Source organism: Nocardioides sp. SR21, assembly GCF_022761125.1.
In the GTDB taxonomy this organism is placed as follows: domain Bacteria; phylum Actinomycetota; class Actinomycetes; order Propionibacteriales; family Nocardioidaceae; genus Nocardioides.
This window is the reverse complement of the sequence record NZ_JAKWJR010000014.1, coordinates 1-57463: the sequence shown is the minus strand read 5'-3', so window position 1 is coordinate 57463 and position 57463 is coordinate 1. Positions and strand designations below refer to the sequence as shown.

The following is a 57463-nucleotide window of genomic DNA, read 5'->3' as shown; positions in this document are numbered from 1 at the left end:
GATCGCATCGGCCATCGGTCGACGCGCGGTGGTGCGCGGCGCCGCCATCGGAGCCGGAGCTCTGGTCGTGTCCGTCGGGGGCGCCGGCTCGCTGGCGGCCGCCGCGGTCGAGGCCGCCGCCCCTGCTGCCGCCAAGGGTGGACCCCTCGCCTCGTCGAAGTTCAGTCCGGTCGCCCCGAACCGGCGCGACGCGGTCGTCCTGGCGGACGGCTTCGACCACAACGTCATCATCAGTGCGGGCGACGCAGTCCTCGCCGGGGCGCCGGCGTTCGACATCAACAACCTCACCGTCGACGGCCTCAAGCGCGTGTTCGGCTGGAACAACGACTACGTCGGCGTCTTCCCGCACCCCAAGAACAAGGCCCGCGCGTTGATGACGGTCAACCACGAGTACGACGACACGGCGGTCATGTACCCCGCCGGCAGGTACACACAGGCTCAGCTCGCCGAGTTCGGCATCTACTGGCACGGCATGTCGGTGGTCGAGATCGAGCGTGGCCGGGTCCCCGGCTCGTGGTACCAGGTGCCGGTCGGCAAGACGACGTACAACCGGCGGATCAATGCCGACACCACCTTCAAGCTGACCGGCCCCGCCGCCGGCCACGCCCTCGTGCAGACCACGGCCGACCCGACCGGGGCGAGCGTCAAGGGCACGTTCAACAACTGTGCGGGTGGTATGACGCCCTGGGGCACGATCTTGTCGGGCGAGGAGAACTTCAATCAGTACTTCAACACCGATGGCGACGTGCCGGCCGGGCCGCAGCTCGCGAGCGGCCAGACGCTGACGAACGCGTACACCCGCTACGGCATCGCGAAGAGCGCGGGCGACCCGCGCAAGTGGCACACGGTGGACGACCGGTTCGACCTTGCCGCCGAGCCGAACGAGCCGCACCGCTTCGGCTGGATCGTCGAACTGGACCCGTTCGCCAAGTCCTCGACGCCGGTGAAGCACACGATGCTCGGCCGGTTCAAGCACGAGGGCGCCAACGTCGTCGTCGCGAAGAACGGCAACGTCGTCGCCTACTCCGGAGACGACGAGCGGGGCGACTACATCTACAAGCTCGTCTCGGCCGGGAAGTTCGACCCCAAGGGCGTCGTCGGCGGCAACGAGAAGGCGCGCAAGAAGAACATGACGCTGCTCGACAAGGGCACCCTCTACGTCGCCAAGCTCACCGGGAACGATGCCGACCAGAGCGCACCGACGGCGCCGTACGACGGCTCGGTCGAGTGGATCCCGCTGTGCTCCGACACGACGTCCTTCGTCGAGGGCATGACCGTCGCGGAGGTACTTGTCTTCACCCGTCAGGCCGCCGACCTGGTCGGACCGACGAAGATGGACCGTCCCGAGGACGTCGAGGTCAACCCGGTCAACAAGAAGCTCTACGTCGCTCTGACCAACAACTCCAACCGAGGGACGGCCGCACTGCCGGTCAACGAGGCCAACCCGGTCGGGTCGTCGATGGTCCGCACCAGCCCGGTGTCGGCGCCCACGAGCGCCTCGGGCAACCGGAACGGCTACGTCCTCGAGATCACCCCGGCCGGGGGGGACCACACCAAGCCGACGGCGACCTGGGACCTGATGCTGGTCTGCGGCATCCCGGACGCTCCGGAGACCTACTTCGCGGGGTTCGACAAGACCAAGGTCAGCGCGATCAGCTGCCCGGACAACCTGGCTTTCGACTCGCAGGGCAACCTGTGGATCTCGACCGACGGCATGCCCGGGACGCTCGGCGGCAACGATGCGCTCTACCGAGTCCCGGTCAGCGGCGCGAGCCGTGGTCAGGTCCAGGCGTTCCTGACCGTGCCGAAGGGCGCGGAGTGCTGCGGTCCGCTGGTCTACGACAAGGACCAGTCGGTGTTCTTCGCCCCCCAGCACCCCGGTGAGGTGTCGGGAGCGACCTTCGAGGCGCCGGCGAGCACGTGGCCGCACACGCACGACTTCCCGATCCCGTCGGTCTGCGTGGCCTACCGGCAGCGCTGACGCTCGTCGCAGCTTCACCATGTGATGCAGGCGAACCCGCACTTCTCACGGCGTGCACGCCATGAGAAGTGCGGGTTCACCCACTTAACATGGTGAAACCGTCAACGGACCTCACGTGATGGTCATCCCGCCGTCGACGGGTTCACCCACTTAACATGGTGAAACCGTCAACGGACCTCACGTGATGGTCATCCCGCCGTCGACGGGTTCACCCACTTAACATGGTGAAACCGTCAACGGACCTCACGTGATGGTCATCCCGCCGTCGACGGGTTCACCCACTTAACATGGTGAAACCGTCAACGGACCTCACGTGATGGTCATCCCGCCGTCGACCGCGAGGGTCTGGCCGGTGATGTAGCCGGCCGCGTCGGAGGCGAGGAAGACCACGGTGGCGGCGAGCTCGGCCGGGTCGCCCTTGCGGCCCGTGGGGATCCGCGGCTCCTGGGACTCGAGGTAGCCCGGCGGGTACTGGTCGGTCATCTCCGAGGTGAAGAAGCCGGGGGCGATCGCGTTCACGCGGATGCCCTTCCGTCCGGTCCACTGCTGGGCGAGGTCGCGGGTCAGCCCGATCAGGCCTGCCTTCGACGCGGCGTACGCCGCCTGGGGGAGGCCGGCCGTGGTGAGGCCGAGGACCGAGCTGATGTTGATGATGCTCGAACCGGGCTGCATCACCCGGCCGCACGCCTGCGCCATCCAGTAGCAGCCGTTGAGGTTGACGTCGACGACCTGCCGGAACTGCTCGGGCGTCTCACGGGTCGCGGGGACCGCCGTACCGATGCCGGCGTTGTTCACGAGGATGTCGACCCGGCCGAACTCCTCCATCGCCAGGGCGACCAGGTTCGTGCAGGCCTCCGGGTCGGCCACGTCGGTCTCGACGTTGAGCGCGCGGCGGCCGGCAGCCTCGACGAGCGCGGCGGTGTCGGCGAGCCGGTCCACCCGGCGGGCGCCGAGCGCGAGGTCGGCACCCGCCTCGGCCAGGCCCTGGGCGAAGGCGACCCCGAGACCGCTGGAGGCGCCGGTGACGACGGCGACCTTGCCGTCGAGGCGGAACATGTCGATGAGCGTCATGGGAGGTAGCATGACGGGTATGCGGATGAACTCGCTCCTTACCTAGCCGCGTCGACACGCACACGTCGTCGCGGCTGCCCCTCGTGACCGAGGGGCTTTTTTGTGCCCTGAGCCCCCTGTGATGAGCAGAGTCCGCCCCGAGACATGGAAGAGACCGAGATGAGCGAGCAGGACACCCACGAGCCCGCGGCGTACGACGTGGCGGCGGTGCAGGACAAGTGGCTGCCCGTGTGGGACGAGCTGCAGCCCTTCCGCGCCGACGACGACTCGCCGCGCGAGAAGAAGTACGCGCTGACGATGTTCCCGTACCCGAGCGGCGACCTGCACATGGGCCACGCCGAGGTCACCGCGCTGCACGACGTGATCGCGCGGTACTGGTGGCAGCGCGGCTTCGAGGTCATGAACCCGATGGGCTGGGACTCCTTCGGCCTGCCGGCTGAGAACGCCGCCATCCGCAACAACGAGCACCCGGCGACGTACACCTACGCCAACATCGAGACGCAGTACGAGTCGTTCAAGCGCTACGGGATCTCGTTCGACTGGTCGCGCCGGCTGCACACCTCCGACCCGGAGTACTACCGCTGGACGCAGTGGCTGTTCCTGAAGTTCCGCGAGCGGGGCCTGGCCTACCGCAAGAACAGCCCGGTCAACTGGTGCCCCAACGACCAGACCGTGCTGGCCAACGAGCAGGTCGTCGACGGCAAGTGCGAGCGGTGCGGCGCCGAGGTCACCAAGCGCGAGCTGACCCAGTGGTACTTCAAGATCACGGAGTACGCCCAGGAGCTGCTGGACTGCCTGGACGACCTGGAGGCCACCTGGCCGGCGCGCGTGGTCACCGCGCAGCGCAACTGGATCGGCCGCTCCGAGGGCGCGCACGTGTCGTTCGCGGTCGAGGGCCGCGACGAGCCGATCACCGTCTACACGACGCGACCGGACACGCTGTACGGCGCGACGTTCATGGTCGTAGCCGCCGACGCGAAGCTGGCCGCCGACCTGGTCAGCGACGAGCAGCGCGCGGCGCTGGACGAGTACCTGACCGAGGTCCGCAAGTCGACCGAGGTCGACCGGCTGTCGACCGACCGCCCGAAGACCGGTGTCTTCCTGGGCGTGCACGCCGTGAACCCGGTCAACGGCGAGCGGATCCCGGTGTGGGCGGCCGACTACGTGCTGGCCGACTACGGCACCGGCGCGATCATGGCGGTGCCCGCGCACGACCAGCGCGACCTGGACTTCGCCAAGAAGTTCGACCTGCCGGTCCGTCGCGTGGTGGACACCGGTGAGCCGAACCCGGAGGAGACCTACGAGGCCACCACCGGCAACGGCGTCTACGTGAACTCCGGGTCGCTGGACGGGCTGACCGACAAGGCCGCCGGCATCCACGCGATCATCGAGCGGCTGCAGGCCGACGGTGCCGGCGAGGGCACCGTGAACTTCCGGCTGCGGGACTGGCTGCTGAGCCGCCAGCGCTACTGGGGCGTGCCGATCCCGGTCATCCACTGCGAGAAGGACGGCGAGGTCCCGGTTCCCTACGACCAGCTGCCGCTGGAGCTGCCGGAGCTGCGCGGCGCCGACCTGAAGCCCAAGGGCGTCTCGCCGCTGGCCGCGGCCGAGGACTGGGTCAACGTCGAGTGCCCGACCTGTGGCGGCCCGGCCAAGCGCGACAGCGACACGATGGACACGTTCGTCGACTCGTCGTGGTACTTCCTGCGCTACTGCTCGCCGGGCTACACCGAGGGACCGTTCGACGTCGAGAAGGCCAAGACCTGGATGTCGGCCGACATCTACGTCGGTGGCGTCGAGCACGCCGTCCTGCACCTGCTGTACGCGCGCTTCTTCACCAAGGTGCTGCGCGACATGGGGATGCTGGGTGTCGGCGAGCCGTTCGCCGCCCAGCTGAACCAGGGCTTCGTCATCAACCGCGGCAAGAAGATGAGCAAGTCGCTGGGCAACGGCGTCAACCTGGGCGACCAGCTCGCGGAGTTCGGAGTCGACGCCATCCGGCTGACCCTGGTCTTCGCAGGCCCGCCCGAGGACGACATCGACTGGGCCGAGATGTCCCCGGCCGGCTCGCTGCGGTTCCTGCAGCGCGCCTGGCGGCTGTCCGGCGACGTCTCGTCGCCGGCCGGTACGCCCGCCGAGGGCGGCGACGTCGCGCTGCGCCGGGTCACCGCGCGTACCGTGCACGACGCGGCCGAGCTGGTCGAGGGCTACCGCTTCAACGTCATGATCGCCCGGGTGATGGAGCTGGTGAACGCCACCCGCAAGGCCATCGACTCGGGCTGCGGCCCGGAGGACCCGGCCGTGCGCGAGGCCGCCGAGGCCGTTGCGATCCTGCTGTCGCTGGTCGCGCCGTACACCGCCGAGGAGATGTGGGAGCGGCTGGGCCACGAGCCGACCGTCGCGCGCGCCGGCTGGCCGGCCGTCGACCCGGCACTGCTGGTCGAGGAGTCGGTGACCGCGGTCGTCCAGATCCAGGGCAAGGTCAAGGCCCGCCTGGAGGTCGCCCCGGACATCTCCGAGGCCGACCTGGAGCAGCTGGCGCTGGCCGACGAGGGCGTCATCAGGGCGATCGACGGCCGGCCGGTGCGCAAGGTGATCGTGCGTGCGCCCAAGCTGGTCAACGTCGTCGTCTAATCTCCTCGCATGCCGGTCGTGATCGTCACGGACTCGACCGCCAGTCTCCCTCCGGAGGTGGCGGCCGAGCGAGGCATCGTGGTCGTGCCGCTGCAGGTGGTGATCGGCGCGACCGTGTACGACGAGGGCGCCGACGGCGCGACGCCGGAGCTGGTCGCCGCCGCGCTCAAGGAGTGGAAGCCGGTCAGCACGTCGCGTCCCGGGCCGGCGGCGCTGCTCGAGGTGTACGAGAAGGCCGCCGCCGGTGGCGCGACCGCGATCGTCTCGGTCCACCTGTCCGGCGACATGAGCGGAACGTTCGAGTCCGCGCAGCTCGCGGCGCGCGACGCGTCGGTCCCGGTGCACGCCGTCGACACCCGGCAGGTGGGCGTCGCCACGGGGTACGCCGCGCTCGCCGCGGCCGACGTGCTCGATGCGGGCGGGAGCGCCGAGGAGGCCGCCGAGGCGGCCCGCGCGCGGGCGGAGGCGTCGTCGTCGCTGTTCTACGTCGACACGCTGGAGTACCTGCGCCGCGGTGGCCGGATCGGTGCCGCGGCTGCCCTGCTCGGTGGCGCGCTGGCGGTGAAGCCGTTGCTGCAGATCGAGGACGGCAAGGTCGCCTCGCTCGAGCGGGTGCGTACGTCGGGCCGGGCGCTGGCCCGCCTGGAGGAGCTCGCCGTCCAGGCGGCCGGCGAGCAGCAGGTCGACGTCTGCGTCGCGCACCTGGCGAACCCGGACCGCGCCGGCGTGCTCACGGAGAAGCTGGCCGAGCGGCTCGCGGCGAACCTCGGGGGCCGCGAGGTCTGGTGCGGCGAGCTGGGTGCCGTCCTGGGTGCGCACGTCGGGCCCGGGATGATCGCCGTCTGCGTCGCGCCGCGGACCTGACTCCGTCCACAGCCCCGCCTTCCGCCCCGGTCTCCACAGCCGGTCGCCGCCGGCCCGCTCGGAGTCGGCGACGCTGCCTAGCGTCGTTCGCATGCCCCCTCGTCGATCCAGCCCCGAGCACCAGGAAGCCGTCTCCCGCCGGCTCGCGCTGCTGAGCGCCGAGCTCGGTCGCGCCGACCCGACCGTGCCGTCGGTGCCGTCGGTGTCGGTTCCCGGCCGGCACGCGGCGGGCCGGGTCACCCTCGGCACCGCCCAGCTGGCGGTGGTCGCCGTGCTGGTGGCCGTCGGCCTGGCCGTCACCTGCTGGTTCGTGGTGCGCGGTGACGCCGACCGCGTGGAGGCGCCCGCGCTCAGTCCGGTCACCGCGGCGGCGCCGGACGAGCCGCTCACCGAGGTCAGTCCGGTCGGGGCCGGTCCCGCGGCCGCCAGCGGGGTCACCGTCGACGTGGCGGGGAAGGTGCGCCGCCCGGGCATCGTGGTGCTCGACGCCGGCTCCCGGGTGGTCGACGCGATCGAGGCGGCCGGGGGAGCGCGGCCCGGGGTGGACCTGTCGAGCCTCAACCTCGCCCGGCTCCTGGTGGACGGTGAGCAGGTGCTCGTCGGGGTCGCGGTGCCGACCGGGGTGACGGCGGCGGCCGCCGCTGCCGGCGAGCCGGCCGGGGCGCTGGTCAACCTGAACACCGCGGGCCAGACCGAGCTGGAGGCGCTGCCCGAGGTCGGACCGGTGACCGCCCTGGCGATCCTGTCGTGGCGCGACGAGCACGGCGGGTTCACCGCGGTCGACGAGCTCCTCGAGGTCGACGGCATCGGCGACGCGACGCTCGAGCAGCTGGCCCCGCATGTCACGGTGTGACGTCCGGTGCCGGACCTGCGGATGCCGCTGCTGGCCGCGGCGGCCTGGGCCGGCGCGCTCGGCGCTCGCGGGGCGGGCTGGTGGGTGCCGGCCTTCGCTGCCGGACTCGCGCTCGCCGTCGCGGTGGCGGGCCGGTCGCGCACGGTCGTCGGGGCGGCGCTGGTGCTGGGGGCGGTCGCCGCCGTGACGACGTTGCGGATCGAGCAGGTCGAGCGCAGCCCGGTCGCGTCGTTGGCGGCCGACGGAGCCGCGGTGCGGGTGGTCGGCACGGTGTCGTCGGACCCGCGCCGGTCCGAGGGGCGCTACGGCCCGGTCGTCCTGGTGCGGCTCGACGTCTCCGAGGTGACCGGGCGGGGCGAGACCCACACCCTGTCCGCGCCGGTCCTCGTGCTCGCCGACCCCGCGTGGGAGTCGGTCCGGCTGGGCGCCACGGTGGCGGCCTCCGGCCGGCTCTCCGAGGCCGATGGCGACGACCTGGCGGCGGTGCTGGGTGCCCGCGGTCCGCCCGAGGAGCTCACCGCTCCCGACGTGTGGTGGCGTGGCGCCGCCGCGGTGCGGGCCTCGGTGCGCGACTCGGTCGAGCACCGGCCGGCGGCCCAGCGGGCGCTGGTGCCCGCGCTGGTCGACGGCGACGACACCGGCCTCGACCCGGCGCTGGCCGAGGACTTCCGGACCACCGGCCTGACCCACCTGCTCGCGGTCTCGGGGACGAACCTCACGCTCGTGGTCGGCTTCCTCCTGGTGCTCGCCCGGTGGTGCCGGGTCCGCGGTCGCTGGCTGTACGTGGTCGGCGCCGCCGGGATCGTCGGCTTCGTGCTGCTCGCCCGCACCGAGCCCAGCGTGCTCCGGGCGGCGGTCATGGGCACGGTCGCGCTGTTCGCGATGGGGACCGACGGTCGCCGCCGCGGCGCCCGCGCGCTCGGGGTGGCCGTGGTCGTGCTGCTGCTGGTGCAGCCCGGTCTCGCGGTCTCGGCGGGGTTCGCGCTGTCGGTGCTCGCGACCGCGGGCATCCTGTTCCTCGCGCCGGGATGGCGCGACGCGATGGCGCGCTGGCTGCCCCGCTGGGTCGCCGAGGCGATCGCGATCCCCGCGTCCGCCCAGCTCGCCTGCACGCCGGTCGTGGCCGCGATCTCCGGGCAGGTCAGCCTGGTCGCGGTGGCAGCGAACCTCGCCGCCGCGCCGGCGGTCGCGCCGGCCACGGTCCTGGGTCTCGCCGGTGGGCTGGTCGGCCTGCTCTGGCCGGGTGGCGGCCGGCTGCTCGGCACGCTCGCGGGCTGGTGCGTCGCGTGGATCGTCGCGGTGGCGACCCGCTGCGCCGACCTGCCCACGGCAGCGGTCGGGTGGGGGACCAGCGCGGGTGCGCTCGTCCTGCTCACGGTGCTGGTCGCCGCGATCGCGCTCGCCGGGCCGCACCTGCTACGCCGCCCGGTGACCGGCCTCGGCTGCTGCGTGCTGCTGGTCGCGGGCGTGCTGGTCCGGCCGCCGACGCCCGGATGGCCGCCGGACGGCTGGCTCCTGGTCGCCTGCGACGTCGGGCAGGGCGACGCCCTGGTGCTCAACGCCGGCCCGCACGCGGCGGTCGTGGTCGACGCCGGTCCGGACCCGCACGCGGTCGACTCCTGCCTGGACCGGCTGGAGATCACCCAGGTGCCGCTGCTCGTGCTGACCCACTTCCACGCCGACCACGTCGACGGGATCAGCGGTGTCTACGACGGCCGCTCGGTCGGCGCCGTCGAGACCACGCGGCTGCTCGACCCGCCCGCCGGGGTGGCCGAGGTCGACGCCGTCGCCGACCCGGAGCCCGCGCCGTACGGCGGCGTCCGGAGCGTCGGCCAGGTGTCCCTCCAGGCGCTCTGGCCGCCGCCGGACTCCCCGACGTCGGGACCGGGCGACGGCAGCACCGCCAACGACGCCAGCGTGGTGCTGCTCGTCGAGGTGCGCGGCGTGCGGATGCTGCTGACCGGGGACCTCGAGCCCGAAGGACAGGCCGCGCTGGCGCGGGCGTACCCGAGCCTGGCCGTCGATGTGCTCAAGGTGCCGCACCACGGCAGCCGCTATCAGGACGAGGACTGGCTGCTGTCCCTCGGCGCCCGGATCGCGCTGGTCTCGGTGGGGGAGGACAACGACTACGGGCACCCCGCGGCGACCACGCTGGAGCCCCTCGCTGACGCCGGCACCCAGGTGCTGCGCACCGACCTGGACGGCGACGTCGCGGTCGTCGAGGACGGCGGCGGACTGTCGGTGGGCACCCGTTAGGGTTGCCGCACCATGGCAGGCTCACCTCGCGCGGCAGACGTCCTCGGCCGGATCACCCTGGTGACCGGCAAGGAGGAGTTCCTCAACGAGCGCACCGTCACCGCGGTCCGCGATGCCGTTCGTCACCACGACGCCGAGTCGGAGCTCTCCGAGACCCTCGCCTCCGACCTGACCCTCGCCACGCTCGGCGAGCTCTCGGCGCCGTCGCTGTTCTCGAGCATCCGCTGCGTCGTGGTCCGCAACCTGGAGAACCTCCCCGACGAGTCGATCGAGGGGCTGCTCGGCTACGTCGCCGCACCGTCCGAGGACGTCGCCCTGGTGCTGGTCCACGGCGGCGGCCAGAAGGGCAGCGGCACGCTCACCAAGCTCCGCAAGCTGCCCGCCGTGACCGAGTCGAAGTCCGGCGAGCTGCGGCCCTCGGAGTTCCCCGGCTTCGTCGCCGCCGAGGTGCGCCGCCACGGCTCGACCATCGACTCGGAGGCGGCCGACTTCCTGGTCCAGGCCGTCGGGCAGGACCTCCGCTCGCTGTCGGCCGCCGCGCACCAGCTCGCCAACGACTTCCCGGGCCAGCCGCTGACCGAGGCCCGCGTGAAGCAGTACTTCGGCGGTCGCGCCGAGGCCAAGTCCTTCGCCGTGGCCGACGCGGCGTTCTGGGGTCGGCGCACCGCGGCGCTCGAGGAGCTGCGCTGGGCTCTCGACGGCGGTACGGCGCCGGTCCTGGTCACCTCCGCGTTCGCCGGCGGCGCCCGCGGCGTGGCCCGCTACAAGTCCGCGCCGCGCGGCATGCGCGAGGCGGACCTCGCCCGCGAGGTCGGCGTGCCGCCGTGGAAGCTGCGCACGATCCGCGACCAGTCGCGGGGCTGGTCCGACGGCGGCATCGCCCGCGCCATCCGCGCGATCGCGGCCGCCGACGCCGACATCAAGGGCGCCGCGAGCGACCCGGCGTACACGCTCGAGCGGCTGGTCCTGACGATCACCGAGCTCCGCGACCCGCGGTAGCTCCGCCTGGAGCCGACCGATCTCGATACGCCGGTCGCTCCTCGATCCTTCGCAGGCTCAGGCCCAGGCTGGGGGCAGCTCACATACAGAACGGCCCGCCAGAACCGGAGTTCTGACGGGCCGACCGGAAGGCTGGCTCAGAGAGCGGCGGCCTTCTTGGCGATCGCGGACTTGCGGTTCGCGGCCTGGTTCTTGTGGATGACGCCCTTGGAGGCGGCCTTGTCGAGCTTCTTGGCGGCGTCGCGGCCGAGGGTGACCGCGGCCTCCTTGTCGCCGGCCTCGGCGGCCTCGCGGAACTTGCGGACGGCGGACTTCAGGCCGGTCTTGACGGCCTTGTTGCGCTCGTGACGCTTCTCGTTCTGCTTGTTCCGCTTGATCTGGGACTTGATGTTCGCCACTAGATGCGCCTTCGTCGTCGATGTGGTTACGGGATATGTCTGTGGTGCGTACGGCGTGCGGACAGCCAGACACGCGACGTAAAAGGTTAGCGCAGGCCCGCTCCGCCGCCCAAATCCGGCCCGTCTCGAACCAGTCAGGCCCACCCGCGCCGCTCGGCCAGCCAGGCCCAGCACACCTCGCCCTGCCAACGCTGGGCGTCGCGCACGTGCGGCGAGGTCGGCGGCACCGGCTGCGCCGCCGAGAACAGAAAGTAGCCCGTGACCAGTGCGAGCACGACATCGAGGGACTCGGCCGGGACGCCCCGGGTGACCGGCGAGGCGGCCAGCAGGGCGTCCACGTCGTGGCCGTCACCCCGCGGGCCGATCATCAGCAGCGCGGTGTCGAGCCAGGCCGCACCGGCGACCGGAAAGTTCCAGTCGCACAGCAGCGTCCGGCCGTCACTGACCAGCAGCACGTTGTCGTCACGGATGTCCATGTGGACGACGGTGGCGCCCGCGGTGACCTCCGGGAACCGGGTGGCGAGCTCCGCCGCCTCGTCCAGGTGCTCGGCCAGCCCGGGGAGGTCCGGAGGGGACAGGCGCACCCGGTCCCAGAGGGCGGGCCAGTCGGCGTACTCCTCGGCGAAGGTCGGCAGCTCGAGCCCGGCGGGTGCCGGCGTGAGCAGCTCGGCGGCGGCCGCGGTCATCTCCAGGCAGCGCTCCAGGTCCGCGGCCCGCCACGGTCGCTGGGGCTGGGTGGCGTCGACGTACTCCGTGGCGAGCACCATCCAGTCGTCGGCGTCGTGGGTCCACAGCAGCCGCGGCGCCGGGGTGCCCTCGGGCAGGGCGGCCAGCTTGGCGGCCTCCTCCCGGTAGGCCTCCGCGAACATCCGCTGCGCCTTCAGCGACGCTGCCTTCACGAAGTGCCGCGACCCGTCCTCGCACGTCAGCACGGAGGCGAAGCCGGGCGTGAAGCCCGCGCCCTGCGACTCCGCGGACGTCACCGGCGAGCCGCAGCGCTGCTCGATCACCGCGCGGACGTGCGGCGGCAGGTGCGGCCACTCGAGCCTGCGGGCGGTCCGGCCGTGCGGGATGGTCGTGGGAAGGCGTACGGCGCTCACGCCGCACATCCTCGCGGACGCAGGTCCGCGCACGGTCCTGTGGGAGACTGGAACGTCCCCAGTTCGCATGACCGAGAGACGTCTGTGCCCAACCTGAACGCGCCGAAGCCTGGCCACACCGACCCGGCGATCATCCGCAACTTCTGCATCATCGCCCACATCGACCACGGCAAGTCGACCCTGGCCGACCGGATGCTCCAGCTGACCGGCGTGGTCGACGAGCGCGCCGCGCGGGCGCAGTACCTCGACCGGATGGACATCGAGCGCGAGCGCGGCATCACGATCAAGAGCCAGGCCGTCCGGATGCCCTGGACCGTCCCCGCCGGCAACGACGAGGGCGCCGAGCCGGGCACCTACGTGCTGAACATGATCGACACCCCCGGGCACGTCGACTTCACCTACGAGGTCTCCCGCTCGCTCGAGGCGTGCGAGGCCGCGATCCTGCTCGTCGACGCGGCGCAGGGCATCGAGGCGCAGACGCTGGCGAACCTCTACCTCGCCATGGGCGCGGACCTGCACATCATCCCGGTGCTCAACAAGATCGACCTGCCGAGCGCGAACCCGGAGAAGTACGCCGCGGAGCTCGCCGGCCTGGTCGGCTGCGACCCGAGCGACGTGCTCCAGGTCAGCGCGAAGACCGGCCTCGGCGTCGAGGCCCTGCTCAACCACATCGTCAAGGAGACGCCGCCGCCGGTCGGCGAGGCCGACCAGCCGGCCCGTGCGCTGATCTTCGACTCGGTCTACGACACCTACCGCGGCGTGATCACCTACGTCCGGGTCGTCGACGGCAAGCTCAACCACCGCGACCGGATCAAGATGATGTCGACCGGTGCCACCCACGAGCTCCTCGAGCTCGGCGTGATCAGCCCCGAGCAGGTGAAGGCGGGCGAGCTCGGTGTCGGCGAGGTCGGCTACCTGATCACCGGCGTGAAGGACGTCCGCCAGTCGCGGGTCGGTGACACGGTCACCACCCAGCACGGCGGCGCCACGGAGTCGCTCGGCGGCTACAAGCACCCCAACCCGATGGTCTACGCGGGCCTCTACCCGATCGACGGCGACCAGTTCGGCGACCTGCGCGAGGCGCTCGAGAAGCTGCAGCTCAACGACGCGGCGCTCACCTACGAGCCCGAGACCTCCGGCGCCCTCGGCTTCGGCTTCCGGATCGGCTTCCTCGGGCTCCTCCACATGGAGATCACCCGTGACCGGCTCGAGCGCGAGTTCAACCTCGACCTGATCTCGACCGCGCCCAACGTCGTCTACGGCGTGCTGATGGACGACGGCTCGGAGTTCGAGGTCACGAACCCGAGCGAGTTCCCCGAGGGCAAGATCGCGGAGGTGCGCGAGCCCGTCGTCCGCGCCACGATCCTGAGCCCGAGCGACTACATCGGCACGATCATGGAGCTCTGCCAGACCAAGCGCGGCACCCTCCAGGGCATGGACTACCTGTCCGAGGACCGCGTCGAGATGCGCTACACGCTGCCGATGGGCGAGATCGTCTTCGACTTCTTCGACCAGCTGAAGTCGCGCACCAAGGGCTATGCCTCGCTGGACTACGAGCGCTCCGGCGAGCAGGCGGCCGACCTCGTGAAGGTCGACGTGCTGCTCCAGGGCGAGCCGGTCGACGCGTTCTCGGCGATCGTGCACAAGGACGCCGCCTACGCGTACGGCGTGATGATGGCCGGCAAGCTCAAGGAGCTCATCCCGCGGCAGCAGTTCGAGGTCCCGATCCAGGCCGCCATCGGCGCCCGCGTGATCGCCCGCGAGAACATCCGCGCGATCCGCAAGGACGTCCTCGCGAAGTGCTACGGCGGTGACATCTCCCGCAAGCGCAAGCTGCTCGAGAAGCAGAAGGCCGGCAAGAAGCGGATGAAGAACATCGGCACCGTCGAGGTCCCGCCCGAGGCCTTCGTCGCGGCGCTCTCCACGACCCAGCCGACGGAGAAGACCAAGAAGTAGTGCAGCTTCCTGAGTCGTTCCTGGCGTACGCCGCGCGCGGCCCGGAGTTCGCGGCCTGGCTCGACCGGCTCCCGGCGCTGCTGCGCGGCCTCGTCGAGGAGTGGGAGCTGAGCGTCGACGGCGAGGCGACCCACGGGTTCTGCGCGGTCGTGGTGCCGGTGCGCACGACGAGCGGGCGGCCGGCGGCGCTCAAGGTCGGCTGGCCGCACTGGGAGGCCGAGCACGAGCACCTCGCGCTCCAGCACTGGCACGGCCGCGGCGCCGTCCAGCTCCTCCGGGCCGACCCGCACCGGTTCGCGCTGCTGCTCGAGCGGCTGCATCGGGAGGACCTCGGCGAGCTGTGGGACGTCGAGGCCTGCGAGATCGTCGGCGGGCTGTACGCCGGGCTGCACGTCCCGGCGCCGCCGCAGCTGGTCACGCTCTCCTCGTGCGTACGCCGCTGGAGCGATGAGCTGGCCGGGCTGCCGCGCGACGCCCCGCTGCCGCGGCGGCTGGTGGAGCAGGCGGTGTCGCTCGGCCGGAGGTTCGCCGCGGACGAGGACACCGACGGCCGACTGGTCCACACGGACCTGCACTACGCGAACGTGCTGGCGGGCGACCGGGAACCGTGGCTGGCGATCGACCCGAAGCCGCTCAGCGGTGACCCGCACTACGAGGTCGCGCCGTTGCTCTGGAACCGCTGGGACGAGCTCGCAGCCCCTCCTGGGCAGGGAATCAGGCGAGGGGTCCGGGCGCGCTTCCACGCCGTGGTCGACGCGGCCGGGCTCGACGAGGACCGCGCCCGCGACTGGGTCATCCTCCGGATGCTGGTCAACGCGCTGTGGCGGCTCCAGGACCCGCCGGGCACCCGGCGGCAGACGCCGGACGACGAGTACCTCACCCGCTGCGTGGCGATCGTGAAGTCCGTCCAGGACTGATCTCGACCGGCGAGACCAGGGCTAGGCGCGGCGACCGGGCAGTCGCCAATCTGTGCACGATATATCATCTACGGAAGGTGCACAGCATGGCCTCGGCCCCCCGACGACGTTCTGTTCTCGCTGCCCTGACCCTCGCGCTCGCCGGCCTCGCCGTGCCGGTGGCGGCGCCCCTCGCCGCCCAGGCCGACGTGGTCTCGCCGGTCACCCAGGTGCCGGTCTCGACGTACCAGTCGCAGATCACCAACGACGGCACCAACGTCTACTACCCGACCGACGTCACCGGGACGCTGCCGGTCGCGCTGCTGCTCCAGGGCGGCAAGGTGCACCGGATGCACTACTCGGAGTACGCCGCCGAGGTCGCGTCGTACGGCTTCATCGTGGTGACGCCGAACCACCGGCGCCTCAACTTCTTCAGTCTCGACTACTACACCTCGACCAGCCAGATCGGCGAGACGCTCAGCTGGATGACCAGCGAGAACGCGCTGGCGACCTCGCCGTTGAAGAGCCACATCGACACCAGCACGCTGGTGCTGCTCGGCCACTCCTTCGGTGGCGCGACCGGCCTGTCGATCGCCGAGAGCAAGTGCTCGATCCCGTTCTGCACCGGCCTGTCGTTCACGCTGCCGAGCCAGGTGAAGGCCGGGTCGTTCTACGGCACCCACAACGAGTTCCTGGGCTCGTACGCGAACGTCGACAACAAGATCCCGGTCCAGCTGGTGCAGGGCCAGGAGGACGGCGTCGCGGAGCCCGCGCAGGCGGAGACGACCTACGCGAAGATCCAGCGCGGCCCGAAGCAGATCGTCCGGCTGAGCGGTGCGAACCACTACGGGATCACCAACACCCAGAACCCGTCGGGCGCCGACGCCGAGGTCGGGCCGCAGTCGCTGAGCCAGTCGGCGAGCATCGACGAGGCGGCCCGCTGGGCGGCGCTCTGGTTGCGCGCGCAGCTCGGTGACGCCGCGGCGGCGACGTACGTGACGAGTACCGGCGACGCCGCCGACCCGCTGGTCACCGTCACGACGGCTCCCTGACGCCTGCGACGATGGGGGCGTGGTGACACCCGCCCCCATCGTCGTGTCGGTGAACGTCGGTACGCCGCGCGAGGTGTCGTGGACCCGCGGGCGGCGTACCGCCATCCAGAAGGACCCCGTGACCGGCCGGGTCGCGGTGCGGTCCCTCGGTCTCGACGGCGACCAGGTGTCGAACCGCAAGCACCACGGCGGGGTGGACAAGGCGGTGTACGCCTTCGCGCGCGAGGACCTCGACCTCTGGGGCCGCGAGCTCGGCCGGGACCTCCCGGACGGGTTCTTCGGCGAGAACCTCACCACCTCCGGCATCGACGTCAACGAGGCCGAGATCGGTGAGCGGTGGCTGATCGGGTCGGCGGAGCTCGAGGTCGCCGGCATTCGCACGCCGTGCCAGACGTTCAGCTCCTGGCTGCGGGTCAACGGTCTCGACAACCGTGGGTGGGCCAGGCGCTTCTCCGAGGCCGCCCGGCCGGGTCCGTACCTGCGGGTCGTGGTCGAGGGCGAGGTCGCGGCAGGCGACGAGATCCGGGTCGTGCACCGGCCCGGCCACGGCGTCACGGTGAGCGCGATGTTCCGGAGGCTCGTGTCGAAGTCGGTACTTGCTACCCGCGAGTTGGAATCGTGATCTAGGTTACTCCGCAACCCCGTTCCTCTCGGCCACCTCGCAGGAGTGACCATGACCGCCCAGGCCAGCCAGGCGCCCAACTTCGACTCGTCCTTCGTCGACAACCTGACCCAGAACGTCGCGGTCCAGTTCCTCGACCGTGTAGCCGCCTCCGGCCCCAAGGAGGCGTTCCGCTATCCGCGGGGTGAGGCGTGGGAGTCGGTCTCCTGGACGCAGGTCGGCGACCTGGTCGAGAAGCTCGCGGCCGGCCTCCTCTCGCTCGGCCTGCAGTCCGAGCAGCGCGTCGGCATCGTGTCCGGCACCCGCTACGAGTGGATCCTGGCCGACCTCGCGATCATGTGCGCCGCCGGCGCCACCACCACGGTCTACCCGTCCACGAACTCCGAGGACACGTCGTACATCCTCGGCGACTCGGAGAGCAAGGTCGTCTTCGCCGAGGACGACGAGCAGATCGCCAAGCTCAAGGAGCACAAGGCCGAGCTGCCGCACGTCGGCAAGGTCGTCACGTTCGACGGCGCCGTCGACGGCGACTGGGTGATCGGTCTCGACGACCTCGCGAAGCTCGGCGAGGCCTACCTCGCCGAGCACCCCGGCGTGGTCGAGGAGACCTCGCGCGCGATCGCGCCCGACCAGCTGGCGACGCTGATCTACACCTCCGGCACCACCGGCCGGCCCAAGGGCGTCCGGCTGCTGCACCGCTCGTGGGTCTACGAGGGCACCGCGATCCAGGTGCAGGACATCCTGCACGAGGACGACCTGCAGTTCCTGTGGCTGCCGATGGCGCACTCGTTCGGCAAGGTGTTGCTGTCCGCGCAGCTCGCCTGCGGCTTCGCGACCGCGGTCGACGGCCGGGTCGAGAAGATCGTCGACAACTGCGCGATCGTGAAGCCGACGTTCATGGGCGCGGCGCCGCGCATCTTCGAGAAGGCGCACAGCCGGATCGTCACCATGCAGGCCGCCGAGGGCGGTGCCAAGGAGAAGATCTTCAACAAGGCCTTCGAGGTCGGCATCAAGGTCGACCAGCTCAAGCTGGAGGGCAAGAAGGTCCCGGCGCTGCTCAACCTCCAGCACGGGCTGTTCGACAAGCTGGTGTTCAGCAAGGTGCGCGCCCGCTTCGGTGGTCGGGTCCGGTTCTTCATCTCCGGCTCCGCGGCGCTGAACTCCGAGATCGCGGCGTTCTTCCACGCCGCCGGCATCCTCATCCTCGAGGGCTACGGCATGACCGAGAACGCCGCCGGCGCGACGGTCAACCACCCGAGCAGCTACAAGATCGGCTCGGTCGGCCCCGCGCTCCCGGGCAGCGAGGTCAAGATCGGCGAGGGCGACGAGGTCATGCTCCGCGGTCCGCACATCATGGCCGGCTACCACAACCTGCCGGAGGAGACCGCGAAGACGCTGACCGCCGACGGCTGGCTGCACACCGGCGACAAGGGCAGCCTGGACGCCGACGGCTTCCTCACCATCACCGGCCGGATCAAGGACCTCTTCAAGACCTCGGGCGGCAAGTACGTCGCCCCGACGGCGATCGAGTCGAAGTTCAAGGCGATCTGCCCCTACACCAGCCAGTTCCTGGTGTTCGGCAGCGAGCGCAACTTCGTCGTCGCGCTGATCACCCTCGACCCGGACGCCATCGCCGCGTGGGCCGAGGAGAACGGCCAGGCCGGCAAGTCGTACACCGAGATCGTCGGCTCGGACGCGGTCAAGACGATGGTCAGCGGCTACATCGACGAGCTGAACTCCCGCCTGAACCGCTGGGAGACCATCAAGAAGTGGGAGATCCTCGACCACGACCTGACCATCGAGTCCGGCGAGCTCACCCCGTCGATGAAGGTGAAGCGCAACGTCGTCGAGGGCAACAACAAGGACCGGATCGACGCGTTCTACAACTGATCGGGAACGCGAGGCGGAGCTCGATCACCGATTGACCTGTTCGAACACATGTTCGATACTGGGGTGTGACTCCAGCACCGGCCACCCTCGACACGATCGCGCAGCTGCGCAGCCGGATGGCGGGCATGCAGGACGGCCTGCCGCGGCTGCCGCTGGAGACCCATCCGGCGCTCACCGGGCTTGTCCAGCTGCGCGCGGGCGGCAGCTACGCGGTCGACAGCGCCAGCCTCGCGCTGGCGCTGCTGGCCGGGCCGTCGAAGGCCGGGAGCTGGGCGGCCGCGGTCGGGGTGAGCGACTTCGGCGCGGAGGCGGCGCGCGCGCTGGGGGTCGACCTCGACCGCACGGTGCTGGTGCCGGAGCCGGGCGAGCAGTGGCTCGAGGTGATCGGCGCGCTGGTCGACGTCGTGACCGTGGTGCTGGTGAAGCCGCCCGGCCGGGTGCCCGAGCAGGTCGCGGCGAAGCTCGGCGCCCGCCTGCGCAAGCGATCGGCCGCACTGGTCGTCCTCGGTGACTGGCCGCGCGCCGAGGTGCGGCTGACCACCCGGTCGCCCGCCTGGAGCGGTGTCGGCGAGGGCCACGGCCACCTGCGCGCCCGCCGGATCCTGGTCGAGGCCCAGCGCGGGTCGGCGCCGCCGCGGCGCGGGGCGCTGTGGTTCCCCGCAGAGGACCAGACCTACCGCAGGGCGGAGGACCCGTCGTTCCAGCAGGGCCTCGCCCCGGTCGCGGAGGCTGCGAGTTGAGGGTCATGGTCGCCTGGTGCCCGGACTGGCCGGTCGTCGCCGCGCTGGCCGAGGACGGGTTGCCCACCCACCTCCCGGCGGCGGTGTTCCACGCCAACCGGGTGGTCGCGAGCAACGCCGCGGCCCGCACCTCCGGCGTACGCCGCGGGATGCGCCGCCGCGACGCGCAGGGCCGCTGCCCCGAGCTCAAGGTGTACGCCGCCGCCCCCGACCGTGACGCCCGCGCGTTCGAGCCGGTGCTGGCGGCGGTCGAGGAGGTCCGGCCGGGCGTGACCCCGTTGCGTCCGGGGCTGCTGGCGGTGCGGGCGCCGGGCCGGTTCCACGGGGGAGAGCCGGCCGGGGCCGCGCTGCTCGCCGAGCGGCTGGTCGGGCTCGGCGTGTGGGACTGCCGGTTCGGCGTGGCCGACGAGCTGTTCACCGCCGAGCACGCGGCGCGGCACGCCGAGCGACAGGACTGCCTGGTCGTCGAGCCGGGGGAGTCCGTGCCGTTCCTGCGCGGGCTGCCGGTCGAGGTGGTCGAGGACTCCCCGGAAGGCAGGGACGCCGTCAGCCTGATGAAGCGCCTCGGGCTGCGCACGCTCGGGGACCTGGCCGACCTGTCAGCGGTCGACGTACGCGACCGGTTCGGGCGGCAGGTCGCGTGGGTGCACCGGGTCGTGAGCGGCGACGGCGCCGAGGCGCTCGCGCCGCGCACCCCGCCCCCCGACCTCGCCTGCCACGTCGACTTCGAGCCGCCGCTCGACAACGCCGAGACGATCAGCTTCAGCGTCCGGCAGACCGCCGACCGGGTCGTCGACCAGCTGGCCCGGCTCGGGCTGGTCTGCACCGAGGTGCTGGTCGAGGCGCGCTGCGAGGGCTCCTCCGAGCCGGCGTCGGCGCGGGTGTGGCTGCACCCGCGCTGGTTCACCGCCGCCGATCTGGTCGACCGGCTGCACTGGCAGCTGCAGGGCGGGTTCCGCGCCGGAGAGGTGCGCGCGCCCGTCGACCGGATCATGATCACGCCGCTGACCGTCGTGCCCGACGCCGTGCACGCCGACGGTCTCTGGGGCGGCACCGACGAGCGGGTCGAGCGCGGCATCGCGCGCGTGCAGGGGATGCTCGGGCACGAGGCCGTGGTCCGTCCCGTGCTCCAGGGCGGCCGCGCGCCGGCCGACCGGCAGGTGCTGGTGCCGTGGGGCGAGCGGCCGGCCGGACTGCGGCCGACCGGTCCGCCGTGGCCGGGCAGCATCCCGCCACCCGCGCCCTCGCGGGTGCTGGCCAGTCCCTGGTCGGCCGCCATGGTCGGCCCGGGCGGCAGCACGGTCGGCGTCGACGAGCGCGGTGGGGTGACGTGCGAGCCGGAGCGGTTCCGTCCCGGCCCGTCCGGAGACTGGCAGCCGGTCGCCGCCTGGGCCGGGCCGTGGCCGGTCGAGGAGCTGTGGTGGGAGGCCACCCCGAGGAGGGTCGCCCGCTTCCAGGTGGTCGGTGTGGACGGCCGGGCCTGGCTGATGACGTGGGACGACGGGGTCTGGTTCACGGAAGCTGCGTACGACTGATGGGCTGGTCCAACCCCGCGATCTCCTGGGGCGAGCTCGAGAAGCGGCTCTCCGGCCGGGTCAACACGCCCCAGGACCCCGAGGCGCCGATCTCGCAGCGCAAGCGCAAGCAGCAGCAGGTCGACGTCGAGCGGCCGACCGGACCGGTCACGCCGTACGCCGAGCTGCACTGCCACTCGAACTTCAGCTTCCTCGACGGCGCCAGCGGCCCCGACCACCTGGTGCTCGAGGCGCTCCGGCTCGGGCTGCACGCGCTGGCGATCACCGACCACGACGGGTTCTACGGCGCACCCCTCTTTGCGGAAACGGCGCAATTGCACGGTGGGCTGAAGACGATCTACGGCGCCGAGCTGTCGCTCGGGCTGACCAAGCCGCAGAACGGCGTGCCCGACCCGGAGGGCGGCCACCTGCTGGTGCTCGCGCGCGGGGTCGAGGGCTACCACCGGCTGGCCGGCGCGATCACCGACGCCCAGCTGCGCGGTGACGAGAAGGGCAAGCCGGTCTACGACCTGGGCGAGCTCGCCGAGCGCGGCGGTGGTCGACGGGGAGGGCACTGGCTGGTGCTCACCGGCTGCCGCAAGGGCGCCGTACGCCAGGCGCTGACCCGTGGTCCGTCATACGCCGCCACCGAGCTGGACCGACTGACCGCGCTGTTCGGTCACGAGAACGTCGCGGTCGAGCTGATCGACCACGGGCACCCCACCGACAGCGCCCACAACGACGTGCTCGCCCGGCTCGCGCGTGACCACGGGCTGCCGTACGTCGCCACCAACAACGTCCACTACGCCCGGCCCGAGCAGCACCGGCTGGCCGGCGCGATGGCCGCCGTCCGCGCCCGGCGCAGCCTGGCCGACATGGACGGCTGGCTGCCGGCGTCGGGGCTGGCCAGCCTGCGCTCGGGCGCGGAGATGGCGCGCCGGTTCGCGCGCTACCCGGGCGCGGTCGAGCGCAGCGTCGTGCTCGCCGACGAGGTCGCGTTCGACCTCCAGAAGGCCAGCCCGCGGTTGCCGAAGTTCGTGCCCGACGGCTGGACCCCGTCCGGCTGGCTGCGCGAGCTGACCGAGCGGGGCTTCGCGATCCGGTACGCCAACGAACCCCACGTCGACGAGGCGCGCGAGCGGGTGGAGCACGAGCTGAAGGTGATCGCGGAGAAGGACTTCGACGGCTACTTCGTGATCGTCCACGACATCGTGGAGTTCGCCCGGGAGAGCGGGATCCTCTGCCAGGGCAGGGGATCCGCGGCCAGCTCGGCGGTCTGCTACGCGCTCGGCATCACCGCGATCGACCCGGTCTTCTACCGGCTGCCGTTCGAGCGGTTCATCTCCCAGCACCGCGAGGAGGAGCCCGACATCGACGTCGACTTCGACTCCGACAAGCGGGAGCAGGTCATCCAGTGGGTCTACGAGAAGTACGGCCGGCACAACGCCGCCCAGGTCGCGAACGTCGTCGGCTACCGGCCGAAGATGGCGGTCCGCGACGCCGCGAAGGCGCTGGGTCACTCGCCCGGCCAGCAGGACGCCTGGTCGAAGCAGGTCACCTCGTGGACCGAGGTGGCGGTGCGTGAGGGCGGCGAGCACGACGTACCCGCTCCGGTCGTCGACCTCGCCAACGGCCTCCTCGGGGCGCCGCGGCACCTCGGCATCCACTCCGGCGGGATGGTGCTCACCGAGCGGCCGATCGGCGAGGTGGTGCCGATCGAGCGGGCGCGGATGGAGAAGCGCACGGTGCTGCAGTGGGACAAGGACGCCTGCGAGTTCATGGGGCTGGTGAAGTTCGACCTGCTCGGGCTCGGGATGCTCAGCGCGCTCGACCACATGATGGTGATCGTCCGCGAGCACCTCCGCGAGGACTGGACGCTCGCGTCGATCCCCAAGGAGGAGTCGGCGGTCTACGACATGCTCTGCCGCGCCGACTCGGTGGGCGTGTTCCAGGTCGAGAGCCGCGCCCAGATCGGCACGCTGCCGCGGCTGCAGCCGCGGGAGTTCTACGACCTGGCGATCGAGATCGCGCTGATCCGGCCCGGTCCGATCCAGGGCGGCGCGGTGCATCCCTACGTACGCCGCGCGACCGGACGCGAGCCGGTCGAGTACGCCCACCCGCTGCTCATCCCGGTCCTGGAGCGCACCCGCGGCGTACCCCTCTTCCAGGAGCAGCTGATGGACATGGCGCGGGCGCTCGGCGACTGCAACCGCGACGAGGCCGACCTGCTGCGCCGGGCGATGGGCTCCAAGCGCGGCGTCGAGCGGATCGAGTCGGTGAAGGCGAAGCTGATGTCCGGGATGGCCGAGAAGGGCATCGTCGGGGCACAGGCGGACGCGATCTACCTGCAGATCCTGTCGTTCGCGAACTTCGGCTTCGCCGAGAGCCATGCGCTGTCGTTCGCCAAGCTCGTCTACGCGAGCTCGTGGTGCAAGCTGCACTACCCGGGCGCGTTCCTGGCCGCGCTGCTGCGCGCGCAGCCGATGGGGTTCTACTCGCCGCAGTCGCTGGTGCACGACGCGCGCCGGCACGGCGTGGAGGTACTCCGCCCCGACCTCGCGCTGTCCCGCCCGACCGCCGACCTCGAGCACTCTGTCGATTCTGGGAGGCCTCCCGGCCCGACCGGGCTCGACGCGTGCCTGTCGGACGGCGCGTGGGCGCCGTGGGTGCCGGGCACACCCGACCCGACCCCGGAGCACCGGCGCGACACGTCGTACGCCGTACGTCTCGGGCTGGACTCCGTGCGCGGCATCAGCACGGCCGTGGCCGAGCGGATCGTGGCGGCGCGCGAGGAGCGGCCGTTCGCCGACCAGGCCGACCTGTCCCGGCGGGCCGGGCTGGATGCGCGCCAGCTCGAGGCGCTCGCGACCGCGGGCGTGTTCGAGGGGACCGGTCTCACGCGCCGGCAGGCGCTGTGGAACGCCGGCTGGACCGAGACCGACGAGCACCTCGAGGGGATCCGCGTCTCCGGGGCCGCGCCGATGCTGCCGGAGATGGACGACGTCGAGATCACGATGGCGGACATGTGGGCGACCGGGATCACGCCCGGGGGGCACCCGTTCGAGCACCTGCGCGACCGGCTGCGGGCGGCCGGGATCAAGTCCGTCGCCGACTGCTTCGTCGTCCCCCCGGGGCGGGTGCACGTCGCGGGGCTGGTCACGCACCGGCAGCGGCCGGGCACCGCGCAGGGCGTCACGTTCCTCAACCTCGAGGACGAGACCGGGATGCTCAACGTGGTCTGCACGGTCGGGGTGTGGCGGCGCTACCGCAACGTCGCCAACAGCGCCGCCGGCATGGTGATCCGCGGCATCCTCGAGCGGCGCGACGGCGTCACCAACCTGCTCGCCGACCGGCTCTCCGCGATCGAGACCGTGCACGCCGAGGCCGGGCAGGCGCTCCAGGCCCGGCACCGCTCGCGGGACTTCCACTGACGGCTCACTGCGGTCGCACAGGAGCCACACAGGCTCGCCGGGTCTCCTGGGGACATGGAAGAACTCGAAGACCACGACCTCGGCCTCTCCCACGACCTGCCTCGCATCGTCGAGCGGAACAAGAGGATGGGCCGGCGAGGGATGCTCGCGGTCTTCGGCGCCGCGGGAGTGGCCGCGCTGGCAGTGAGCTGTGGGACCGACGAACCCGAGACCGTCACGTCCAGCAGCACCCGGGGCGGCCCTCCCGCTGGTGGGGAGACGTCGGTGCAGGTCGCGGACGGCGAGATCCCCGAGGAGACCGCCGGCCCGTACCCCGGCGACGGGTCGAACGGCGTGAACGTGCTCGCGGAGTCGGGGGTCGTCCGGAGCGACCTCACCACGTCGTTCGGCTCGGCGTCCGGGGTCGCCGAAGGTGTCCCGGTCACGATCAGGCTCAAGGTCCTCGACCTCAACGGCGACGACGCCACCGCGATGGCCGGTGCCGCGGTCTACCTGTGGCACTGCGACCGCGAGGGGCGGTACTCCATGTACGACCAGGAGATCGCCGACGAGAACTACCTGCGCGGCGTGCAGGAGACCGACGCCGACGGCCGCGTGGAGTTCACCTCGATCTTCCCCGCCTGCTACGACGGCCGCTGGCCGCACATGCACTTCGAGGTCTACCGGTCGCTGGACGACGCCACGTCGTACACGAACAAGCTGCGCACCTCCCAGCTCGCCCTCCCGCAGGACGTCTGCGAGACCGTCTACGCCACCGAGGGGTACGACACCTCCGTCGACAACCTCGCCCGCGTCAGCCTCGACAGCGACAACGTCTTCGCCGACGGCCACTCGCTCCAGATGGCTGCCGTCACCGGCTCCGTCGACAGCGGCTACACCATCTCCCTCAACGTCCCCGTGTGAACCGGGTCGGTGAGTGGGGGAGAATCGGGCCATGCCGTCCGCCCTGCCCGCTGGTGATCCTGTCCCCGAGGACGGGTCCCTTCCGGAAAGTGCGCTCGCGGGGCTCGGCGAGCGGCCGTTCGGGTTCTACGTGCACGTGCCGTTCTGCACGGTGCGCTGCGGCTACTGCGACTTCAACACCTACACCGCCGACGAGCTCGGGCCGGGCGCGAGCCGGGCGTCGTACGCCGACACCGCGATCGCGGAGGTACGCCGGGCCCGGCGGGTGCTGGGCGACGTGGACGTGCCGGTCAGCACGGTGTTCTTCGGGGGCGGCACGCCGACGCTGCTCGACCCGGCCGACCTGAGCAACATCGTGCGGGCGATCGACCACGAGTTCGGGCTCGCGCCCGGCGCCGAGGTGACCACCGAGTCCAACCCGGACAGTGTCGACCTGGTCGCACTGGAGGCGCTGCGCGCGGGCGGGTTCAACCGGCTGTCGTTCGGGATGCAGTCCGCCCTGCCGCACGTGCTCGCGGTGCTCGACCGCACCCACGACCCGCTGCGGGTGCCGCAGGTCGTCGACTGGGCGCGGCAGGCGGGCTTCGAGCAGGTGAGCCTCGACCTCATCTACGGCACGCCGGGGGAGAGCCTCGAGGACTGGGCGACCAGCGTGGACACCGCCCTGGCGAGCAACCCCGACCACGTGTCGGCGTACTCCCTCATCGTCGAGGAGGGCACCGCCCTCGCCCGCCGGGTGAAGCGCGGCGAGCTGCCGATGCCCGACGAGGACGACCTCGCCGATAAGTACGTGCTGGTCGACGAGAGGCTCAACCAGGCGGGTCTGGAGTGGTACGAGGTCTCCAACTGGGCCAAGGGCCTCCCCGATGACACGACGAGCCGCTGCCGGCACAACCTGCTCTACTGGACCGGCGGCGACTGGTGGGGCGTCGGTCCCGGCGCGCACAGCCACGTCGGCGGCGTGCGGTGGTGGAACGTCAAGCACCCGGCGGCGTACGCCGACCGGATCGGCGCCGATCGCAGCCCGGCCCACGCGCGCGAGGTGCTCGACGAGGACAGCCGCCGCATCGAGCGGGTGCTGCTCGAGCTGCGGCTGCGTGATGGCCTGCCGACCGACACGCTGGACGCCCACGGCCTCGCCGCGGTCCCGGACCTCGTCGGCCGCGGGCTGCTCACCGAGCACGGCGACCGGCTGGTGCCGACCCGCACCGGCCGGCTGCTCGCCGACGCGATCGTCCGCGACCTGCTGCCGTAGGGCCTGGCAGAGCCCTAGGGTGTGGCCATGACCCAAGGTCCCGAGACTCCCGACCCGAACCAGCCCGCCGAGGGCCAGGCGCCGCCTCCGCCGCCGCCCTACCAGCAGCCCGCGCCGCCGCCGTACGGCCAGCCCCAGGGCGGTTACGCGCCCCCGCCGGCCGGCGGCTTCGCCGCCCCGAACCCGGCCGCGCCGTACGGCGTGCACCCGGTCACCGGCGTCCCGTATTCCGACAAGACCAAGCTGGTCGCCGGCCTGCTGCAGATCCTGATCCCGCTCGGCATCGGTCGCTTCTACATCGGCGACACGAAGACCGGCGTGTGGCAGCTGGTCGTCACGATCCTGACGTGCGGCATCGGCGCCCTGTGGCCCTTCATCGACGGCATCATGATCCTCGCGACCGACAGCAAGGACGCGCAGGGTCGTCCGCTCCGCAGCAGCTAGACGGACGCCCCGCCCATCCCCGCGTCCCGCGCCCGGGCAACCGCCTCGGCGCGGGTCGCGGCCGGCAGCTTGGAGAGGATCGACGACACGATGTTGCGCACGGTCTTCTCAGACAGGTAGAGCTGCCGCGCGATCGCCCCGTTCGTCAGGCCCTGCGCGACCAGGTCGAGCACCTCCCGCTCCCGCTCGCTGAGCTGCTGGAACGGCGCCAGCGCATCACCCCGCGTCGTCAGCCGGGAGAGCACGCCTGCCCCGACGCCCGCGCCCAGGATCACGTCACCGTGCCCGGCCGCCTCGAGGGCTCGCGTGATGTCCTGCTTGCTCGCGCCCTTCACCAAGTAGCCACGGGCTCCGGCCCGTAGCGCCGCGGCCACGGCCTCGTCGTTCTCGACCATCGTCAGCACGACCACGGCAGTCCCCGGCAGCTCGGCGGTCAGCCGACGGGTCGCCTCGAGCCCGTTGGTGCCGGGCATCTGGAGGTCCATGAGGACGACGTCCGGGCGGGTGCGCAGCGCCTCCGCGACCGCCGCCTCGCCGTCGCCGGCCTCGCCGACCACGGCCGCCCAGGGGAGGCTGTCCACCACGGCGATCAGCCCCTCGCGGAACATCGGGTGGTCGTCAACCACCAGCACCCGCAGCTCGGCCTGCTCGCTCATCGTGCCTCCACGGGGATCGTCGCTGTCACGGCCGTGCCTGTGCCCGGTCCACCCTGCACCACGCAGGTGCCGCCGAGCTCGGCCGCCCGTTGGTGCATGGACCCGAGCCCGACCCCGGGCACCAGGTCGTCCGGCAACCCGCTGCCGTCGTCGGCGACCTCGATCGTGACGCCCTCGGGCACGCGCGCGAGCCGCACCCGCAGCTGCCGGGCGTCGGCATGGCGGGCGACGTTCGTCATCGCCTCGGAGCAGATCCGGTACGCCGCGACCTCGGCCGCGGCCGACAGCCCGGCCAGGTCCCCGTCGGTCGTCACGGTGACGGCGAGCCCGTGCAGGCCGAGCCGGGTCGCCTGCTCCCGGACCGCCTGCTCCAGTCCGAGGTCGTCGAGCGCGGCGGGCCGCAGGTCGTCGACGATCCGGCGGACGTCGGCGACGCCGTCACGCAGGTAGCCGGTGGCGCGCTCGAGCACCTGCACCGCCCGGCCGGGGTCGTCGACCACCATGTCGACGGCGTTCTCGAGCTGGAGCGCGGTCGCGGCCAGCCGGGGACCGAGGTCGTCGTGGAGGTCGTTGCGGATCCGCCGGCGCTCCTCCTCGCGAGCCACCACGACCTGCTCGCGGGAGAGCTGCACGGCGTCCTGCAGCGCGATCGCGTGGGCGACGACGGCCGCGTGCCGGGCCAGGTCGCCGAGCAGCGCCTCGCCGCGCGCGCCCAGCCCGCCCGGCGGTACGGCGATCACGAGCCCGCCGACGGTCACCTGGTGGTGCACCAGCGGGATCGTGACCTGCTCACCGACCGTCGTGCCGTACGCGACCACCGTGCCGTCGGTCAGCCGGGCCTCGACGCCCTCCGCGGCGAGCGTGGTCGCCACGACCTCCAGGACGCGGGTCAGTGCCTCGCGGGGCGAGGTGGCCGCGCCCACCTGGTCGCCGAGCCGGTGCACGGCCGCGGTCGGCTCGGTCGCGTCGCGGTAGAGGAACCGGTTGACGGCCTGCTGCACCGGCCCGACAACGGGGAGCACCACGACGGCCGCGACGGCCGCGGCCAGGCCGGCCGGCACCGGGAGCACCGCACCGACGATGGCGCCGAGGCCGCCCACGACCGCGACCACGAGGAACTTGTTGACGACCTGGTCCAGGTCCCACAGGCGCCGGCGTACCGACGACCAGGTGATCGCCAGCGGCAGCGGCAGCATCGCGAGCGCGATGATCGCATCGCTGGCATCGGCGAACACGAAACCGCCGACCAGCAGCAGCACGGTCAGCGACGCGCCAGCGAGCACCCAGTAGACCTGCTCGCGCTCGTGGCCGCGCGAGGTGCGCAGCCGCAGGGCCAGCGTCACCAGTCCCGCCGCCATGCCCACGAGCACCGCGGCGAGCGACACCGGCAGCAGCACGCCGGCGCCGTCGATGCCCACCGGGTTGGTCAGGTGCGCGTACCGCTCCGGCAGCGCGTAGTCCTGCTGGTCGTACGGCGTGACCGCCCAGGCCAGCGTGACCAGCGCCGTGCCCGCGGCCGCCACCGCCACGAGCGCCCGGCCGAACCGGCCGTACGGTCGGCCGTTCGGCAGCAGCAGGAGCAGCACGGTCGGCACCAGCACGTAGCCGGGCGCCCACGACCAGGTGGACAGCCAGAACGCCCAGTCGGTCACGGCCGTGTCGTCGGTGAGCGTGCGGTCGGCGAGCACCGCGGTCGCCGAGGAGAAGGCGTTGCTGAACCCGATCAGCAGCATCACCCAGCCGATGGAGAGCTGCGGTCGGCGCGCGGCGAGGAAGCCGCCGAGGCCGCCGTACGCGATCCCGGCGGTCACGCCGCGGAGGAGCTGGTCGACCTCGGGGCGGTACTCGTCGCGCACGGCGAGGTCGACGGCGACCACCAGCGCGAGCGCGACGCACAGCAGGCCGCCGGCGGCGGTAGCGACGGGGACGATCCGGTTCCTCATGGTGCGGGCATCCTGCCAGCGCACCGATCCCGGCGAGCAGGGTTCGGTGTCCCGGGTGCGGATCGGGACATCGGGCAGATGCCCGCGGGACGTCCGCCGCCGGAGGGTTCTCGCCATGAACCGAACCACTCAGGAGAACACCGTGAACGAGATCCAGCTGGGCGCCGGCGTCCTCGACCCGCAGCTCACCCGCACCACCGTCGTACCGGACCCCGTCCCGCTCCGCCGGCGCCTGCTGGCGATCGCCTCGGTGGTGTCACCGCTCGCGCTGGCCGCGCAGTACGCCCTCGACCCGACCGGGCTGCTGCCCCGCGACGACGCCACCGTCCTGCTCGAGGCGATCGCCGAGGACCCGGGGCAGTACGTCGCCGCGACGGTCGTCTACCTCGTTGCGATGGTCACCATGCTCGCCTGGGCGCTGACGCTGTACGCCGCCCTGCGCGATCGCGCTCCACGGCTCGCGGCGACGGCCGCCACGATGCTGAGCGTCGCCGCCGTCGGCGGTGGCGGGTTCGCCGGGCTGCGGCTGGTCGCGGCGTCCTTCGTGGAGGACGGCCAGGTCGTGCCGGGCGCCCAGCACATCTGGTCGCAGCTGCAGGAGGGCCCGGTCTTCGTGGTGCTCGGCCCGATGATGCTGATGGCGATCACCGGCACGCTGGTCGCGGGCATCGCGATGGTCGTGGCGCGCCGCGACGTCACCGTGTGGGCCGCGCCGCTCTACCTGGCCGGCTTCGTGCTCGGATCGGGTGAGTTCGCGGTCGGGGTCAGCGTCGTCGGTGGCGTCCTCCAGGCGGGCGCGGTCCTCCTGATCGCGCGGCAGGCCGTCCGCCGCTGAGCGGACCGACCCGCTGCTGTGTCAGCGACCGGACAGAACGACGACCTCCGTCGGCTCCACGATGAGCCCGCTCCGCAGGGAGCGCCCCATCGCAGCCACGGAGGTTCGTCATGTCCGGATCGATCAAGCGGGTCCTCGCCAACCCCTCGTTGCGACGCATCCAGCTCGCGTTCTTCGGCTCGACGATGGGCGACTGGGCCTACGGCGTCGCGGTCATGGTGTGGGCCTACACCGAGGGCGGCGCGGCTGCCGTCGGCATCTACCAGGCGCTGCGGTTCGTCGTCGCCGCGGTGGCCGGCCCGCTCGGCGCGCACGTCGCGGACCGGGTCGGCTCCCGCAAGCGCTACATGATGGCGAACGACGCGGTCCGCGCGGTGCTCGTCGCGGCCGGCGCGATCGTCATCGGCGCGGACGGTCCCGCGCTGCTGGTGTTCGGGCTCGCGCTGCTCGCCGCCGGGGTCGGGGCGAGCTTCCGCGCCGCCCAGTCCGGCCTGGTGCCGCGGCTGGTCGACGACCCGGCCGAGCTGACCGCGACGAACGCCGTCACCTCCAACCTCGAGACCGTGGCGATGTTCAGCGGCCCGGCGATCGGCGCGCTGCTGCTGACGTTCGTCGACGTGCAGGCGGTGTTCTGGCTGAACGCGCTGACGTTCCTCTGGTCGCTCGCCCTGGTGGCCGCCGTCACGGCGCCGGCGCAGGAGAAGGCGGCCGCCGAGGCGGAGGAGGGCGAGGCCTTCCTGCGTGAGGTGACGGCCGGGTTCGCCCAGCTCGGCCGGGACCGCGACCTCGGCACGGTCTCCCTGCTCGCCGCCTCGCAGGGCGTCATCTGGGGCGCGCTCACCGTGTTCCTGGTCCTGATCTCGGTGCACGTGCTGGACGCCGGCGCCGCCGGCGTCGGCTACCTCAACACCGTCATGGGCCTGGGCACCGTGCTCGGCGGCCTGGTCGTCCTCGGCCTGGTCGGCAAGGGCGGGCTCGCCCGCAACATGGCGTACGGCGTGCTCGGCTGGGCGGTTCCGCTGCTGGCGATGGCGCTGTTCCCGAGCCCGGTGGTCGCCGTCGCGGCGCTCGCCGTGATCGGCCTCGCCGACCCGTGGGTGAACCTCGGTCTCGACACGATCCCGCAGCGGCTCGCGCCGGAGCGGCTCATCTCGCGGGTGTTCGCCGCCGTGGACAGCTCGCTGATCGGCTCGATGGCGCTCGGCGCCGCGGTCGCCCCGCTGCTCGTGGAGCTCCTCGGTCTGCGCGGCGCGATGGCCGCTCTCGGCATCGCGGTCCTCGCGATCACGCTGGCCAGCCTGCCGCGGATGACCCGCCTCGATGCCCGGCTCGGCGAGCCGGAGCACGCCGCCCTGCTCCGCGAGATCGACATCTTCGCGCCGCTGCCGCCGGCCGCGATCGAGGCGCTGGCCGCCAAGCTCGAGCCCACGACGTACGCCGCCGGCGCCCGGGTGATGTCGACGGGCGACCCCGCCGACGGCTTCTTCGTGATCCTGTCCGGCCGGGTCGAGGTGACCCGCGACCACGACCACCTGCGCACCGAGGGGCCCGGGGAGTACCTCGGCGAGATCGGGCTGCTGCGCGACCTGCCGCGCACCGCGACCGTCACGGCGGTCGAGGACACCGTGCTGCTCGGGCTGAGCCGGGCCGACTTCCTCGCCGCCGTGGCCGGCGCTCCGGCCGCGACCCGCGCGGCGGATACGGTGATTGCCGACCGGCTCGCGGTCTGATGCGTCATCCTGACCCGGTGACGAGCTGCGGTAGCTGTGGGGCCTCGGGACAGCCGGCCGGAGCGAGGTTCTGCTTCGCCTGCGGGGCGACCCTCCAGCCACTGACCTGCCGCACCTGCCAGGCCGAGGTCGTGCCCGGTGCGCGCTTCTGCAGCAGCTGCGGCGGCGAGCTCGGCGCGAGCGCCGGGCCGGCCCAGCCGGTCGCCTCCCGCCGGATCACCAGCGTGCTGTTCGGCGACCTCGTCGGCTTCACCGAGCTCTCCGAGAGTCGTGACCACGAGCAGGTCCGCGAGCTGCTCTCGCGCTACTTCGACGAGTGCCGCGCGATCGTCGCTCGCTACGGCGGTGTGCTCGAGAAGTTCATCGGCGACGCGGTGATGGCCGTGTGGGGCGTGCCGATCGCGCACGAGGACGACGCCGAGCGTGCCGTGCGTGCCGGGCTCGAGCTGATCGACACGATCACCGCGATGGGCCTCGAGATGCGCGTCGGCATCGTCACCGGCGAGGTCGCGGTCACCATCGGCGCCGAGCAGCAGGGCATGGTCGCGGGCGACGCGGTCAACACCGCCTCGCGCGTGCAGACCGCCGCGACCCCGGGACAGGTCTGGGTCGACGAGACCACCCGGCTGCTGACGTCGTCGGCGATCACGTACGTCGACGTCGGCAGCCACCCGATGAAGGGCAAGGCCGACCCGGTGCCGCTGTGGTCGGTCCGCGCCGTCGTCGCCGCGGTCGGCGGCGCCCAGCGCGCCGACGGACTCGAGGCGCCGCTGGTCGGTCGCGAGAGCGAGATGCGGCTGGTCAAGGAGCTCTTCCACCGTGTCGAGGAGACCGGCCTGCCCACGCTGGTCGTCGTCTCCGGCGAGGCCGGCGTCGGCAAGTCCCGCCTGGCGTGGGAGTTCGAGAAGTACATCGACGGCCTCAGCGCCGACGTCCGCTGGCACACCGGCCGCTGCCTGTCGTACGGCGAGGGCGTCGCGTTCTACGCGCTCGCCGAGGCGATCCGCACCCGGCTCGACAACTCCAGCCTCGAGCTCATCGTCCCCGACCCCGACGAGCGGGCGTGGATCGAGCCGCGGATCGCCGCGTTGCTCGGCGTCGGCGCGGTCGGCTCGTTCCAGCGCGAGGACCTGTTCGCGGCCTGGGCGACGTTCCTCGAGCGGGTCAGCGGCGACGGCATCCCGGTCGCGCTCGTCATCGACGACGCGCAGCACGCCGACGACGGGCTGCTCCGGTTCGTCGAGCACCTGCTCGCCGCCGGCACCTTCCCGTGCTTCGTGGTGCTGCTGGCCCGGCCCGGGCTGCTGGAGACCAACCCCGCGCTGGCGACGAACCGGCGCGCGACCGTCGTCCACCTCGAGGCGCTGCCCGACCGCGACATGGGCCGGCTGCTCGACGGCCTGGTCGCCGGGCTCGGGCACGACGTCCGCGACGCGCTCGTGCAGCGGTCCGAGGGGATGCCGCTGTTCGCGGTCGAGACGGTCCGCTCGCTGATCGACCGCGACCTCGTCGTACCTCGTGGTGGGCAGTACGTCCTCGCCGGTGACGACCCGCTCGACCTCGACGCGATCGGCGCGCCCGCGTCGCTGCAGGCGCTGATCTCCGCGCGCCTCGACCAGCTCCCGCCCGACCAGCGCCGCGTGATCGACCGAGCCAGCATCGTCGGCCGGCCGTTCCCGCGCGACCTGATCGCCGCGCTCTGCCCCGACGTCGTCGACCTGGACCGGGCGCTCGGCTCGCTGGTGCGGCTGCAGCTGCTGCGCCAGGAGACCGGGCGGTTCAACAGCGACGTGGGGCTCTACCAGTTCGTGCAGGTCGTCGCCCGCCAGGTCGCGTACGCCACCCTGTCCCGGCGCGACCGCAAGGCCGGCCACCTCGCGGTCGTCGAGCTGCTCGACGACGAGAGCGCCGCCATCGCCGCGCAGCACCACCTCGAGGCGATCGACGCCGTACCGGAGGACCCGGACGTCCCCGCGCTGACCGGGCGCGCGATCGAGCTGCTCCGCGGCGCCGCCGAGCGGGCCCGCTCCCTCGGGGCGCCGGGGGAGGCCGCCGGGCACCTGCGGGTCGCGCTGGCTCGCGTCACGGACCCGGTCGCGCAGGCCGACATCCAGCTCGAGCTCGCCCACGCCCTTCAGGACACCGAGGACCCGGCCGCCGCGATCGAGCCCGCCGAGGCCGCGCGCGACGCGTTCGACGCCGTCGGCGACGAGATCAAGGCAGCCGACGCGGTCGGCGTCCTGGTCTACGCGATCGCCGTCGGGCGCGGCGACTACGAGACGCCGGCGACGATGGCGCAGGAGCGGTACGACGCGCTCCGCGACCGCGAGGACGCGACGCGGGTGCGGCTCGAGCTCGCCCGGACGCTGACCCGGATCAAGCTCCGGACCCAGCACGGGTTCGGCGACCATGCGGCCGAGCACGTCCGGCTGGCGGAGCAGTACGGCGACGATGCCTACGTCGCCGAGGCGTACGTCGGCTTCGCCCTGCACCACATGGTGAGCGGCATGCGCGGGCTGGGCCGCGTCGTGTTCACCGCCGCCGCGGAGCTGGCCCGCCGCGAGCACCAGCTCGTCACGCTCTCGCGGGCCCTGGTGAACCTCAACGTCACCTGGGCGTCGGACGACGCGGCGCTGGCGCGCGAGTACGGGATCGAGGCGGTCGGGGTGTCTCGTCGGGCGGGGGTCGCGATCGCGCTCTCCAGCGCGATGTCGAACCTCGCCCTCGCCTGCCTCGTCACCGGCGACTGGGACGACGCGCTGGCGTACGCCGACGAGGCGATCGTCGACGAGCCACTGGCCGAGCTCGTCCGAGCCCGCATCGCGAGCGCCCGCGGCACCTCGTGGCGGATGCCGAGCGAGATGGAGGACTCCCGGTACGCCGGCGACGACCTGTCGCTGCGCTGCTTCGTCGAGCTGAACCGGGCGCTGGACGCCCAGGTCACCAGCCGCCCGGCAGGTGCGCTGGCTCGGCAGGCTGCGGAGACGGCGTACTCCGTCGCCGGCATGTACGACGACTTCACGCTGATCTGGATGGTCGCGACCGAGGTCGCGTGGGCCGACGGCGACCGGGCCTCGCTCGCCGAGCTGCTCGCGCTCGCCGACAGCCACAGCGGAGCGCACCCGGCCGGTGTCCGCGCGCAGCGCAACCGGATCGCGGGCCTGCTCGCGGCCTCGGCCGGCGACGACGCGGCCGCGGAGACCCACCTGCGCGACGCGATCGCGCTGTCCCAGCAGTGGCACTCCGAGCCCAACGTCGCACTCTGCCGGGCCGACCTGGCTGCGGTGCTCCGCCGCGCGGGCCGTGCCGACGAGGCGGCCGACCAGGCGCAGCAGGCGCAGGAGATCCTCGAGCGGCTCGGCGCCACCCGATGGGCGGACGACCAGGTCTCAGCCTGAGTTGTCCTCCAGCCAGTCCCGGTCCAGCACCACGACCCGGCCGCGGCCGAGCTCGACCACGCCCTCCGCGACGAGCCTCTGCAGCACCTGGTTCACGCTCGGCCGGGTCCCGCCGACCAGCTCGGCGAGGTGCTCCTGGGTGAGGGGGACGACGACCGGGTCGCCGCGCCCGTCGTCGTACAGCTCCGCGAGCTCGGCCAGCCGACGGTGGACCCGCCGGTCGAGCCCGTCGTACGTCGCCTCCAGCAGCCGGGCCGACAGCTCCTCGACCCGCCGGGCGAGCAGGGCGAGCAGCAGCTGGTTCGCCGCCGGGTGGCGGGACCGGAGGTCGCGGAACTCCGCCGCCGACAGCGTCAGCGTCTCGGCCGGCTCGAGCGCCACGATGGTCGCGGAGCGCACCGGTGCCTGGCCCTCCAGCAGCGACAGCTCACCGAAGTAGTCGCCGCGGCCGAGCAGGTTGATGGTCGCGTGCTCACCCTCGCTGGTGGAGACGCGGACTGCGAGCCGACCGGACGCGATCAGGTGCAGGCTGTCGGACGGGTCGCCCTCGTTGCACAGCACGTCGCCGCGCGCCCAGCCGCGCCGCCGTGCTCGATCGAGCACCCGTTGACGTTCGTCGGCGTCGAGCGACGCGAGCAGCGGCCAGTCCACGGAAAGCAGTCAACCGCAGTGTCAGCCAGCGAACAGAACGACCGGCCGATGCGCGGCAGAGTCTTCCTCAACGACAACCGAGAGGAGTGAGGGCCATGACGACCACCGTTCAGCCGCCGCGCGACCTCGACATCGAGCGCTGATCTTGCCGCCCGTCGGGGGACCGGGCGGCGCCTCTTAGCTCACGGTGACGAAGTCGATGAGCTCCTCGACCCGGCCCAGCAGGGCCGGGTCGAGGTCGTTGTAGGACGAGACCTTGCCGAGGATGTGCTTCCATGCGCGGGCGATGTCGGCCTGGTCGCGGTGCGGCCAGCCGAGCTGCTGGCAGACGCCCTTCTTCCACTCGATGGTGCGAGGCACGTCGGGCCACCTCTGCAGGCCGAGCCGCTCGGGCTTCACGGCCGCCCAGATGTCGATGAACGGGTGCCCGACGATCAGGACGTCCTTGCCCACCGGCGACCTCGAGATCGCGTCGGCGATCCGGCTCTCCTTCGAGCCGCGCACCAGGTGGTCGACGAGCACGCCGACTCGGCGCTGGGGACCGGGCTTGAAGTCGCGGAGGTGGTCAGCGAGGTCGTCGACGCCGCCGAGGTACTCGACCACCACGCCCTCGATGCGCAGGTCGTCACCCCACACCTTCTCCACGAGCTCGGCGTCGTGCCGGCCCTCGACGAAGATCCGGCTGGCCCGCGCGACCCGGGCCTTCGCGCCGGCGACCGCGATCGATCCGGAGGCGGTGCGCGTCGGGGCGGCCGGGGCTCCGCCGCGCGGTGGGGCGACCAGGATCACCGGCCTGCCCTCGAGCAGGAAGCCAGGGCCCAGCGGGAACGTGCGCCGCTTGCCGCGGCGGTCCTCCAGCGTGAGCGTGTGCAGGTCGCGGTCGACCGCGACGATCTCACCGCACCAGTCCGTCGTGACCTCTTCGACCACGGCGCCCAGCTCCGCGGGCGCCTCGACCGCGCGGCCGCGCTTCGGAGCGCGCCAGTCGGAGGCCAGGACGTCGGTGCCGTAGCGGTCGGTGCTCATCCGGCCACGCTAGAAGAGCCCGCCGACAGTCCCCGGGAGGGCACGCCGTGAGCGCCCTCGGTTCGAGCTTGTGAGAACCGAGACACCGGCGCCAGACCGGCGTATCGAGATCGTCAGCCCTCGTCGGCGTCGTCCGTGTCCTCGGTCTCCTCGGGGGCCTTGCCGCCCTGCATGTCCAGCTCCTCGGGCGACCTCGCGTCGTCCTCGTCGAGATCCTGTGCCAGCGGGTTGTCGTCGGTGGGCTGGAGGTCCTCGGGGAGGTCCTCGTCCCCGATGCCGCTCTGGTTGTCGTCGTTCTCGCTCATGCCACCGACGTACCCCGGCTGTGGTCTCGATACGCCGGTCGCGAGCTCCTTCGTCGCTCGCGCGGCCACTCGACCCGGCTGCTGGATCCCCGTCCTCGCAAGCTCGGACGGGGGCAGCTCACAGCAGCGGCAACCGCTTCTGGCTGTTCGGCAGCTGCTCGTAGCCGCGGCGGACGGCGAGCGCCAGCCGGTCGCGCTCCCACGGCCACTCGCCGGCGTCGAGCGCCTGGTCGACGGGCACGCCGCGCCCGGCCAGGTCGCGGATGGTCTCGGCGATGATGCCGATGGTGTTGCGCTGCTCCTCGACGAACTCCCGGTCCACCGGCGTGCCGTGGCCCGGCACGACGGTCGTCGACGAGGTGCTGAGGCCGAGGACGACGTCGAGGCTCAGCGGCCAGTCCATCGGCCACGAGTCCTCGCCGAACGACGGCGGAGCGGACTCCTCGACGAGGTCACCGGCGAGCAGCACGTCGGCGTCGGGCACCCGCATGACCAGGTCGCCCGCGGTGTGGCCGCGGCCGGGGTACACGAGCTCGACCTGCCGGTCGCCGACGTCCAGCACCAGCGCGCTCGAGAACGTCCGGTCCGGCAGCACGACGACGTCGGAGTCGCCCCACCGCTCCAGCTCCTCCACCGCGATCTCGTGGGCGACGATCGGGACCTCGCCGTACGCCGCCCGGAACGCGCCGTTGCCGTAGGTGTGGTCGAAGTGCCAGTGCGTGTTGACGATCCCGGTCACGTCGCCGGCGCCGAGCGAGCGGACGTCGTCGATCACGTCGGCCGCCGCGGCGGCCGATCCGTGCGTGTCGACGACCAGCAGGCCGGACGAGCCGCCCACCAGGGTCACGTTGACGTCGTACTGCTCGTAGCGCGCGACCCAGACCCGGTCGGCGATCTCGGTGAAGGCCACCGACACACCCTAGAGGCGCAACCCCGCGTACAGGCCGCGGCGCAGCAGCTCGCCGAGGTCGGCGATGTCGCGCGCGGGCCGCGGGAACCGCAGCACCTGCTGGTGCGCGCCCTGCTCGTCGACCCACTGCACCTCGACGCTCTCGGGGCGCAGGCCGGAGATCTGGACGCCGAGGATCTCGACGGGCCGGGTGCCGGTGCCCAACGAGACCGCGTGCCGCAGCTCGTCCTGGTGGCACTCGTTGGCGTGCTCGGTCGAGCGCTGGAGGTGCCCGCGGTTCATCCGGTACGCCGGGCTGCGGAAGTCGGCGAGCGGGATCTTGTGCTGCCGGTCGTCGCGGGCGAGCAGCACGAAGTTCAGGTGCAGCACGATCGCCTCGCCGTGGGTCGGCTCGAGGCGGCCGCCCAGGGTCAGCGTGTCGGCGCGGTCGGGTCCGCCGCGCGGGCCGAGCCCGCTGGTGAGCGTGAGCAGCGCGCTCGAGCGGCGGCCGGCGGCCCGGGCGACGGGGGAGTCGGGCGGGCAGTACAGCGCCGGCGTCCCGCCGTCGTCGCAGAGCTCGAGCCGGTCCTCGATCGCGTTCGGCTCGCCCTCGACCACCAGGCTCGCGGACGCGGGGCAGGCCAGGATGCTGCGGGCGTCGCCGGCGAGCGGGTGCGGTGCGGTCACGGTTCCTCCTGACGATGAAGTTAGGTAAGCCTAACCTATCTCGACGGCACGCGTCGACGAGTACGCACCCGGCGACACCGGCCTAGTAGGCTTGGCACTCCGGACAGTGGAGTGCCAAACAGGAGGCGGGATGCAGGAGGAACGTCGGCTCGCCGTGCTCCGCGCGATCGTCGAGGACTACGTCTCCACCGAGGAACCCGTCGGCTCGAAGGCGCTCGTCGAGCGGCACGGCCTCGGCGTCTCGCCGGCCACCGTCCGCAACGACATGGCCGCGCTGGAGGACGAGGGCTACATCACCCAGCCGCACACCAGCGCGGGTCGCGTCCCCACCGACAAGGGCTACCGGCTGTTCGTCGACCGGCTGACCACGGTCAAGCCGATGAGCGCCGCCGAGAAGCGCGCGATCGCCACGATCCTGGACGGCGCCGTCGACCTCGACGACGTCGTCAACCGGTCGGTGCGGCTGCTCGCGCAGCTCACCCGCCAGGTGGCGGTCGTGCAGTACCCCACGCTCTCGCGCTCCACGGTCCGCCACGTCGAACTGGTCTCGCTGGCCCCCAACCGCCTCCTGGTCGTGCTGATCCTCAGCACGGGCCGCGTGGAGCAGCGGCTGGTCGAGCTCGGTGCCGACCTCGCCGACGAGGACCTCGTCGATCTCCGCAGCGTCGTCAACCGCGCCGCGACCGGCGAGGTCATCGCCGAGGCCGTCACCGCGTTGCGGGCGCTCGTGCCCGATGCCGGTACGACGCCGCTCGGCACGGTCGCCGAGACCCTGGTCGACGCGATGTCCGACCACCGCTCCGACGAGCGGATCGTCGTCGGCGGTGCCGCCAACCTGGCGCGGTACGGCGACAACTTCGACTCCGCCGTACGCCCGCTGCTCGAGGCGCTCGAGGAGCACGTCATCCTCCTCAAGCTGCTCGGCGAGGCGTCCACCGGCGAGCTGCTGACCGTGCGGATCGGCCACGAGGGCCCGTACCAGGAGCTCGCCTCCACGAGCGTCGTCGCGACCGGGTACGGCCCGGGCGACGAGTCGCTCGCCCGGCTCGGCATCGTCGGGCCCACCCGTATGGACTACCCGGGCTCGATGGCCGCGGTGCGCGCGGTCGCCCGCTACGTCTCGCGCATCCTCGACGAGGCCTGAGCCTCCGTCCCACCACGACACAAGGATCATCAGTTGAGTCAGGACCTGTACGAGCTCCTCGGCGTCGCGCGCGATGCCGACGGTGACGCCATCAAGAAGGCCTACCGGCGGCTCGCCCGGCAGTACCACCCCGACGTGAACCCGGACCCGGAGGCGCAGGAGCGGTTCAAGGAGATCTCTCTCGCCTACGAGGTGCTCTCCGACCCGAACAAGCGGGCGTCGTACGACCGCGGCGGCGACCCGTTCGGTGGCGCGGCCGGCGGCTTCGGCCAGGGCGCGGGCTTCTCGTTCACCGACATCATGGACGCGTTCTTCGGCGGCGGCGCGGGCGCGTCGGCCGGCCGCGGTCCGCGCCCGCGCGAGCGGCGCGGCCAGGACGCACTGATCCGGCTCGAGGTCACTCTCGCCGAGGCGGCGTTCGGCGTGACCCGGGAGCTCAAGGTCGACACCGCGGTGCTCTGCACCACCTGCCGGGGCGAGGGCACGGCGGCGGGCACCCACCCGATTCCGTGCGAGACCTGCCACGGCGCCGGTGAGGTCGCGCACGTGCAGCGCTCGTTCCTCGGCGAGATCCGCACCCTGCGTCCGTGCGCGGCGTGCCGCGGCTTCGGCAGCATCATCCCCGAGCCGTGCCGCGAGTGCTCCGGCGACGGCCGGGTCCGCTCGCGCCGCACGCTGACCGTCAAGATCCCGGCCGGCGTCGACACCGGCACCCGCGTCCAGCTCGCCGGCGAGGGCGAGGTCGGCCCGGGCGGCGGTCCCGCCGGTGACCTGTACGTCGAGATCACGATCGCGCCGCACGCGACGTTCACCCGGCACGCCAACGACCTGCACTGCACGGTCACGCTGCCGATGACGGCGGCCGCGCTCGGCACCACGCTCACCCTGCCGACCCTCGAGGCCGACGTCGTCGGCGAGGACGGCCCGGCCGACCCGGAGCTCAAGACCACGTTCGAGCTCGAGGTGCGCCCCGGCACGCAGTCCGGCGCCGACCGGATCCTGCGCGGTCTCGGCGTCCCCGGCTTGCGCGGCGGTCGCGGCGACCTGGTCGTGACGATCATCGTCGAGACGCCGACCAAGCTCGACGCGCGCCAGGAGGAGCTGCTCCGCGAGCTCGCGGCGATCCGCGAGGAGGAGGCGCCGTCCGGCCAGGTGCGTCCCGGCCAGAAGGGCGTCTTCGGCCGCCTCCGCGACGCGTTCAACCACTGATGTCGCTCCCCGTCCACCTGGTCCCCGGCCTCGACGAGGTCGCGGTCGGGCACGAGGTGACGGTCGACGGCGACGAGGCGCACCATGCGGTCGCCGTACGCCGCCTGCGCGTCGGCGAGCAGGTCGTGCTGACCGACGGCCGCGGCACGTCCGCGCGCGGTGCGGTGACGTCGACCGGCAAGCGGGTGTTCGCGGTCGAGGTCGAGGAGCTGACCCGGCATGACCGGCCCGAGCCCGACCTCGTCGTGGTCCAGGCGATCCCCAAGGGTGACCGCGGCGAGCTCGCGGTCGAGGTGCTCACCGAGATCGGCGTCGCGTCCGTGGTCCCGTGGGCGGCCTCGCGCAGCGTCGCGGTCTGGAAGGGCGAGCGCGCCACGAAGTCCCTGGCCCGCTGGCGGTCCACCGCCCGCGAGGCGGCCAAGCAGGCGCGCCGTTCCTGGCACCCCGAGGTCACCGAGATGGTGACGACCGCCGACGTCGTCGCGCTGGTCGGGTCGGCCGGCCTCGCCGTCGTGCTGCACGAGGAGGCGACGTCCTCTCTGGCCGCGCTCGACGTACCCACCTCCGGCCGGGTCGTCGTGGTCGTCGGCCCCGAGGGCGGGCTGTCCGAGGACGAGGTGGCGGCGTTCGTCGCCGCCGGTGCCGTCGCGGTGAAGCTCGGCACCGAGGTGCTGCGCACCTCGACCGCCGGCGTCGCGGCGGTGTCGGCCCTGCTGTCGCGCACCCCGCGCTGGCGCTAGCTAGCGGGTGGCGTACTCCAGCAGCTCGCCGTCGTGGGCGGTCGCGAAGACGATGGCCTCGCTGAGCTCCTGGTCCGACGCGAGACCGGTCAGGTCGTCCATCGAGAACTGGTCGGCCCCGGGACTCACCTCGACGACGTTCACGATCGTCTGGACGCCGTCGCCCTGGATCCAGATCTGCGAGGCGTAGGAGTGATGGTCCTCGGGGTAGACCTTCGTCAGGACGGTGGCGGGGCCTGACGGCGTGGTGAGGACGCGACACCGTGGTGTGGTCGCGGCGCAGGCAGGGAACGGCAGGCCCTCGGCGAGGTAGACGGTCGCGTTGAGCGAGACCCGGCCGTCGGGCCCGGACGCGACGAACTCGAGCGCCCTGCGGTCGGTCCCTCCCGTCGCGGTCACCCCGGCGGCGAATCCGTCGGGCAGGTGCGCGGCGAAGACCCGCTCCATCCGCGTGGTCCACTCCTGGCGGGCCGACTCCCGGGACTGCTCGGCGGCATCGGTGCCGCGGTCGCCGGACCCGGCGCTCGCCCAGACGGTCCCCGCCACCACGGCTGCGGCGGCGAGCGCGCCGACCGCAGACCGTCGGCGTCGCACCGTGGCGCGCCCGCGGCGGAGGACGTCGGGGGTGAGGTCGTCGAGAAGGTCGAGGTGCTGGAGCTCGGCCGCCAGGCGCTCACGAAGGTCGGTGGTCATCGGAGTTCTCCTGGTGCGGTGGTGACGGCCTCGCCGAGCCGGTCGCGCAGGTGGGCGAGTGCCTTGCTGGTGGCGGACTTGACCGTCCCCTCGGAGCAGCCGAGGACGTGGGCGGTGTCCCGCACGGAGAGGTCGTCCCAGAAGCGGAGCATCAGCGTGGCGCGCATCCGGGGTGGCAGCTCCGCGAGGGCGTCGAGCAGGGTCAACCGGTCATCGAGGGCCGGGTGCGGTGCGGGGATCTCGACGAGGACGTCCGACGGGAGCTCGCGCCGGCGCTGCTCGGCGACCTTGAAGAAGGCGCGGACCAAGGACGTCGTGGCGTACGCCGTGGGGTGGTCGACCCGGTGCCACGCGAGGTAGGTGCTCAGCAGCACCTGCTGCACGAGGTCGCGGGCGCTCTCCTGCTCGCCGGTGAGCAGGTACGCCTTCCGGTGCAGCTGGTGCTGGGCGTCGCCGGCCCACGCGGTGAAGGCGTCCTCACGGCTACGTCGTCTCATGTCGTTCCGATCTCACACCCGTACAGAGACCAGCGCGCCCCGAACGGTTGCCTCGGCGTCAGCGGTTCTTCAGGAGCTCGTCGACGGCGGTGAGCCGGTCGTCGAGGTCCGACCGCTCCGCCGCGGTCAGCTTGCGGAACAGCTGCAGCTCCCCGTCGGGCTTCCAGAGCCCCTCGAGCATCCCGTCGACGAGCACCACCATGCCCACCCCGCCGTTCGGCCCCATCCACCGCCGGCGGTTCTCGGGCGAGGTCACCCGGTCGCGACCCGCGTGCGAGAGCCAGAGGTTGTCGTAGGTGCCGAACAGCCGCACCGGGACAGGAACGTCGGCGTCGGTGATCACGCCCTCGGGCACGTCGTACAGCACCTTGCCGGCCTCGTCCTCGTGACGGACCAGGTCGTCCATGCCCGCGAGCACCGGCCCGAGCCGGGTGACGCCCGACCAGGCGGTGACGTCGGCCGCCGACGCGGGGCCGAAGGCGCGGAGGTAGCGGCGCACGATCTCGGGCACGTCCGGCTCGCGCAGCGGTGCGCCGACCCACTCCTCGAGCGGCGCGTAGACGACCTTGCCGGACTGCTGCCAGGCGCCGCGCGGCGGTGTCTGCACGAGCGCGCGCTGGAACTGCGGCACCGGCTCGTCGTGGTTGCGCTGCACCCGATCCATCACGACCTGCGTCCACGGCCGCAGCTCCAGAGCGTCCTCGGGCGTGAGCAGGTGGATGGTGCCGCGCATGCTCAGCAGCCGCACCAGCGTGCGCCCCTCGAGCGCGCGGGTGACGTCGTACGGGTCGAACGTGGTGAGCCGGGCGTGCAGCGAGAGGTACGGCGGCAGGTTCTCCTGCGCCTGCAGCCCGACCAGGTGCTGGGCCATCTCCACCGGCGTCGCGTCGACGCGCTCCAGCAGGTGCTGGCGGTGGAGCAGGGTGCGGTTGAGCTGGCGGCTGCCCAACCTCATGGCTCAGCGCCTCATCCCACGATGATGGTCTTGGTGTCCTCGGTCGGGCCACCGCCCTCGCCGCTCGACGGGTCGTCGGTCAGCGCCACGAAGGTGTAGGTGCCGGGCTCCAGGCCGGAGACGTCGACCTCGGTCTCCCACGGGTAGAGCTTGTCCATCCAGCCCTCGGCGGTGGCGAAGCCGTTCTTCACCGCGGTGCCGGACGAGTCGCGGATCTCCCACGGCGTGGTCGCCTCGAACGAGCTGGACACCCCGCTCGCGGTGAAGCTGCCGCTCACCGAGGCGCCCTCCTCGGGCGAGGTCACGTTGACCATCGCGCGCACGTCGAGCTCGGGCTCGTTGCCGATCTGCCCGCCGAAGCCGAACAGGTCCGCGGGCTCGCCGTCGAGCACGATCTCGACCGGCAGCCGGTCCTGCGCGATGCCCTGCACCGTGTAGACGAGCTGCTGCGCGGCCAGCCGCGCGTCCTCCTCGGTCATGCCGTCGGGCAGCGTCGTCCACGACTCGTCGGGGAGGCTGACCTCGATGGCGTCGTCGTCGATCTCGACGTCCGCGAACGTGCCGTCGACGGCGTACGCCGTGCGGTAGTCGGCGTCGAGGGTGTCGCCGGCCGTCATCAGCGCCAGCGCCTCGACGGCGGGGTTGTCGGCCTCGACCTTGCGGAACTCGCGGTAGAGCCGGGCGCCCTGCGGGGTGTCGCCGACGAAGTACACCGGCACCGTCGTCGTCGCGGAGCTGTCCGAGTCCGACTCGTCGGGGTCGGCGGGCGAGCTGTCGTCCTGGTGCGTGCCGGAACCGTTCCCGGGCTTCGGGTCGGCCGCCGTCGGGGTGGTGTCGTTGCCGCAGCCGACCAGGGCCAGGGCGGACACGGACAGCAGCAGGGCAAGGCGAGTGCGGACGTTCATGGCTCAATCCTCCCGTTCTCGACCGGTTATCGGACGGTGATCGATCGCGTGTCGGAGTCCGGCCCGAATCCCTCGGCGCCACCCGACGGGTCGTCGGTGAGGGCGACGAACACGTAGTCGCCGGCTGGGACTCCGGTGAGGTCGATCTCGACCTCCCAGTCGTAGAGCTTGTCCATCCAGCCGGCCGCGGTGGTGAAGCCGTCGGCGACGACCACGTCGTCCTGGTCCCGCAGCTCCCAGAGCACGTTGCTCTCGTTCGAGTTGGCCCGCCCGCGAGCGATCATCGAGCCCTCGTACGCGTTGCCCTCGGCCGGGTCACTGATGCTCATCAGGCTCAGCACGTCGTTCTGGGGTGCCGCGTTGACCGGCACATTGCCGCGCTGGCCCTCGAGCCAGAACCACACCGGCAGCCGCTCTCCGGCGGCGGCCTGCAGCGTGTAGACGACCTGCTGCACCGCGAGGTCGTCCATCGGCTCGTTGCTGGTGCGCTCGACGTCGATACCGTGTTCCGAGATCGAGACCTCTCCGAACGAGCCCTCCGGCCACGGCGTCCTGTAGTCCGGGTCGGCGGGCGGCTCCTGGATGCGGGCCAGTGCAGCGTCGAGCGCGTCGTGGCCCTCCGCCTCGTCGAACTCGCGGTACAACCGCTCGCCCCGGGGCGTGTCGCCGACGAAGTACGCCGGCACCAGGAACGTCTCCTGCTCGTGGCCGTGGTGAGCCGGGCCCGGGTCCGACGACGGGTCGCCGCCGAGCACCGCGAACGCCGCCACCGCTGCCGCGGTGGCGAGCACGACCCCGCCCGCGGCGTAGAACCACGGCCGCGCGGCGGACCGCTCCGGATGCGCCGTACGCGCTCGGATCTCGTCGAGCCGGTCGCCGGGCTCGATGTCGCCGACCGCATCGTGGAGCAGGTCTGAGATGTTCACCGGTCGTCCTCCTGGAGCAGGGTGCGCAGCGCGGCGGCGCCACGCGAGGCGTGGCTCTTCACCGCACCGCGGCTGATGCCGAGCGCGTCCGCGATCTCGGCCTCGGACAGATCGAGGTAGTAGCGCAGCGCGAGCACCTCGCGCTGACGCTGGGGGAGCGCCCGCATCGCGTCGAGCACGGCTTCGCGCCGGTCGGTGTCGGTCGTGGCGTCGGGGGAGTCGAGGACCCGGAGCGTCGCCGCGTGCCGGTCGACCACCGCCCGGTGCCGCAGCGCCGAGCGGGACCGGTTCACGACGGCCTGGCGGAGGTAGGCGAGTGCCTTGTCGGGGTCGCGCAGCCGGGACCAGTGCGCGTGCACCGCGACGAAGGCGTCCTGCACGACCTCCTCCGCGACCCCCCGGTCCCGGACGAGGAGCACGGAGAGACGCACGAGCGACCGCCAGTGCGCGGCGTAGAGCTGCTCGAGCGCCTCGTCGGCGCTCCACACCACCCGCTCGGTCATTGTCGTCACGCTAGTGGGACGCACAGCCCGGCCGACCGGTTTACGCGACGGATGAAATGCGGCGTGCGAGGATTCGGTGAAGGAGGTCACACGTGGAGGACTGCTTGTTCTGCAAGATCGTCTCGGGGGAGATCCCCGGGGAGGTCGTGCACACCACCGAGCGCACGGTCGCGTTCCGCGACATCAACGCGCAGGCGCCGACCCACGTGCTCGTGGTGCCCAAGGCGCACCACGCGAACGCCGCCGAGCTCGCGGCCGCCGATCCGCAGGCCTCGGCCGAGCTGGTGCTCACCGCCGCCGCGGTCGCGACCGCCGAGGGGTACGACGACTACCGGCTCGTCTACAACACCGGCGCCGGCGCGGGGCAGACCGTCTTCCACACCCACCTCCACGTGCTCGCGGGCCGCCCGCTGACCTGGCCGCCGGGATGAGGCGCACCCTCGCCCTGGTCACCGCGCTCGTGGCGCTGGTGATCCCGCTGTCCGCCTGCGTCACCGAGGGCCAGGACCGGCGTACCGGCTCGCCCGCGGACGTCCTCAAGCAGCCGGACCCGCCCGAGGTCCAGGCCTCGCAGCTCGCCGCGATCAAGCCCGGCAAGCAGCTTCCGCTGCGCGACGGCGAGCACCGGATGACGGTCGAGATGGCGGAGGAGTACACGCCGTCCGCGCCGACCGGCGTCGGCACCGACGACTACCGGTGCTTCCTGCTCGACCCCGAGCTGGACAAGGACGTCTTCCTCACCGGCAACCAGGTGCTGCCGGGCAACCCGCAGGTCGTGCACCACGTGATCCTGTTCCGGGTCGACCCCGAGCAGGTCGCGGAGGCCGAGGCGCTCGACGGCGAGACGAAGGACCCGGGCTGGACCTGCTTCGGCGGCACCGGCCTCAAGGGCGAGTTCGCGAACGTCGACGACGCGAACTGGCTGGCCGCGTGGGCGCCCGGCGGCGACGAGACCATGACGCGCGACGGCTACGGCACGCCGCTGCGCGCGGGCTCGCAGATCGTCATGCAGGTCCACTACAACCTGCTCAAGGGTGCGGCTCCCGACGTCTCCAGCACCCAGCTGCGCTGGATGTCCGCCGACAGCGACCTGATCCCGCTGCACACCTACCAGCTGCCCGCGCCCGTCGAGCTGCCGTGCCGCCCCGACCACAGCAGCAGCCCGCTGTGCAACCGGTGGAACGCCGAGGCCGACATCCGCGAGCGGTTCGGCGAGGACCAGAACACCCACAACCTGCTGCACCTGCTGTGCGACTCCCCGATCGAGGCCGTGCAGACCACGAGCTGCGTCCGCAACGTCAGCCGCGGCATGACGATCCTCGGCGTCGCCGGTCACATGCACCTGCTGGGTCGCAAGATCTCGATCGAGACCAACCCCGGGACACCGGAGGCGAGGACGGTCCTCGACGTACCGATCTGGGACTTCGACAACCAGGGCTCCACGCCGCTGAAGCAGCCGCTGCACCTCGACGCCGGCGACACCGTGAAGGTCACCTGCACCCACGTGCAGTGGCTGCGCGACGTGCTGCCGGCCTTCGAGGAGCACCGCGAGGACCGCTACATCCTCTGGGCCGAGGGCAGCACCGACGAGATGTGCCTCGGCACGCTCTCGGTCGCCTTCGACGACGAGTCCTAGAGCAGGTAGACGACCCGGAGCGCCATCAGCAGGACCGGCATCCCGAAGACGAACAGCATCACCCAGGCGGCGACGAGGTGCCGCGGCTTGGCCGGGTCGAGCGAGCCGGCGAAGTCCAGCAGTGCGCCGTCGGGCACGTGATGGGTGAGCCCCATCCGGCGTGCGTCGTCCGGGACGTGCAACCCCTGGCCCCAGTGGACCGAGGTCACCTCGTCGGGCTCCCTCTCCATGCCGCCACGTTACTCGCTGGGCCGGGCTACGGCGCTCCCGTAGCATGGAGAGGCCTGATCACCGACTCGCAGTACCTAACGAAAGGGCCAGCCCGTCCGGGCCTCCATGACTGACAGCAACCACACAGGGGACCGACCCGCTCACGCCACCCGACACACGGTGGTGGTCCCCAACAGCATCAACATGGTCAGCCTGCTGGGTCCCGGCGACGAGTACCTCGGGATCATCGAGGGCGCGTTCGACGCCGAGATCCACGTCCGCGGCAACCGCATCGCGCTGTACGGCGAGCCCGGTGAGGTCGCGCTGGCCGAGCGTCTCCTCGACGAGCTCGTGACGATCATCCGCACCGGCCAGGGCATCACGTCCGAGACCGTCGAGCGGGTGCACACCATGCTGCGCGCCGAGACCACCGAGCGCCCCGCCGACGTGCTCAGCCTGAACATCCTGAGCAACCGCGGCCGCTCCATCCGGCCGAAGACGCTCAACCAGAAGCGCTACGTCGACTCGATCGACAAGCACACGATCACGTTCGGCATCGGCCCGGCCGGCACCGGCAAGACCTACCTCGCGATGGCCAAGGCCGTGCAGGCCCTGCAGTCCAAGAACGTCAACCGGATCATCCTGACCCGCCCGGCCGTCGAGGCGGGGGAGCGGCTCGGGTTCCTGCCCGGCACGCTCAGCGAGAAGATCGACCCGTACCTCCGGCCGCTGTACGACGCCCTGCACGACATGATCGACCCCGACACGATCCCGAAGCTGCTGGCCGCCGGCACCATCGAGGTCGCGCCGCTCGCCTACATGCGCGGCCGGTCGCTCAACGACTCGTTCATCATCCTCGACGAGGCGCAGAACACCTCGCCCGAGCAGATGAAGATGTTCCTGACCCGCCTGGGCTTCGGCTCCAAGATCGTGGTCACCGGCGACGTCACCCAGGTCGACCTGCCCAGCGGCACGAAGTCCGGCCTGCGCGTGATCGAGGACATCCTCACCGGCGTCGAGGACATCTCCTTCAACCGCCTCACCAGCCACGACGTCGTACGCCACAAGCTGGTCGGCAGGATCGTCGCGGCGTACGACGAGTTCGACGCCCGCACCGAGCGCGCGCCGAAGGCGGTCCAGCAACCGTGACGATCGAGATCCTCAACGAGTCCGGCCGCGAGCTCGACGTGCGGAAGCTCTCGGAGCTGAGCCGCTTCGTGATGGACCGGATGCGCGTGCACCCGCAGGCCGAGCTGTGCATCAAGGCCGTCGACGAGGCGACCATCGCGCAGCTCAACGAGCAGTGGATGGAGAAGGAGGGCCCGACCGACGTGCTGGCCTTCCCGATGGACGAGCTGCGCCCGGGCCTGGTCAACGAGGAGCCCGAGGAGGGCGTGCTCGGCGACCTGGTGCTGTGCCCCGACGTCGCCGCCCGCCAGGGCGAGACCGCCGGCCACGGCACCGAGGCCGAGATCGAGCTGCTGACCGTGCACGGCATCCTGCACCTGCTCGGCTACGACCACGCGGAGCCCGAGGAGCACAAGGAGATGTTCGGTCTCCAGGACGAGCTCCTCGCCGCATGGCGCGCGCCGAGCCCCGCCGGTGACTAGCGGCGACGTCTGGCTGCTGATCGTCGCGGCCGCTCTCGTCGTACTCGCCGGGCTGTTCTCCGCGGCCGACGCCGCGCTCGGGTCGTTCTCGCGCGCCCGCGCCGAGGAGCTGGCCGCCGAAGGGCGCCCGGGATCGCGCCGGCTGCTGGTGGTGCTCGAGGACCCGCCGCGCTACCTGAACACCGCGCTGCTGCTCCGGCTGCTGTGCGAGATCTCCGCGATCGTGATCGTGGCGGTGCAGCTGCACGTCGCGTGGGACGCGTTCTGGCCGGCCGTGCTGACCTCGATCGGCGTGATGCTGCTGGTGTCGTTCGTCGCGATCGGCGTCGGCCCGCGCACGGTCGGCCGCCAGCACTCCGAGCGGGTCGCGCTGCTCTCGGCCGCGCCGATCGCGACCATGACCGCGGTCCTCGGCCCGATCCCGCGGCTGCTGATCCTGCTCGGCAACGCGCTGACGCCGGGCAAGGGCTTCCGCGAGGGCCCGTTCTCGACCGAGACCGAGCTGCGCGAGCTGGTCGACCTCGCCGAGGCGTCCGCGGTCATCGAGTCCGGCGAGCGCAAGATGATCCACTCGGTGTTCGAGCTCGGTGACACGAGCACGCGCGAGGTGATGGTGCCGCGCAACGACGTGGTCTACATCGAGCGCTACAAGAACCTGCGCCAGACGATGTCCCTCTTCCTGCGCAGCGGCTTCTCGCGGGTCCCGGTCATCGACGACAACCTCGACACGATCGTCGGGTTCGCCTACCTGAAGGACATCGTCCGCCGCGACTTCGAGGCTCCCGACGTGGAGTTCACCCAGCGCATCGACGAGGTCATGCGGCCGGCGTACTGGGTCCCGGAGTCCAAGCCCGTCGACGCGCTGCTCTCGGAGATGCAGGCCAACCGTCAGCACATCGCCGTGGTCGTCGACGAGTACGGCGGCACCGCCGGCATCGTCACGATCGAGGACGTGCTCGAGGAGATCGTCGGCGAGATCACCGACGAGTACGACGAGGAGCAGGTCGAGGTCGAGACCCTCGACGACGGCCGGCTGCGGGTGTCGTCGCGGTACCCGATCGACGACCTCGACGAGCTGTTCGGCTTCGACGTCGAGGAGGAGGACGTCGACAGTGTCGGCGGCCTGATGGCCAAGCACCTCGGCCGCGTGCCGATCCCCGGGTCGGTCGTCGAGGCCCACGGGCTGCGCTTCGAGGCCGAGGCCGCGACCGGCCGGCGCAACCGGATCGGGAGCGTGCTGATCGCGCGGGTGCCCGAGGACGACGAGAGCGAGGACGACGATGAGTGACCTCTCCGCGGAGGACAAGAAGCTGGTGACCCTGGCGCGCGCGACCCGGGCCCGCACCAACGCTGCGGAGGGCGCCGCCGTACGCGACGCCGACGGCCGCACCTACGCCGGAGCCACCGTCGCCCTGAGCTCGCTGCAGGTCTCGGCGATCGGGGTCTGCGTCGCGATGGCGGTCGCCTCCGGCGCGAAGGGTCTCGAGGCCGCCGTGGTCCTGACGGACGCCGACGCCGTCAGCCCCGAAGACCTCTCGGCCCTGCGCGACATCGGCGGCGAGGGCATCGTCGTGCACCGCGGTGACACGCGGGGCACGATCGCGGAGACCGTCAGCTCCTGACCTGGTCAGCGACGGACGCGTGCTGGGCGCGTGCCCAGTCCGAGCCGACGCGCAGGATCTTCCCCGGCCGGCTCGGCGCCGGCCAGATCTGGAACCGGTACGTTCTCCGGCGGGCCGAAAACGATCGCGACGGCCCCGTGGGCAGTAGTAGGTTACGTCCCGTGAGTGCCAAAGGTTGGGCAGCACACGAGCAGGCTGTGCACCGCCTCCGGTCGTCGTACGCCGCCATCCCGAGCGGCTCGCCGGTTCGCCTGGCGAAGAAGACGTCCAACCTGTTCCGCCCGCGGGCCGCGACGAACGCGCCGGGCCTGGACGTCTCCGGGCTGGACGGCGTGATCGCCGTCGACGCCGACGCCCGCACCGCGGACGTGCAGGGCATGTGCACCTACGAGGACCTCGTCGACGCGACGCTGCCGTACGGCCTGATCCCATACGTCGTCCCGCAGCTGCGCACGATCACGCTCGGCGGCGCGGTGACCGGGCTCGGCATCGAGTCGACCAGCTTCCGCAACGGGCTGCCGCACGAGTCGGTGCTGGAGATGGACGTCTTCACCGGCGCCGGCGCGGTGGTGACCACCGTCCCGGGCGAGGACCTGTTCGACACGTTCCCGAACTCCTACGGCTCGCTCGGCTACGCCACGAGGCTGAAGATCCGGCTCGAGCCGGTGCCCGGGTACGTCGCGCTGCGCCACGTCCGCTTCGACGACGTCGACCTGCTGTCGAAGGCGATCGCCGAGATCACCGAGGCGGCGTCGTACGACGGGGTACGGGTCGACGGCCTCGACGGCGTCGCGTTCGCGCCGGGGGAGTACTACCTGACGCTCGCGACCTGGACCGAGGACGGCGGCGCGACCAGCGACTACGCCGGCCAGCAGGTCTTCTACAAGTCGATCCAGCAACGGGAGACCGACCTGCTGACGATGTACGACTACCTGTGGCGCTGGGACACCGACTGGTTCTGGTGCTCCGGCGCGTTCGGGGCGCAGAACCCGAGGCTGCGCAAGGTGTGGCCGCGGCGGTGGCGGCGCTCGGACGTCTACATGAAGCTGCTCGGTCTCGACCGGCGCTTCTCGATCGCCGATCGCCTCGACCGGCGCGCCGGCCGGCCGCTGCGCGAGCGGGTGATCCAGGACGTCGAGGTGCCGGTCGAGCGGCTCGGGGAGTTCCTCGCGTGGTTCGACGAGGCCGTCGGCATGCGGCCGGTGTGGCTGTGCCCGCTGGTCGCCAAGCGGGCCTGGCCCTCCTACCCGTTGGAGCCGAACGCGACGTACGTCAACGCGGGCTTCTGGGGGACGGTGCACGTCGGCCCCGACGCGCCGAACGGCCCGCGCAACCGCGCGATCGAGGCGAAGGTGCACGCGCTCGGCGGGCACAAGTCGCTCTACAGCGAGGCGTTCTACGACCGCGAGACCTTCGACGAGCTCTACGACGGCGGGAATCTCGCCGACGTGAAGGGTCGTTACGACCCGCAGGACCGGCTGACAAGCCTTTACGACAAGGCGGTGAAGAGACGATGAGCAAGACCTACACCATCGCGTCCGCGATCGAGTCGCTGCTGAAGGACGGCATGCCGCTGCGGTTCACGGCGTACGACGGCAGCGCCGCCGGGCCGGTGGACGCGCAGTACGGGATGACGCTCCTCAACGAGCGTGGCCTGGCGTACATCATGACCGCGCCCGGCGACCTCGGTCTGGCCCGCGCCTACGCCGCCGGCGACCTCGAGCTCACCGGCGTGCACCCGGGTGACCCCTACCCGATCCTGCGGCTGCTGATGAACCACACGAAGTTCCGCCGGCCGTCCGCCGCCGAGGTCGTCTCGATCGTGCGCAGCCTGGGCATCGCGAACCTCAAGCCCCCGCCGCCGCCCCCGCAGGAGCACCTGCCGCGCTGGCGCCGGATGGTCGAGGGCCTGCGGCACTCCGAGTCGCGCGACGCCGAGGCGATCCATCACCACTACGACGTCTCCAACGAGTTCTACGAGTACGTCCTCGGGCCGTCGATGACCTACACCTGCGCGGTCTTCCCGACCGAGGACGCCACCCTCGAGGAGGCGCAGCACGCCAAGTACGACCTGGTCGCACGCAAGCTCGACCTCCAGCCCGGACAACGGCTGCTCGACCTCGGCTGCGGCTGGGGCGGGATGGTCCGGCACGCGGCGCGGGAGTACGGCGTGCACGCGCTGGGCGTCACCCTGTCGCGCGAGCAGGCGTCCTGGGCGCAGCGCGCGATCAAGGAGGAGGGCCTCGACCACCTCGCCGAGGTGCGGTTCATGGACTACCGCCACGTCGAGGAGTCGGGCTTCGACGCGATCTCCTCGATCGGCCTCACCGAGCACATCGGGGTCAAGAACTACCCGGCGTACTTCGGCTGGATCCGCGACCACCTCAAGCCGCAGGGCCGGCTGCTCAACCACTGCATCACGCGGTACGACAACAAGCCGCGCAACACCGGCGCGTTCATCGACCGGTACGTCTTCCCGGACGGCGAGCTGATCGGCTCTGGCACGATCATCAGCGAGATCCAGGACGCCGGCCTCGAGGTGCAGCACGAGGAGAACATCCGCGTGCACTACGCCAAGACGCTGGCGGGCTGGTGCCGCAACCTCGAGTCGAACTGGGACGCCTGCGTCGAGGAGGTCGGTGAGGGCACCGCGCGGATCTGGGGCCTGTACATGGCCGGGTCGCGGCTCGGCTTCGAGCGCAACGAGATCCAGCTCCACCACGTGCTCGCGACCAAGACCGACTCGGACGGGGCCAGCGGGTACCCCCTGCGTCACACGTTCTAGCCTTGAGCCCGTGAGCACGCGGGCCCAGCAGTACGACGCACAGGTACTCCGTCGGGAGCAGATCTCGGCGCACCTGGTGCGGCTGACCCTCGGTGGGCCCGGCCTGGCGACCTTCGAGTCGACCGGGATCCCCGACGAGTGGGTCGGTCTCGTCGTGCCCGGGCAGTTCCAGAGCCGCTACTACACGGTGCGCTCGTGGTCCGGCGGTGAGCTGGTGCTCGACGTCGTGGTGCACGAGGTCGGCCTGGTGACCGAGTGGGCCGCCCGCGACGGTGCCGATTCGACGGTCGGTGAGACCGTGACGATCACCGAGGCCAAGGGCTCGTTCGCGATGCCCGCCGACGCGCAGTGGCTGCTGCTGGTCGGGGACCTGACCGCGATGCCGGCGATGGCGCGGATCGCCTCCGAGGTCGACGTGCCGACCCGGATCTGGGCCGAGGTTCCGGACGACCTGTCGTCGTACCTCTCCGGGGACGTCACGTGGCTGACGCCGCCGGGTGAGGGGCAGAGCGCGCTCGCGGAGGTCGTCGAGACGATCGACTGGCCCACCGGCGAGGGCTACTTCTGGATGGCGGGGGAGTCCGCGCAGATGCGCGCGATCCGCAAGCACCTGATGCGAGACCGTAGGCTGCCGAGCACGGCGTACGACGTGATGGGCTACTGGCGCGGCGTCGCCCAGCGCCAGCCGCGCGCCGTCGACCCTGGGCCGATCTACCGGGCCGGCAAGGCAGCGGGGAAGAGCGACGAGCAGATCTGGGCCGAGTACGACGAAGCGAGGGAATCATGAGCGAGCACCGGAGTGGGTTCGTCTCCTTCGTCGGGCGGCCGAACGCCGGCAAGTCGACGCTGACCAACGCCCTGGTCGGGCAGAAGGTCGTGATCACCTCCGACAAGCCGCAGACCACGCGCACCGTCGTACGCGGGATCGTGCACCGCGAGGACGCGCAGCTGATCCTCGTCGACACCCCGGGCCTGCACCGGCCGCGCACGCTGCTCGGTGAGCGGCTCAACGACCTGGTCGCGACGACGCTCGCCGAGGTCGACGTGGTCGCCGTGTGCTTCCCGGCGAACGAGAAGATCGGGCCCGGCGACAAGTTCATCGCCACCGAGATGGCGAAGATCAAGCGCACCACCAAGGTCGCGATCGCCACCAAGACCGATCTCGCCACGCCCGAGCAGATCGGCGCGCACCTGCTCGACATCCAGGCCCTCGGCGCCGAGATCGGGGTCGAGTGGGCCGAGATCGTGCCGGTGTCGGCGAAGGCCGGCGACCAGGTGTCGCTTCTCGCCGACCTCCTCGTCGGCCTGCTGCCGGAGGGGCCGCAGCTCTACCCGGACGGCGACCTCACCGACGCGCCGGAGGAGATCCTCGCCGCCGAGCTGATCCGCGAGGCCGCGCTCGAGGGGCTGCGAGACGAGCTCCCGCACTCGGTCGCGGTCGTCGTCGAGGAGATGAACCTCCGCGCGGACCGGCCCGAGGACAAGCCGCTCCTCGACATCCACGCCAACGTGTACGTCGAGCGCGACTCCCAGAAGGGCATCATCATCGGGCCCAAGGGCTCGCGCCTGAAGTCCATCGGCTCCCGCTCCCGCAAGCAGATCGAGGCCCTGCTCGGCACTCCCGTGTACCTCGACCTCCACGTCAAGGTCGCCAAGGACTGGCAGCGCGACCCCAAGCAGCTGCGGAAGCTGGGCTTCTGATGTCGCGCCCCGCCCCGGTCGCCGCCTGGCACGAGATCGCCGCTCGTCGCGACGCCTCGCTGCTCGACGGCCTGCTCGCCGACGACTGCACCTTCCGCTCCCCGGCCGTCCACACGGTCCAGGAGGGGAAGGCGATCACCACGGCCTACCTCTCGGCCGCCATCACCGTCCTCGGCCCCACGCTGTCGTACGTCCGCGAGTGGTACGGCGACGACTCCGCGGTCCTGGAGTTCGAGGCGACGCTCGACGGCCTCACCGTCCACGGCGTCGACATGCTCACCTGGGGTGCCGATGACCGGCTCACCGACTTCACCGTGATGGTCCGCCCCTTCAAGGGCCTCACCACGCTGATGGAGAAGATGGCCGCCGAGCTCGGGCGCTGATTGTCTCGAGACCACCTGGATCTCGGTCGCTTGCGGGTTGCTTCTGGTTGCGACCGGCAGGGCTTTTACGCGGGTACGGCGGATGCGGGCTGGCGCTGCTTCCCGGCTTTCCGGTGGTGGGCTTCGCACCCTTCGATGGTTGAGGAAGGCGCGCTCGCGCCTGTCTCGAAACCACCACCGAAATCCTCGGAACTATTTCGCGGACGTGTCCACATCCCGGTCAGAACAAGGGAATCCGAGGCCCCATTGTCGGTGGTCCCTGCTTGGCTTGAACCATGACGACGACCAGCACCCTCACTCGTGAGCAGGTGCTGAAGGTCGCCCGCCAACGCCAAGCCGCCGCCGTGAAAGCCGAGATCGACAAGCTGCAGCTCGCGGTCGAGTGGGCGGCACTGAACCCCGGCGATGCCGTGGACCAGACTCGGTCCTGGGAGGAGCGGGAGCTCGAGGTCGCCGGTGACGGCGCCCCGACGGTCGCGGAGTTCTCCATCGCCGAGTTCGCGCTCGCGGTCGGGATGAACACCGACGCCGGCCGGGTGTTCATCGGCGATGCCGTTGAGCTGGCGCACCGGCTCCCGCGCACCTGGGCACGCGTCGGTGCGGGCGAGGTCGCGGTCTGGAAGGCCCGGAAGGTCGCCCAGCAGACCAAGGCGCTGCCGGTCGATGCGGCGGCGTTCGTGGACCGCGCGCTCGCGCCGGTCCTCCACACGTGCACGTTCGCCCAGATCGAGCGCACCGTCGAAGCAGCCCGCGCGGAGTTCGACCCGGCCGCAGCCGAACAACGCCGCCAAGCCGACGCCGAGCACCGGCACCTCACGTTCTACTGGCGCCAGGTCACCTCGACCGGACAGGTCCCCGTCGCCGGGATCATGGACCTCGCCGACGCCGTCGCGTTGGACGACAACCTGAAGGCGAAGGCCGCCACCCTCGACCCCGCCCTCCCGATCGACGTCCGCCGCTCGATC

51 protein-coding genes and 1 pseudogene (1 of these 52 cut by a window edge) are annotated in these 57463 nt (G+C 72.0%); 35 read left to right on the top strand and 17 right to left on the bottom strand.

Annotation, left to right across the window (positions count from 1 at the left end; genetic code table 11):
• Nucleotides 1-1981 carry the 3' portion of a PhoX family phosphatase gene (locus tag MJ604_RS21770; RefSeq protein WP_243060813.1) on the top strand. Its footprint begins 167 nt before the window's first position, so only the last 1981 of its 2148 coding nucleotides appear in the window; the start codon falls outside the window, past its left edge; its stop codon occupies nt 1979-1981.
• A 309-nt stretch (nt 1982-2290) separates the two neighbouring features.
• Here the strand turns inward: MJ604_RS21770 and MJ604_RS21765 are convergent, their stop codons facing one another.
• Entirely contained in the window at nt 2291-3052 is a 762-nt protein-coding gene (locus MJ604_RS21765) for an SDR family NAD(P)-dependent oxidoreductase (protein WP_243060812.1), read from the bottom strand.
• A 159-nt stretch (nt 3053-3211) separates the two neighbouring features.
• Between MJ604_RS21765 and leuS the strand changes: the two genes are divergently transcribed.
• From leuS to holA, 5 genes are all read left to right on the top strand, one after another.
• Nucleotides 3212-5686, top strand: coding sequence for a leucine--tRNA ligase (gene leuS / locus MJ604_RS21760; protein WP_243060811.1), 2475 nt, complete (start codon nt 3212-3214; stop codon nt 5684-5686).
• Between the two features lie 9 nt (nt 5687-5695).
• Nucleotides 5696-6550 (top strand): DegV family protein, encoded by an 855-nt coding sequence (locus MJ604_RS21755; RefSeq protein WP_243060810.1) that lies wholly within the window; start codon nt 5696-5698, stop codon nt 6548-6550.
• Between the two features lie 91 nt (nt 6551-6641).
• Nucleotides 6642-7403: a helix-hairpin-helix domain-containing protein gene (locus MJ604_RS21750; protein ID WP_243060809.1), complete on the top strand. Its 762-nt coding sequence runs from the start codon at nt 6642-6644 to the stop codon at nt 7401-7403.
• A gap of 6 nt (nt 7404-7409) precedes the next feature.
• Nucleotides 7410-9659 carry a ComEC/Rec2 family competence protein gene (locus tag MJ604_RS21745; RefSeq protein WP_243060808.1) on the top strand — a complete coding sequence of 750 codons (2250 nt, stop codon included), beginning with the start codon at nt 7410-7412 and terminating at the stop codon, nt 9657-9659.
• A 12-nt stretch (nt 9660-9671) separates the two neighbouring features.
• Complete coding sequence (holA, locus tag MJ604_RS21740) at nt 9672-10658, top strand: DNA polymerase III subunit delta (protein WP_243060807.1); 987 nt, start codon at nt 9672-9674, stop codon at nt 10656-10658.
• Between the two features lie 137 nt (nt 10659-10795).
• Here the strand turns inward: holA and rpsT are convergent, their stop codons facing one another.
• A complete protein-coding gene (gene rpsT / locus MJ604_RS21735) occupies nt 10796-11056 on the bottom strand; it encodes a 30S ribosomal protein S20 (RefSeq protein WP_243060806.1) in 261 nt (86 codons plus the stop codon).
• A 134-nt stretch (nt 11057-11190) separates the two neighbouring features.
• On the bottom strand, nt 11191-12156 hold the full coding sequence (locus tag MJ604_RS21730; protein ID WP_243060805.1) for a phosphotransferase family protein: 966 nt from the start codon (nt 12154-12156) through the stop codon (nt 11191-11193).
• Nucleotides 12157-12249: 93 nt separating this feature from the next.
• Between MJ604_RS21730 and lepA the strand changes: the two genes are divergently transcribed.
• The 11 genes from lepA to MJ604_RS21675 all read left to right on the top strand — a co-directional run bounded on the left by lepA (nt 12250) and on the right by MJ604_RS21675 (nt 26859).
• Nucleotides 12250-14112: a translation elongation factor 4 gene (lepA, locus tag MJ604_RS21725; protein WP_243060877.1), complete on the top strand. Its 1863-nt coding sequence runs from the start codon at nt 12250-12252 to the stop codon at nt 14110-14112.
• On the top strand, nt 14112-15029 hold the full coding sequence (locus MJ604_RS21720; RefSeq protein ID WP_243060804.1) for an aminoglycoside phosphotransferase family protein: 918 nt from the start codon (nt 14112-14114) through the stop codon (nt 15027-15029). The genes lepA and MJ604_RS21720 overlap by 1 nt, the downstream gene beginning before the upstream one ends.
• A gap of 86 nt (nt 15030-15115) precedes the next feature.
• Entirely contained in the window at nt 15116-16060 is a 945-nt protein-coding gene (locus MJ604_RS21715) for a hypothetical protein (protein WP_243060803.1), read from the top strand.
• A 19-nt stretch (nt 16061-16079) separates the two neighbouring features.
• Nucleotides 16080-16682 carry an MOSC domain-containing protein gene (locus tag MJ604_RS21710; RefSeq protein WP_243060802.1) on the top strand — a complete coding sequence of 201 codons (603 nt, stop codon included), beginning with the start codon at nt 16080-16082 and terminating at the stop codon, nt 16680-16682.
• Nucleotides 16683-16733: 51 nt separating this feature from the next.
• The gene (locus MJ604_RS21705; protein WP_243060801.1) at nt 16734-18572 is read left to right on the top strand and encodes a long-chain fatty acid--CoA ligase; all 1839 of its coding nucleotides are present in this window, start codon (nt 16734-16736) and stop codon (nt 18570-18572) included.
• Nucleotides 18573-18637: 65 nt separating this feature from the next.
• Nucleotides 18638-19312 (top strand): hypothetical protein, encoded by a 675-nt coding sequence (locus MJ604_RS21700; protein ID WP_243060800.1) that lies wholly within the window; start codon nt 18638-18640, stop codon nt 19310-19312.
• A 5-nt stretch (nt 19313-19317) separates the two neighbouring features.
• Nucleotides 19318-20847, top strand: coding sequence for a DNA polymerase Y family protein (locus MJ604_RS21695; protein WP_243060876.1), 1530 nt, complete (start codon nt 19318-19320; stop codon nt 20845-20847).
• Nucleotides 20847-24257 (top strand): error-prone DNA polymerase, encoded by a 3411-nt coding sequence (locus MJ604_RS21690; RefSeq protein WP_243060799.1) that lies wholly within the window; start codon nt 20847-20849, stop codon nt 24255-24257. Before MJ604_RS21695 ends, MJ604_RS21690 begins: the two co-directional genes overlap by 1 nt.
• Before the next feature lie 54 nt (nt 24258-24311).
• Nucleotides 24312-25160, top strand: coding sequence for an intradiol ring-cleavage dioxygenase (locus MJ604_RS21685; protein WP_243060798.1), 849 nt, complete (start codon nt 24312-24314; stop codon nt 25158-25160).
• Between the two features lie 31 nt (nt 25161-25191).
• The gene (hemW, locus tag MJ604_RS21680) at nt 25192-26415 is read left to right on the top strand and encodes a radical SAM family heme chaperone HemW (protein ID WP_243060797.1); all 1224 of its coding nucleotides are present in this window, start codon (nt 25192-25194) and stop codon (nt 26413-26415) included.
• Nucleotides 26416-26442: 27 nt separating this feature from the next.
• On the top strand, nt 26443-26859 hold the full coding sequence (locus MJ604_RS21675; RefSeq protein WP_243060796.1) for a TM2 domain-containing protein: 417 nt from the start codon (nt 26443-26445) through the stop codon (nt 26857-26859).
• Here MJ604_RS21675 and MJ604_RS21670 read toward each other — a convergent pair.
• Both MJ604_RS21670 and MJ604_RS21665 read right to left on the bottom strand, forming a co-directional pair.
• Nucleotides 26856-27515 (bottom strand): response regulator transcription factor, encoded by a 660-nt coding sequence (locus tag MJ604_RS21670; RefSeq protein ID WP_243060795.1) that lies wholly within the window; start codon nt 27513-27515, stop codon nt 26856-26858. The two genes, MJ604_RS21675 and MJ604_RS21670, sit on opposite strands and share 4 nt — an antisense overlap.
• On the bottom strand, nt 27512-29458 hold the full coding sequence (locus MJ604_RS21665; protein ID WP_243060794.1) for a sensor histidine kinase: 1947 nt from the start codon (nt 29456-29458) through the stop codon (nt 27512-27514). The genes MJ604_RS21670 and MJ604_RS21665 overlap by 4 nt, the downstream gene beginning before the upstream one ends.
• Before the next feature lie 115 nt (nt 29459-29573).
• Here MJ604_RS21665 and MJ604_RS21660 point away from each other — a divergent pair, with 115 nt between their 5' ends.
• The 3 genes from MJ604_RS21660 (at nt 29574) to MJ604_RS21650 (ending at nt 35421) form a co-directional block, all read left to right on the top strand.
• Nucleotides 29574-30293, top strand: a complete 720-nt coding sequence (locus tag MJ604_RS21660; RefSeq protein ID WP_243060793.1) for a DUF4386 family protein — start codon at nt 29574-29576, stop codon at nt 30291-30293.
• Between the two features lie 110 nt (nt 30294-30403).
• Complete coding sequence (locus tag MJ604_RS21655; RefSeq protein WP_243060792.1) at nt 30404-32023, top strand: MFS transporter; 1620 nt, start codon at nt 30404-30406, stop codon at nt 32021-32023.
• Nucleotides 32023-35421 (top strand): adenylate/guanylate cyclase domain-containing protein, encoded by a 3399-nt coding sequence (locus tag MJ604_RS21650; RefSeq protein ID WP_279236467.1) that lies wholly within the window; start codon nt 32023-32025, stop codon nt 35419-35421. The genes MJ604_RS21655 and MJ604_RS21650 overlap by 1 nt, the downstream gene beginning before the upstream one ends.
• On the opposite strand, the gene MJ604_RS21645 is transcribed toward MJ604_RS21650, so the two are convergent.
• From MJ604_RS21645 to MJ604_RS21625, 5 genes are all read right to left on the bottom strand, one after another.
• Nucleotides 35413-36072, bottom strand: coding sequence for a Crp/Fnr family transcriptional regulator (locus MJ604_RS21645; RefSeq protein ID WP_243060790.1), 660 nt, complete (start codon nt 36070-36072; stop codon nt 35413-35415). The genes MJ604_RS21650 and MJ604_RS21645 overlap by 9 nt on opposite strands.
• A gap of 177 nt (nt 36073-36249) precedes the next feature.
• Entirely contained in the window at nt 36250-37098 is an 849-nt protein-coding gene (locus tag MJ604_RS21640) for a DUF3097 domain-containing protein (protein ID WP_243060789.1), read from the bottom strand.
• A 113-nt stretch (nt 37099-37211) separates the two neighbouring features.
• Nucleotides 37212-37403: a hypothetical protein gene (locus MJ604_RS21635; protein ID WP_243060788.1), complete on the bottom strand. Its 192-nt coding sequence runs from the start codon at nt 37401-37403 to the stop codon at nt 37212-37214.
• A 118-nt stretch (nt 37404-37521) separates the two neighbouring features.
• The gene (locus MJ604_RS21630) at nt 37522-38313 is read right to left on the bottom strand and encodes an MBL fold metallo-hydrolase (protein ID WP_243060787.1); all 792 of its coding nucleotides are present in this window, start codon (nt 38311-38313) and stop codon (nt 37522-37524) included.
• Between the two features lie 9 nt (nt 38314-38322).
• Entirely contained in the window at nt 38323-38979 is a 657-nt protein-coding gene (locus MJ604_RS21625; protein ID WP_243060786.1) for a hypothetical protein, read from the bottom strand.
• Nucleotides 38980-39109: 130 nt separating this feature from the next.
• Between MJ604_RS21625 and hrcA the strand changes: the two genes are divergently transcribed.
• The 3 genes from hrcA to MJ604_RS21610 are packed head-to-tail and all read left to right on the top strand — an operon-like array spanning nt 39110 to nt 42072.
• Nucleotides 39110-40123, top strand: a complete 1014-nt coding sequence (hrcA, locus tag MJ604_RS21620) for a heat-inducible transcriptional repressor HrcA (protein ID WP_243060785.1) — start codon at nt 39110-39112, stop codon at nt 40121-40123.
• Between the two features lie 33 nt (nt 40124-40156).
• Nucleotides 40157-41332, top strand: coding sequence for a molecular chaperone DnaJ (dnaJ, locus tag MJ604_RS21615; RefSeq protein WP_243060784.1), 1176 nt, complete (start codon nt 40157-40159; stop codon nt 41330-41332).
• Complete coding sequence (locus MJ604_RS21610; RefSeq protein WP_243060783.1) at nt 41332-42072, top strand: 16S rRNA (uracil(1498)-N(3))-methyltransferase; 741 nt, start codon at nt 41332-41334, stop codon at nt 42070-42072. The genes dnaJ and MJ604_RS21610 overlap by 1 nt, the downstream gene beginning before the upstream one ends.
• On the opposite strand, the gene MJ604_RS21605 is transcribed toward MJ604_RS21610, so the two are convergent.
• From MJ604_RS21605 to MJ604_RS21580, 6 genes are read right to left on the bottom strand one after another with little or no spacing between them, the layout of a single operon-like run.
• Complete coding sequence (locus MJ604_RS21605; RefSeq protein ID WP_243060782.1) at nt 42073-42765, bottom strand: hypothetical protein; 693 nt, start codon at nt 42763-42765, stop codon at nt 42073-42075. It abuts the gene before it with no gap.
• A complete protein-coding gene (locus tag MJ604_RS21600; RefSeq protein ID WP_243060781.1) occupies nt 42762-43262 on the bottom strand; it encodes a SigE family RNA polymerase sigma factor in 501 nt (166 codons plus the stop codon). The genes MJ604_RS21605 and MJ604_RS21600 overlap by 4 nt, the downstream gene beginning before the upstream one ends.
• A 58-nt stretch (nt 43263-43320) precedes the next feature.
• Nucleotides 43321-44217, bottom strand: coding sequence for a winged helix DNA-binding domain-containing protein (locus MJ604_RS21595; protein ID WP_243060780.1), 897 nt, complete (start codon nt 44215-44217; stop codon nt 43321-43323).
• Between the two features lie 11 nt (nt 44218-44228).
• A complete protein-coding gene (locus tag MJ604_RS21590; protein ID WP_243060779.1) occupies nt 44229-45122 on the bottom strand; it encodes a Gmad2 immunoglobulin-like domain-containing protein in 894 nt (297 codons plus the stop codon).
• A gap of 26 nt (nt 45123-45148) precedes the next feature.
• The gene (locus MJ604_RS21585) at nt 45149-46048 is read right to left on the bottom strand and encodes a Gmad2 immunoglobulin-like domain-containing protein (protein WP_243060778.1); all 900 of its coding nucleotides are present in this window, start codon (nt 46046-46048) and stop codon (nt 45149-45151) included.
• Entirely contained in the window at nt 46045-46551 is a 507-nt protein-coding gene (locus MJ604_RS21580) for a SigE family RNA polymerase sigma factor (protein ID WP_243060777.1), read from the bottom strand. The genes MJ604_RS21585 and MJ604_RS21580 overlap by 4 nt, the downstream gene beginning before the upstream one ends.
• 92 nt (nt 46552-46643) lie before the next feature.
• Between MJ604_RS21580 and MJ604_RS21575 the strand changes: the two genes are divergently transcribed.
• Together MJ604_RS21575 and MJ604_RS21570 are read left to right on the top strand one after the other, a co-directional pair.
• Nucleotides 46644-46982, top strand: a complete 339-nt coding sequence (locus tag MJ604_RS21575; protein WP_243060776.1) for an HIT domain-containing protein — start codon at nt 46644-46646, stop codon at nt 46980-46982.
• Nucleotides 46979-48187: a hypothetical protein gene (locus tag MJ604_RS21570; protein WP_243060775.1), complete on the top strand. Its 1209-nt coding sequence runs from the start codon at nt 46979-46981 to the stop codon at nt 48185-48187. Before MJ604_RS21575 ends, MJ604_RS21570 begins: the two co-directional genes overlap by 4 nt.
• Here MJ604_RS21570 and MJ604_RS21565 read toward each other — a convergent pair.
• Entirely contained in the window at nt 48184-48417 is a 234-nt protein-coding gene (locus MJ604_RS21565) for a hypothetical protein (protein WP_243060774.1), read from the bottom strand. The two genes, MJ604_RS21570 and MJ604_RS21565, sit on opposite strands and share 4 nt — an antisense overlap.
• Before the next feature lie 106 nt (nt 48418-48523).
• Here MJ604_RS21565 and MJ604_RS21560 point away from each other — a divergent pair, with 106 nt between their 5' ends.
• From MJ604_RS21560 to MJ604_RS21515, 10 genes and pseudogenes are all read left to right on the top strand, one after another.
• Nucleotides 48524-49546 carry a PhoH family protein gene (locus tag MJ604_RS21560; protein WP_243060773.1) on the top strand — a complete coding sequence of 341 codons (1023 nt, stop codon included), beginning with the start codon at nt 48524-48526 and terminating at the stop codon, nt 49544-49546.
• Nucleotides 49543-50007, top strand: coding sequence for an rRNA maturation RNase YbeY (gene ybeY / locus MJ604_RS21555; RefSeq protein ID WP_243060772.1), 465 nt, complete (start codon nt 49543-49545; stop codon nt 50005-50007). The genes MJ604_RS21560 and ybeY overlap by 4 nt, the downstream gene beginning before the upstream one ends.
• Nucleotides 50000-51295 (top strand): hemolysin family protein, encoded by a 1296-nt coding sequence (locus MJ604_RS21550; protein WP_243060771.1) that lies wholly within the window; start codon nt 50000-50002, stop codon nt 51293-51295. The genes ybeY and MJ604_RS21550 overlap by 8 nt, the downstream gene beginning before the upstream one ends.
• Nucleotides 51288-51629, top strand: a complete 342-nt coding sequence (locus tag MJ604_RS21545; RefSeq protein ID WP_243060770.1) for a cytidine deaminase — start codon at nt 51288-51290, stop codon at nt 51627-51629. Before MJ604_RS21550 ends, MJ604_RS21545 begins: the two co-directional genes overlap by 8 nt.
• Before the next feature lie 161 nt (nt 51630-51790).
• Complete coding sequence (locus MJ604_RS21540; protein WP_243060769.1) at nt 51791-53146, top strand: FAD-binding oxidoreductase; 1356 nt, start codon at nt 51791-51793, stop codon at nt 53144-53146.
• Nucleotides 53143-54414: a cyclopropane-fatty-acyl-phospholipid synthase family protein gene (locus MJ604_RS21535; RefSeq protein WP_243060768.1), complete on the top strand. Its 1272-nt coding sequence runs from the start codon at nt 53143-53145 to the stop codon at nt 54412-54414. Before MJ604_RS21540 ends, MJ604_RS21535 begins: the two co-directional genes overlap by 4 nt.
• A gap of 10 nt (nt 54415-54424) precedes the next feature.
• The gene (locus tag MJ604_RS24365) at nt 54425-55201 is read left to right on the top strand and encodes a siderophore-interacting protein (RefSeq protein WP_243060767.1); all 777 of its coding nucleotides are present in this window, start codon (nt 54425-54427) and stop codon (nt 55199-55201) included.
• Nucleotides 55198-56115 carry a GTPase Era gene (era, locus tag MJ604_RS21525; RefSeq protein ID WP_243060766.1) on the top strand — a complete coding sequence of 306 codons (918 nt, stop codon included), beginning with the start codon at nt 55198-55200 and terminating at the stop codon, nt 56113-56115. The genes MJ604_RS24365 and era overlap by 4 nt, the downstream gene beginning before the upstream one ends.
• The gene (locus MJ604_RS21520) at nt 56115-56498 is read left to right on the top strand and encodes a nuclear transport factor 2 family protein (RefSeq protein ID WP_243060765.1); all 384 of its coding nucleotides are present in this window, start codon (nt 56115-56117) and stop codon (nt 56496-56498) included. The genes era and MJ604_RS21520 overlap by 1 nt, the downstream gene beginning before the upstream one ends.
• Before the next feature lie 275 nt (nt 56499-56773).
• Nucleotides 56774-57463, top strand: a pseudogene (locus MJ604_RS21515) (HNH endonuclease); the annotation flags it as partial.

Coding starts and splice junctions, on each gene's coding strand:
- MJ604_RS21590 (WP_243060779.1), bottom strand. CDS start 45,122: ATGAACGTCCGCACTCGCCTTGCCCTGCTGCTGTCCGTGTCCGCCCTG.
- MJ604_RS21670 (WP_243060795.1), bottom strand. CDS start 27,515: ATGAGCGAGCAGGCCGAGCTGCGGGTGCTGGTGGTTGACGACCACCCG.
- MJ604_RS21535 (WP_243060768.1), top strand. CDS start 53,143: ATGAGCAAGACCTACACCATCGCGTCCGCGATCGAGTCGCTGCTGAAG.
- MJ604_RS21570 (WP_243060775.1), top strand. CDS start 46,979: ATGAGGCGCACCCTCGCCCTGGTCACCGCGCTCGTGGCGCTGGTGATC.
- MJ604_RS21580 (WP_243060777.1), bottom strand. CDS start 46,551: ATGACCGAGCGGGTGGTGTGGAGCGCCGACGAGGCGCTCGAGCAGCTC.
- leuS (WP_243060811.1), top strand. CDS start 3,212: ATGAGCGAGCAGGACACCCACGAGCCCGCGGCGTACGACGTGGCGGCG.
- MJ604_RS21545 (WP_243060770.1), top strand. CDS start 51,288: ATGAGTGACCTCTCCGCGGAGGACAAGAAGCTGGTGACCCTGGCGCGC.
- MJ604_RS21715 (WP_243060803.1), top strand. CDS start 15,116: ATGGCCTCGGCCCCCCGACGACGTTCTGTTCTCGCTGCCCTGACCCTC.
- MJ604_RS21520 (WP_243060765.1), top strand. CDS start 56,115: ATGTCGCGCCCCGCCCCGGTCGCCGCCTGGCACGAGATCGCCGCTCGT.
- MJ604_RS21595 (WP_243060780.1), bottom strand. CDS start 44,217: ATGAGGTTGGGCAGCCGCCAGCTCAACCGCACCCTGCTCCACCGCCAG.
- holA (WP_243060807.1), top strand. CDS start 9,672: ATGGCAGGCTCACCTCGCGCGGCAGACGTCCTCGGCCGGATCACCCTG.
- MJ604_RS21665 (WP_243060794.1), bottom strand. CDS start 29,458: ATGAGGAACCGGATCGTCCCCGTCGCTACCGCCGCCGGCGGCCTGCTG.
- MJ604_RS21610 (WP_243060783.1), top strand. CDS start 41,332: ATGTCGCTCCCCGTCCACCTGGTCCCCGGCCTCGACGAGGTCGCGGTC.
- MJ604_RS21600 (WP_243060781.1), bottom strand. CDS start 43,262: ATGAGACGACGTAGCCGTGAGGACGCCTTCACCGCGTGGGCCGGCGAC.
- MJ604_RS21690 (WP_243060799.1), top strand. CDS start 20,847: ATGGGCTGGTCCAACCCCGCGATCTCCTGGGGCGAGCTCGAGAAGCGG.
- hrcA (WP_243060785.1), top strand. CDS start 39,110: ATGCAGGAGGAACGTCGGCTCGCCGTGCTCCGCGCGATCGTCGAGGAC.
- MJ604_RS21695 (WP_243060876.1), top strand. CDS start 19,318: ATGGTCGCCTGGTGCCCGGACTGGCCGGTCGTCGCCGCGCTGGCCGAG.
- MJ604_RS21650 (WP_279236467.1), top strand. CDS start 32,023: ATGCGTCATCCTGACCCGGTGACGAGCTGCGGTAGCTGTGGGGCCTCG.
- MJ604_RS21675 (WP_243060796.1), top strand. CDS start 26,443: ATGACCCAAGGTCCCGAGACTCCCGACCCGAACCAGCCCGCCGAGGGC.
- MJ604_RS21765 (WP_243060812.1), bottom strand. CDS start 3,052: ATGACGCTCATCGACATGTTCCGCCTCGACGGCAAGGTCGCCGTCGTC.
- era (WP_243060766.1), top strand. CDS start 55,198: ATGAGCGAGCACCGGAGTGGGTTCGTCTCCTTCGTCGGGCGGCCGAAC.
- MJ604_RS21635 (WP_243060788.1), bottom strand. CDS start 37,403: ATGAGCGAGAACGACGACAACCAGAGCGGCATCGGGGACGAGGACCTC.
- MJ604_RS21655 (WP_243060792.1), top strand. CDS start 30,404: ATGTCCGGATCGATCAAGCGGGTCCTCGCCAACCCCTCGTTGCGACGC.
- MJ604_RS21560 (WP_243060773.1), top strand. CDS start 48,524: ATGACTGACAGCAACCACACAGGGGACCGACCCGCTCACGCCACCCGA.
- MJ604_RS21755 (WP_243060810.1), top strand. CDS start 5,696: ATGCCGGTCGTGATCGTCACGGACTCGACCGCCAGTCTCCCTCCGGAG.
- MJ604_RS21685 (WP_243060798.1), top strand. CDS start 24,312: ATGGAAGAACTCGAAGACCACGACCTCGGCCTCTCCCACGACCTGCCT.
- MJ604_RS21565 (WP_243060774.1), bottom strand. CDS start 48,417: ATGGAGAGGGAGCCCGACGAGGTGACCTCGGTCCACTGGGGCCAGGGG.
- MJ604_RS21705 (WP_243060801.1), top strand. CDS start 16,734: ATGACCGCCCAGGCCAGCCAGGCGCCCAACTTCGACTCGTCCTTCGTC.
- MJ604_RS21605 (WP_243060782.1), bottom strand. CDS start 42,765: ATGACCACCGACCTTCGTGAGCGCCTGGCGGCCGAGCTCCAGCACCTC.
- MJ604_RS21750 (WP_243060809.1), top strand. CDS start 6,642: ATGCCCCCTCGTCGATCCAGCCCCGAGCACCAGGAAGCCGTCTCCCGC.
- MJ604_RS21640 (WP_243060789.1), bottom strand. CDS start 37,098: ATGAGCACCGACCGCTACGGCACCGACGTCCTGGCCTCCGACTGGCGC.
- MJ604_RS21660 (WP_243060793.1), top strand. CDS start 29,574: ATGAACCGAACCACTCAGGAGAACACCGTGAACGAGATCCAGCTGGGC.
- hemW (WP_243060797.1), top strand. CDS start 25,192: ATGCCGTCCGCCCTGCCCGCTGGTGATCCTGTCCCCGAGGACGGGTCC.